Origin of the sequence: Kribbella monticola (genome assembly GCF_003261635.1) — a bacterium.
Taxonomy (GTDB): Bacteria; Actinomycetota; Actinomycetes; order Propionibacteriales; family Kribbellaceae; genus Kribbella; species Kribbella monticola.
The window spans coordinates 228,279-285,207 of record NZ_QFXK01000033.1; the positions used below are offsets into that span (position 1 = coordinate 228,279).

A 56,929-nucleotide genomic window follows, 5' to 3' on the forward strand; every position below is an offset into this window, starting at 1 on the left:
TTTTCAGGCTTGGGCGCGGGCTGCCTGGCGGTCGAGGAGGCGGGTGCGTTGCTCGACGAAGCGGGTGGCCTGGGCGTCGAGGGCGGCCATGAACTCGGCCAGTTCGTCGCGGGCCTTCGCGCCGTCGCCGGACAGGTCCTCGCGCTCGAAGACCCGCCAGTTCCGCAGGATCGGGGCGACGACCTCGTCGTGGTGCAGCCGCAGGTCGTAGATGCCGGCCTTGGCGATCGTCACCGAGTTCCGGGCGAACCCCTCCATCGTGGCGCCCGGCATCGAGAAGTCGCGGACCTCATTGGTGACGGCGCGCATCGTCTCGTTCGGCGCGGCCTCGAACGCGGCCGCGACCAGGTTCCGGTAGAAGATCATGTGCAGGTTCTCGTCGGTCGCGATCCGGAGCAGCAACTGGTCCGCGATCTTGCAGCCGGTCGCCTTGCCGGTGTTGCGGTGCGAGACGCGGGTGGCCAGCTCCTGGAAGCTGACGTACGCGATCGCCTCGAGCATGTTCTTGTCGACCTGGTGCCCGGCGGTCATGTGCGCCATCCGGGCTACTTCGAGCTCGACCGGGTCGACGCCGCGAGTGACGACGAGGTAGTCGCGCAGCGCGATCCCGTGCCGGCCCTCTTCGGCGGTCCAGCGGCCGACCCACGTCCCCCACGCGCCGTCGAGCCCGAACTGGGTCGCGATCTCACGGTGGTACGACGGCAGGTTGTCCTCGGTCAGCAGGTTGGTGATCATCGCGACCTTGGCGACCGGATCCAGCCGGGACTGCTCCGGCGCCCAGTCCTCACCGCCGAGGAACGCGAAGTCGCGGCCCTCGCTCCACGGCACGTAGTCGTGCGGATTCCAGTTCTTGGTGATCTTCAGGTGCCGCTCGAGATTCTCCTCGACCACCGGCTCGAGCTCGTGCAGCAGATTTGTCACCAACTTGGCATCCATCCCCCCACCTTACGGCACCGTAAGTTACGCAACCGTAAGTTAAGCCCGGGCCTTCACCATCGCCGCTATGGTCAGCAGCATGTTCCGGCCCAGCTCATCCAGCCGGCGTTGCTTCGCCGCTTCCGCCCGAGCGGGATCGGCGAGCACGCCTTTCCGCATCCCGCTGTCGCCCGGCCCGTGCGTGAACGACTGGCGGATCAGCGTCTGGTCACCCTGCGCCGCAAGCTCGTACTCCCAGTGCGCGAACGGCTCGTCCTCGCCACCGAACACGTCCCACCCGAACCGCACCGGTTCCTCCGCCACCGTCACCCGGCACCGCACCTCGGTCTTGAACCCATCGGCGAACTCGTTCCGAGCCTCGAACCAAGCCCCCACCGCCGGCCCGTCAGCACCATCGACCCAGGCGCCGTACACGCACTCAGGACTCCACTCGCCATATCCCGCCACATCCGTGATCCAGCCCCAGACCTCCTCGATCCGCGCCCTGACCAGCACCTGAACCTCAACCGTCGCCCCTGTGACTCCGAAGTCATCCATGCCGGCAACGTCGCCGCCCTCGCCCGGCCCTCGACATTTCGCTACTTTTCGCGACCAGGGCCCTGTACTTCGCGGCGATACGCCTCCAGCAACTCGGCCAGCTCACCGGCATGGCCGAGCATCGGAAAATGCCCACCAGGCAGCTCGTCCGGCGCGAACCCGAGCCGGTCGACAGCCAGCGCGCGAAGATAGTCGGCCGGGAACAACAGATCCTCGGTCGCGATCACCGCCCGCGTCCGCACCTCAGGCCACCGCTCGAACAGGGCAGGATCGTCCATCGGCCGTCCGGCCTGAGGTCGCAACTGCCGCCTGGCCTCGACAGCGAGCTCGGCCGGAAGATCCTGGAAGAAGTAGTCGGACTCCGGGTCGCCGTCCCACTTGTAGTCGGTGTGCCCCCAGTAGTCGCTCACCGCCTCACCCGGCAGCGGGATCATGCCCGCAACGAAGACGATCAGCTCCACCGGCAGCCGTTCGCACACAGCGGGCGCGGTGAAGCCGCCGAGCGAGTGCGCCACCAGGACGAGGTCCGTACGCGGACCGACCGCGGTCACCACCGCCTCGCGGTACGCAGCAAGTCCAGCGGACTCGTCGTCGCAGGGGAGGTCGACAGCGATCACCTCCTGTCCGCGCGCCTCGAGCTCTGCGGTCAGCGCGTGCCAATGCCACGGAGTGCAGCCGGCGCCGGGGATCAGGACGTAGGTCACGCGTTCACCCTATGGTGGGCCGATGGACCGGAGCGCCTTTCCGCACTTCCTCGCGATCGGTACGCGGTGGAAGGACAACGACGTCTACGGGCATGTGAACAACGTCGAGTACTACAGCTTCTTCGACACTGTGATCAACGACTTCCTGATCCGCGTCGGGGAGCTCGACATCCACCGCGGCGACGTGATCGGGCTGTGCGTGGAGTCGCAGTGCACGTTCAAGCAGTCGCTCGCGTTCCCCGACTCCGTCGACGCCGGACTCCGCGTGTCGAAGCTCGGCAACTCCAGCGTGCACTACGAGATCGGTCTGTTCCGCTCAGGCGCGGAGGACCCGGCGGCGATCGGCCGGTTCGTCCACGTCTTCGTCGACCGCACCGACCGCCGTCCCGTCCCGATCCCGGACTCGATCCGGACCGCCCTGGAAGGAATCACCGGATGATCGTCCGCGGCGCCGTCCTCCGCGAGATGGGCCTGCCCAGTCCGTACGCCGTATCGCGTCCGCTCCACATCGAAGAGGTCGACCTCGCTCCACCTGGCCCAGGTGAGTTATTGGTCCGGATCCGTGCGGCCGGTCTGTGCCACTCGGATCTCTCTGTGATCGACGGCTCCCGGCCGCGGGTGATGCCGATGCTGCTCGGCCACGAGGCGACCGGCGAGGTGATCCGGTCCGAGGCGGCCGGATTCGCACCGGGCGACACGGTCGGCTTCGCCTTCGTCCCCGCCTGCGGCACCTGCGGACCGTGCGCGGAAGGCCGCGCGGCCCTGTGCGAACCAGGCGCAGCAGCCAACACCGCCGGCACCTTGCTGTCGGGCGCACGCCGCCTCACTGAAATCAACCATCATCTAGGTGTCTCCGGCTTCGCGGACCACGCGGTGGTCTCGGCGCGCTCAGCTGTGAAGATCGATCCTGAGCTACCACCAGAGATCGCAGCGCTCTTCGGCTGTGCAGTGATGACCGGTGTCGGTGCAGTGGTCAACACCGCTCGCGTCCAGGCCGGGCAGAGTGCAGTCGTCTTCGGACTGGGCGGTGTCGGCTTGTCTGCTCTACTAGGCGCCGCCCTCGTCGGAGCGCACCCGCTCGTCGCGGTCGATGTCGTACCGGAGAAACTCCAGCTCGCCCTGGACCTCGGCGCGACGCACGCGATCGATGCCCGAAGCAACGATGTTGTCGAGGCGGTGCGGGCGGCAACGGCCGGCGGCGCGCACTACGCCTTCGAGACCGTCGGCAACGCCGCAGTACTGGCTCAGGCGTACGGGGCCACGCGTCGCGGCGGCACCACCGTGACGGTCGGCCTGCCGCATCCGTCGCAGACGTTGACCATTCCCGCCGTCAGCCTGGTCGCCGAGGAACGAACGCTCAAGGGCTCCTATCTCGGCTCGGCCGTCCCCAGCCGGGACATCCCGCGCTACATCGCCCTGTACCGCGCGGGACGTCTCCCGGTCGACCGGTTGCTGTCGGCCACAGTCGGTCTCGACGATCTCAACGAGGCCTTCGACACCCTCGCGTCGGGTGCCGCGATCAGGCAAGTGCTGGTTTTCTGACCCAGCGGTGGTAACGGTCGGCTGCGCGCCGAACCGCCACCACCGCTTACGTAGTACGGGCTAGTTGTTGTTGATGAAGGTCCGGGCGAGTTCCTGGCCGCGGGAGACGGCCAGGTTGTGGTCCTCGATCGGGTTGATGGTCGAGTTCTTGAAGACGATGTAGGTGACGCCCGAGTCGGTGCCGCCGTTGCTCGGTTCGGGGTTGATGCCGAGCTGGTTCGCCGCGGCGTACGACGCCTCGCCGATGATGTCCTCGGGTCCGGTGTCACCGACGACCGCGTAGGTGACCTGGTTGTTGTAGATCACCGCGACCACACCGCCGCCGTCGATCTGGAAGTTGCGGTAGTCCCAGGTGCTGCTGGGGCTCGGCACCACGACGTACGGGAGCTGGGCCGCGTTCAGCGGCTGGTCGCTCGACGTGTGGAAGGCGGTGTCGGGCAGGAAGCAGCAGTCGGTGTTCTCGTTGCACTGCGAGGTACGGATGCCGTCGCAGTCGATGTCCATGTCGGCCTTCCAGAAGACCGCGCCGTTCTTGCCGCAGACCGGGATGGTCCGGCCGAGTTCCTCGTCGGTCTTGTAGGTGCCGTTGGAGATCTGGCTGCAGGTGCTCACCTTGGCGAGCAGTTCGGCCGCGGTCGGGGCGCCACCGCTGCCGCCGCCGGAGTCCGTGACGGTCAGCGAGTCGAGGTTCGGGCCGCCGTTGGCGGTCGTCGCGGTGGCCTTGATCGTGTGCGAACCGGCCGACAGGTTCGTGTTTACCGTGGTCGTGTTCCAGGTGGTCCACACGCTGGTGCTGCCGAACTGGGGTGTCGCGACCGTGCTGCCGTCGACGGCGATCGTCATCGGGCGGCTCACGGTCGTGCCGTTGGAGTACCGGAAGGCCAGTGCGGCGCTGCCGGCGGTTCCGACGTTCACCGTGAACGTGACCGACGAGCCGGTCACGTTGTCGTAGTTGACGAACCCGGTGCCGGTGTAGCCGGCGTGGTTCGATTCGACCACACCTTGGCTGCGGGCGGCGTTCTCTGCCTGGTACGTCGTGGTCGCGGCCGACGCCGGGTTCGTGAGGGCCGGCACCAGCAACAGGCTGCCGACAACTGCGAGGACGAGTGCGAGGGGGCGGAACTTACGCATCGTTCACCTCTCCATATAGTTAGGAAACTTTCCTAACTGTCAGACTGTGAACGCGGTCCGTCAAGAGCTCGCGACGATCTGTGGTTCCGGAACTGGAAAGGGTTTGCCGGGCAAGCAAGCGTTAAATTGAGATGAAACTGTATACACCGCCGCAACGGTCGGGCAGGCTACGGAAAGTGCGCGCGAGCGCACGACAAGTGAGGCTAGCCCGCCGTGCCGCCCCCGCCACGGCGCGCTAGGAGTCCCTGAGGAGGACCCCTGATGCGAAGCAGGTTCCGCCGAACCGGTGTGCTGGCAGGCGCCGGTGCCATGGTGTTCGGTGCGCTGGCGATCGTCGCCGGCAACCAGGCAGACGCCCAGCAGGGGCCGGCCCCGATCTCGCTGGACCAGGTGCTCGGCCAGCAACTCGCCGGCCGGCCGCTCCAAGGCAAGGCCGCGCTCGGCAAGCTGCAGCCGCGACTCGCCGAGCTCGCCGAACGCAACGGTCTGGCCGAGGTTCAGCTGCAGCGGATCCTGGCCGGCGACCGGACCAGCTGGCTCGACAAGGACGGCAAACTGTTCTTCAAGGAGCCGGTCGCCACCGCCAAGGAGAAGTCCGCCGGTTCCGCGGCGAAGGTCTCGAAGCGGACGCTCGCGGCCGCCGCAACCGGGCCGGCGTTCGAGTTGCACAGCAAGGCCGGTTCGAACCGGGTGATCTACCTGGACTTCGACGGTCACACGATCACCAACACCGCCTGGAACACCAACGGCAAACCGGCCACTGTGAACATCACGCCGTACGACACCGACGGCAACCCGAGCAACTGGAGCACCGCCGAGCAGAACGTCGTACGGGAGGTGTGGGCCCGGGTATCCGAGGACTACGCGCCGTTCGATGTCGATGTGACCACGCAGGCGCCGGCCGAGTCCGCGATCGATCGCGCGGGTTCGTCCGATCAGCAGTACGGGACGCGCGTCGTCATCGATCCGACCAGCTGGTACCAGTCCGGGTGCGGTTGTGGCGGTGTCGCGTACGTCGGCGTCTACGACTCCACCAGTCAGCACGCGTACTACCAGCCGGCGCTGGTCTTCACGAAGGGTGTCGGCACCGGCGCGAAGAACATCGCGGAGGCCGCCTCCCACGAAGCCGGCCACAACGTCGGCCTGAGCCACGACGGTACTGCGTCGGTCGGCTACTACGCGGGTCACAACGCGTGGGCGCCGATCATGGGGGTCGGCTACTCCAAGGCGATCAGCCAGTGGAGCAAAGGCGAGTACGCCGGCGCCAACAACAAGGAAGACGATTTCGCGGTGATCGGCCAGAACGGCCTGGCGCTGCGGGCCGACGATCACGGAATCGGCACCACCGATGCTACCGCCCTGAGCCTCGGCGCCACCGTCAACGGGATCTACGCCAGCGACTCCGACGTCGACACCTTCCGGATCGACCTGTCGGCCGGCACGTTCACCTTCGTCGCGAACTCGGCGGCCGTCGGCGGCGACCTGGACATCAAGCTCCAGTTGCTGAACTCGGCCGGCACAGTGGTCGCCACCGCCGACCCGGCGTCGGGCCAGTCCAACGCCGGTACGCCGACCGGCCTGAGCGCGAGCATCCGCCAGCAGGTAGCCGCGGGTCGCTACTACCTGCGCGTCGACAACACCGGCTACGGCGACCCGCTGAACACCGGCTACTCCACCTACGGCAGCCGCGGCGCCTACTCGGTCCGCGTCACCGCCGGCTAGCCAGTACGACGTTTTGCGCGGGTTGCTGCTTTTCCCTGGGGGAAGCAGCAACCCGCTTTGGTCACGGGGGAATGGACACGCTGGGGGGGAATCCTTGAGGAGGATTCCGGATGAGTTCGAAACTTCGCCGTACCGGTGCGCTCGTTGGCGCCGGTGCTCTGGTCTTCGCCGCTGTAGCAGTTGCTGCTGGCAACCAAGCTGACGCGCAACAGACACCGCTCGATCAGCTGCTCGATCAGCCGCTCGATCAGCCGCTCGGGCAGGTGCTCGGCCAGCCCACGCCGGGCCGGGTGGCGCTCGGCAAGGTGCAGTACCGCTTGGCCGATGTTGCTCACCGCAACGGATTGACCGAGGAGAAGTTGCGCGACACGCTCGCGTCCGACAAGACCAGTTGGCTCGACGCGCAGGGTCGCTTGTTCTTTCGTGAACCAGGTCTGACCAGCGCCCAGAAAGCACCGGAGGCTTCGCCGCGCTGGGCGTCCGAGTCGGTCGACGCCGCGACCGGGCCGGCCTTCGAGTTGCACAGCAAGCCTGGTTCGAATCGCGTGCTGTACTTGGACTTCGACGGCCACACCATCACCGGGACCGCCTGGAATTCGTCCCAGGGCGTCGATCCGGTGAACGTCACGGCGTACGACACGGATGGGAACCCGGCGAGCTTCAGTACCGCCGAGCAGGACGTCGTACATGAAGTGTGGGCGCGGGTCGCGGAGGACTACGCCCCCTTCGATGTCGACGTGACGACGCAGGATCCCGGGCAGGACGCGATCAACCGGACCGATGCTGCCGACCAGCGGTACGGGACGCGAGTGGTGATCGATCCGACCAGTTGGTACCAGTCCGGGTGTGGCTGTGGTGGGGTCGCGTACATCGGTGTCTACGACACGACCGGTAACCACGACTACTACCAGCCGGCGCTCGTCTTCACCAAGGGTGTCGGCACCGGCGCGAAGAACCTCGCCGAAGCCGCTTCCCACGAGGCCGGCCACAACGTCGGGCTCAACCACGACGGCACCGCGTCGGTCGGCTACTACGAGGGCCACGGCTCCTGGGCGCCGATCATGGGGGTCGGGTACTACCGCGGGATCAGCCAGTGGAGCAAGGGCGAGTACTCCGGCGCGAACAACACCGAGGACGACTATGGCGTCATCGGCACCCACGGGCTGGCGCTCCGCGCGGACGAGGTCGGTGACAGCACTGGGGCTGCTGCCGCTCTCGCCGTCGGGGCGACCGCAACCGGCGTGATCGCCGCCGAGTCCGATGTCGATGTCTACAAGGTCGGTATCGGTGCCGCAGGCAACTACACGGCTACGGCCAGCGCGGCAGCGCTCGGCGGCGACCTGGACATCAAGCTCGACCTGCTCGACAGCTCTGGTGCTGTCATCGCCTCTGCCGATCCCCCCTCAGGCCAGAGCGACGCCGGTACGCCAACCGGCCTGGGCGCGACGCTCAGCAGCAACCTCCAGCCCGGCACCTACTACCTGCGGGTCGACAACACCGGATACGGCAACCCTTTGAACGACGGCTACTCCAGCTACGGCAGCCGCGGCGCCTACTCCCTCACCATCAACCTCACCTGAGCTCCTGCGGTTGGTCATCCTCTGGCGGGGTGGCCAACCGCAGGTCTAGTCCCCGCGCTGAAGCCCGAGCGTGGCGAGCAGATCCTCGTGCAACTCGAACCAGACGGTGTGACAGGAATCGACTCCCGTCCCGTCGACCCACGCCACCTCACCAGCGACCGCCCGCCCCAGCGCTCTACTGAATCTCCGGTCGTAGCCCTGAAAACGATCCAGTACTCCGGTCAGCCGCCCGACCACCGACTCCAGTTGCTGATCGAGTGCTTGCAACTCTCCGATCACCACCTTGTCCCAGGCCGGATCGCTGTGATCGTTGAACGCCAGCGAATCCACCGGCGTCGGCCTGAGCTGCCAATCCGTACAGGCTTGCTGCAACCGCCCGTTCAGCGGCAAAAACACCTCGTACGCCGCGCGCACAGTCTCCTCGCCATCCACGACACCTTGCAGCTCGACCGCCAGTTGCCGCTCGTTCTCCGCCCTCCCCGCAGCCGTCATCGACCACCCACCGCTCCCGGCGAACTCCGACCAACTGATCCACCCGAACGCCTGAAAATCCAGCAACAACTCACCCGCCCGTTCCCGCCCAACCCCGAACCGCTCCGCCACCGCCGCCTCATCAGCCACCCCCTTAATCCGAACGGCATGCAACACCAACAACTCCACCGCCGACCGACTACTCATCGCGCCACCCCACCAACACCAACAACTCCACGGCCGCCCGACTACTCATCGCGCCACCTCGCCAACACCAGACTGCTCCCCGGCCGCCTGGTTGCTCATCGCGCCACCTCGCCAACACCGACAACTTCACGGCGGACTGACTATTCATCGCGCCACCTCGCCAACACGACCGACTCCGCGGCCCGACCCGTTGCTCATCGCGCCACGCCGCCAACACCGACAACTCCACGGCGGACTGACTACTCATCGCGCCACCTCGCCAACACGACCGACTCCGCGGCCCGACCCGTTGCTCATCGCGCCACCTCGCCAACACCAGACTGCTCCCCGGCGGGGCGGTCTCCGCGCGTGAGCAGCCGATCGAGGCGCTGCTGACACGCCTGCGGTGAGTTCAACCCCAGCGCGCCCGCCATCTGCGCCCAGGTGAGTCCCTGCCCCCTCGCAGCGAACAGCAACCCGGTCTCCAACTGATCAATCTCAGCCCGCGCCGCCCGCAACAGCCGCAAGGCCGCCAGAGCCCGCTCCACCTTCTCGCCGTCTTCCGCATCTTCCGCGGAACCCGACTGCCAGAGAAAGAACTGGATCAGGTCCACCGCCGACGGCGGCACCGGCTCCGGCCGCCACGGCCTCCGCTCAAGCCGATCAGCTCCCGCCGCGAGCAACAACTCCCTCGCCTCCTGCTCGCGCTGAGCCGCTAGCTGATCCTCCGCCGCCCCACCGTCCCGCTGCGTTCCACTCATCCGCGAACCATCTCGTTTCAACAGTTCGTTGTCAACATTCCGTTGAAGCCGTGGCATGCTGGTCCCGTCGCACCCACCCACCATTGCCCACCCACCATTGCCCGTCCAAAGCCGCAACCCTCGCTCGCCTTGCCAAGGCCGGCTTCCCCGTTCCACCCGCCTTCGTAGTACCGATCGACACCTACAGGTCGTTCGTCGCCCACCTGGACCTCCCCACTGCCCTAGCCGAGCGCGGCCCCACCGAACTCCGCCGCCTGATCGAGTCTCAACCCCTCCCATCCCGACTTCTCACAGAACTCACCCACGCACTCCACGCCTTAGGCGACCTCCCCGTAGCCGTCCGCTCCTCAGCCACCACCGAAGACACCCCTCACGCCTCAGCCGCCGGCCAACACGACAGCCACCTAGCCGTCCAAGGCGCCCACGCTGTAGCCACAAAACTCCTCGCCACCTGGTCGTCTCTCTGGACCGCGCGAGCCACCAGCTACCGCCGCACCGCGCACCCACCCGCAGTTTCCACAGCCGACGCCGCGAATGCGGACGGCGGGATCAGCGCGTTGGATGCGGCTGTTTCGCCGGGGACGGCCGGGGTCGATCCGGCGTTGGCCGTGATGATTCAGCGGCATGTGGATGCAGACGTTGCCGGCGTGCTCTTCACCGGCAGCACGAAGGGCAGGTCTGGGGCTGGAGACGTAGCGGTGATCGACGCGTCGTGGGGCTTGGGGGAAAGCGTGGTTCAGGGACTGGTCACACCGGATGAATTCGTGGTGGGAGCGGACGGCGTACTCGAGGTTCGTCTGGGTGACAAGCAGACCCGGATCGATCGATGCTCGGACGGAACGGTGACCCGCGGCGTACCGGACGAAGATCGTGAACGAGCCTGCCTCACCGACGATCAGGTGACGCGGCTCTGGAAGCTCGGCCAACAGGTAGCCGAACACCTGGGCGCCCCCCAGGACATCGAGTTCGCCATCGAGAACGACCACATCTGGCTCCTCCAGTCCCGACCGATCACCGCGGACCTGGTACTTCGTTCGTCCGAAGCGGATGCGGGCGAGCGCGAGCTGGTACTGCGGGGGACTGCGGGGAGTCCGGGTGTCGTGAGGGGGCCGGCCCGGGTGGTGAAGGGGCCTGGGGATTTCGAGAAGGTTGCCGAGGGCGACATTTTGGTGTGCCCGTTCACGGATCCGGCGTGGACCGTGTTGTTCGGCGTGGTGGCCGGCGTTGTGACTGAGGCAGGCGGTCGGCTGTCTCATGCTGCGATCGTTGCTCGGGAACGCCGAATTCCTGCAGTGCTTGGGATTTCTTCCCTGCACAGCAATGTGCGAGACGGGCAACTGCTCACGATCGATGGGAGCGTCGGCACCGTGCGGGTCCATCCCTCGCCCAACCCCCGAGTCAGCTGACCTCGCTGTCGGCCAACACGGCACGGCAAGCAGCCAAAGCTGGTCGGGGACTACTGCAAGGCGGTGATCCAGGAGTCGTGGTGGGTCTTGATGTAGTCCGCGGTGGGACCCCAGTGATCGCCGTGGCCCTCCGCGTAAAGGCGGGCCCAGGGCTGCTGGCCGGTCTCTGCTCCACGACGGAGCAGGTCGTACATTCCCCGCGTGTGGGCCTCGATCAAAGCCGGAAACGCCAGGCGCTCTTCGTCGTTCAGACCGTACCCGTCCACCAGCGCCCGCAGCCTGCCGGCGTCCGTCGCCACCTCGCCGTCTTGGTGGAAGGGCACGAACCCGTGAGCGACGTACCCGAGATCCCACAGTCGAGAACCGGGCCCCGCACCGTCCCAGTCGATGAAGACCCAGCGATCGCCGTCGATCACCAGGTTCCAGGGGGCGAGGTCGTTGTGGCAGATGAGCTCACCGCCGGTCGGGTCAGGGATTGCCACGTCCCAGCTGACCCCGGGCGGCGGATGGAAGTCGGACATCGCGTCGTGCAGGTCGTGGATCAGTCTGCCGAGGCGGTGCAGTTCCGTTGTGGTGAAGGGCGGAAGGGTGTCGGCGAGGGCGCCCGGGATGTACTCGACGACATGACGTCCCTCGTCGTCTCTTCCCAGTGTGCGAGGTGCGGCCTCGAAGCCCACCGAAGCCAGATGTTCGAGCACTGCCTCGACCCCCGGCGTCGCAATCGTCGCCGGCTTCCGGACCGTCGAGCCGATCCGCACGACGGCACCGCTGACATTCCCGCCGGTCAGAACCTCTTCTACTTCTCTCACTCGCCAATAGTCCCTTCACATAGGTCCGTCCGCCCCGGACGGCGGTTCTGACGCGATCCCCGGCTTCGTCGGAGTCGGTAATCCGGGTCAGCGTTGGTGTTGGTGTGGTTTCCCGGCGGGGTGGTGGAGGTGGCGCGCCGAGCCGGCGGTGTGTGGGTTGATGGGTGAGTGGGATGAGTGGTGGGCGGTGGTTGGTGGGGCGAGGCCGGAGAGGGCCTTGCGGAGGGGGAGGGATTCCGGCGTCGTGGTTGGGATGGAGGGCGGGTGGGGTGGGTCGAAGATCGCTTCGGCGGTGGCGATTTCTTCGGTGAGGCGTTGGACGGCGTGGTGACCGGCGGCGAGGGACTTGGTGGCGGCGAGGTCTCGGAGGTCGGCTTCGAAGCGGGCTAGCGCATTGAAGGAATCTCGCAGGGTGGTCTCCAGGCGGAGGCGGACGGCTGGTTCGCGGTCGGGCGGGACGATGTCGGGGAGACGACTCGAGCGGTAGGCGGAATCGACGATCAAGGGCCATTGGCCCTCGGCGGTCTGGCGGTTGAGTGCCGAGAGGGTGGTGCCGCGGGGAAGGCCCGACCGCCTGTCCAGATCGGTCGCGAGGACGCGAACGGCGGGGACGAACGCCTGGTACGACGGTGTGCTGCGTACCTCGGTGATGCCCGGCGCGACCTTGTCGATGCCGAGTCGCCTCACGTAGTCGTTCAGATGGTCGTGTGCCCATGCCTCCGCGACTCCTTCCTCCAGGGCACGAGCACCCGGCAAGCGGAAGGCAACCCTCGCGGCCTCCTGGGATGCGCCGGTCGGACCGAGGAAGTGGGATTGCTCATGGAGCACTGTCACGAGCGCCTCGCGGCAGCGGACCAGGTCCTCTTCCGAGTGTTTGACGCCTGGATCGGCGTACAGGTCGCGGAGTGGATCGAGGATGCACTCACGGTCGAGATGAAGCGTTCCGTCCCAGTGAGCGACGCCGAGGATTCCTTCGCCTGCCTCGATGACGTGACCGTTCCACGCTGTTTGGTCTGCGCCGCTGATGTCGATAGCTGCCTGGGCGTGGGCGGCCAACAGCGATGGGAGTGAGTCGGGCGGGCCGGCTGGCGCACCGACGTACCGGGGTGAGTTGAGGAGATGTAGCGCGGCGGTGACTTCGTCGGTGATGGTCATCCGCGCAGCGCCGTGGCGAGGCGGACGAGAGAGTCGGAGGAGCGGCGCAGGTCGTGTCGCTCCGCGGGGTCGTCGGTGTCGGCGGCTCGGCGCCGCAACTCGGTAATCAGCCAGTCGGCCCGCGCCCGACGCTCCTCGGCCCGAGTCGACCCAGCGGGCTGAGTGGGGTGGGCGGGCTGCGCAGGCTGAGCTGGCAGAGCCGCTCGAGCGGCCTGAGTCGGCTGGGCGGGGTGGGTGGGGTCGAACGGTTGAGTGGTCTCGAAGGGTTTGGGGTCCATTGTTGTCCTCCCGGGGGTTGGCTCTCGCCGGGGAACATATGGAGGTCGACCGCTGATTCAGGGGCGGATTTTGCGGTTGTGGATAACGGTTAGAAGAGGGTCGGTGGGGCGACTGGGAGCGGCTCGGGGAGTGGCTCGAGGTTGGGGACGACGGCGGTGACGTCGGAGTAGAAGCGCCGGGCCAGCGTCAGCGCGTCGACGTTGTCTGGCGTGTGCAGGAAGACGGTGGGGGATCGGCCTTCGGCCAGCCAGTTGACGACCGCTTTCACGAGGTAGTCCCAACCGGCCATGGTGAGCTGAGGATCGTCCCGCCCGATGTAGCGCACGATGGGCGTCGCGGTGAGGGCTCGCGTGCGACGTAGTACGCGGGGCTTCTTCATCCAGGCGTCGCGTTCCGCGTAGCTGCTCGCCGGAGTACGGAACAAGGTGACGGTGTCGAAGGGGATCCACTCGGCGCCGACTCGATCCAGAACGTGCTCGAGTTGGGCAGCAGAGCGCTCGTCGTCGAAGAACGAAGGGTGGCGGACCTCGACCGCGTAGCGGTAGCCGCGAGGCAGGCGGTAGAGGAAGGTCGCGAGAACGCCGAGGTCGGCCGGTGCGAAGGAGGCCGGCAGCTGAATCCAGAAGGCGTGGTTGCGAGGCCCGAGCGGTTCCATCGCGGTGAAGAACGGCTGCAGGTCCACACCACGCAGCCGCTGCTCATGCGTAGCGGTCTTCGGCAGCTTGACGACGAAGCGGAAGTCCTCGGCGGTCTGCGCCGCCCAGCTCTCAACTGTTGTCACCGCGGGCGTCGCGTAGAAGGTCGTGTTGCCCTCCACTGCGTTGCACCAGCTGGCATAGGCGCGAAGGCGCTCGGACGGTGGTAGTGGATGGGGAATCAACCGCCCCTGCCAGGGCGCGTACGTCCACATCGCGCACCCCACATGCAACCGCATGACGACGACGCTACCGAAAGTATCCGGCAAAGCCACAAAAGAAATCCGGCAAAGCCACAAAGAAAGAGGCCCCGCGACACTCGAGGTGCCGCGGGGCCAGAGCTACTCCGCGCTCGAAGAACGGAGTAACCGGCGTACTAGCGCTCGACCTCGCCCTTGATGAACTTCTCGACCAGGTCGCGGCAGACGTCGTCGGCGTACTGCTCCGGCGGCGACTTCATGAAGTACGAGGACGCGGACAGGATCGGGCCACCGATGCCGCGGTCCTTGGCGATCTTCACCGCGCGGATCGCGTCGATGATGATGCCGGCCGAGTTCGGCGAGTCCCAGACCTCGAGCTTGTACTCCAGCGACAGCGGGACGTCGCCGAAGTTGCGGCCCTCGAGCCGGATGAAGGCCCACTTGCGGTCGTCCAGCCAGGCCACGTAGTCCGACGGGCCGATGTGCACGTTGCGCGGGTCGATCTTGTCGACCAGCTGCGAGGTGACGGACTGGGTCTTGCTGATCTTCTTGGACTCCAGCCGGTCGCGCTCCAGCATGTTCTTGAAGTCCATGTTGCCGCCGACGTTCAGCTGGTAGGTCCGGTCGACGGTGACGCCGCGGTCCTCGAACAGCTTGGCCAGCACCCGGTGCGTGATGGTGGCGCCGATCTGCGACTTGATGTCGTCGCCGACGATCGGCACGCCCGCCTCGGTGAACTTGTCGGCCCACTCCTTGGTACCGGCGATGAACACCGGCAGCGCGTTGACGAAGGCAACCTTCGCGTCGATCGCGCACTGGGCGTAGAACTTGGCAGCCTGCTCGGAACCGACCGGCAGGTAGCAGACCAGCACGTCGACCTTGGCATCGCGAAGAGCCTGAACGACGTCGACCGGCGCCGCGTCGGACTCGGTGATCGTCTCGCGGTAGTACTTGCCGAGACCGTCGAGGGTGTGGCCGCGCTGCACGGTGACACCGCTCGGCGGCACGTCGCAGATCTTGATCGTGTTGTTCTCGCTGGCACCGATCGCGTCGGCGAGGTCGAGGCCGACCTTCTTGCCGTCCACGTCGAACGCGGCGACGAACTCGACGTCGCGGACGTGGTAGTCGCCGAACTGGACGTGCATCAGACCGGGAACACGCTCTTCGGGCTTCGCGTCACGGTAGTAGTGCACGCCCTGGACGAGCGAGCTGGCGCAGTTGCCGACACCGACGATCGCTACGCGGATCGAAGTCATCTGGAACTCCTTAATTGGGGGGTGAAACAGGCGGGGAATGCTCTTCGGGGGGCCGCTGCTGGCGCCGCTCGCCGTCGATCAGCTCGTTCAGCCAGCGGACCTCGCGCTCGGCGGACTCCAGGCCGTGCCGTTGCAGCTCGAGGGTGTAGGCGTCGACCCGCTCCGCGGTCCGGCTCATCGCGGCCCGGAAATTGGCCAGCCGTTCCTCCATCCGGGTCCGGCGTCCCTCCAGGATGCGCAACCTGGTGGCCGGATCGGTCCGGCCGAAGAACGAGAACCGGACGCCGAACGTGTCGTCCTCCCACGCCGACGGACCGGCATCGTGCATCGCGTGCGCGAAGTGGTCCTTGCCGTCGGCCGTGATCGTGTAGACGATCTTCTGCCTCCGCCCGTCCGGCGTCCCGGCGTCGGCGGAGATCAGTCCGTTGCGGAGCATCGCCTTCAGACACGGGTAGAGCGATCCGAACGACAGCACGCGTCCCCAGCCGAACTGGGCGTTGACGCGCTTGCGGAGCTCGTAGCCGTGCATCGGCGCTTCGTGCAGCAGACCGAGTACGGCGAGCTCCAGGACACCACTGCGGTTTCCCATGACCCACCTCCCTCGATCCAGTTTGTCATGACCTGATGTATCGACTCGATACATCGTGGCGCCACTGTAAGCACGGATCGCCTGCCACTCAACTCCTGACAAAGTCGGCCTTTGTCAGTCGAGCCGCGCCGCCGGGACACAAAACCTGTTACGTCAGGCTCCGATCTGCGTTAATTCGACTGACACACAGAGTCGTGGTCCAAGAGCGGAGGGTCATGGCCGACAGCCATGGGAAGCACGCGAAGCACGGCGTCGCCGATGAGGGCCCGCTGGCCCGTACGGCGTTGCGCTTCACCTCGTTCACCGAGAAATGGCTGCCGGACGCCTTCGGGTTCGTCCTGGTCGGCACGTTCGTCGTCCTGCTGTTCGGCCTCGTCACCGGCGAACCGCTGCTGAAACGCCCCGACGATCCGGCCGCGACGAAGGGCTACGGCCTGATCGACGGCTGGGGACTGGGCTTCTGGAGCCTGATCACCTTCACGCTCCAGATGGCGATGATCATCATCGGCGGGTACGCCGTGGCGACCAGCGGCCCGGTTGCCCGGCTGATCACCCGGCTGGCCCGGATCCCCAAGTCGCCCCGGACGGCCGTGGCGTTCGTGGCCGGCGTCGCGATGCTGGCGTCGTACCTGAACTGGGCGTTCAGCCTGATCTTCGCGGCGATCCTGGCGCGAGAGGTCGCCCGCAACGTGCCGAAGGCGGACTACCGCGCTCTCGGCGCAATGGCGTTCCTCGGCCTGGGGACCGTCTGGGCCCAGGGGCTCTCAGGCTCGGCCGCGCTCCAGGTCGCGAGTGCGAGCAGCAGCCCGGCTCCGGTCCAGGAAGTCATCAAGGCGAGCGGACATGCCAGCGGCCTGATCCCGCTCAGCGACACGATTTTCACCTGGCAGGCGATCGTCGCGACCCTGATCGTGTACGCCGTGGGCGTGGCGATGGCGTGGTTCATCGCGCCCGGTGAGGGCAACGCGAGGACGGCCGAGGAGATCGGCATCGAACTCAAGCCGCTGATCGGCCGCGGTTCGCCGTACAACGGGAAACAAGGCGGCGAGGAGAGGAGGCCGGGCGACTGGCTGGAGCACTCGCCGCTGTTCAGCCTGCTGGTGGTCGCGCTCGGCGCGGTCTACCTGGTCCGGTACTTCGACGGCAAGAGCTTCTTCAACGCCCTCGACCTGAACACGGTGAACCTGATCCTGTTCCTGCTCGCGATGCTGTTGCACTGGCGCCCATGGCGGATGGCCCGGGCAGTCCGTGACGGCGCTCCCGCAGCGGCCGGCGTACTGCTGCAATTCCCCTTGTACGGCGGGATCTTCGGCATGATCGCCTATACGGGGGTGTCCGCACGGCTGGCCGGATGGTTGGTGCAGGCAAGCAACCAGTTTCTCTTCCCGCCGCTGGTGGCGATCTACTCGTGCATCCTCGGCGTATTCGTGCCCAGCGGCGGCAGCAAGTGGGTGATCGAGGCGCCGTACGTGTTGCAGGCGGCCAACGAACTCAAGGTCGACGCGGGCTGGATGGTGGTGGTCTACGACCTCGGTGAGGCCAGCGCCAACCTGCTGCAACCGTTCTGGATGCTGCCGACGCTGGCCATCCTCGGGCTCAAGGCCCGCGACATCATGGGTTACACGTTCACCATGTTCCTGGCGTGCTTCCCCGCTGCCCTGATCGCCGTGACCCTACTGGCGCCGCACGTCACCGGGTGACACGGAAGTAGTCGAAGGTGGCACTCGCCTTGCCGTACGCCGCTTCGGCCTGTGCTGTCGAGCCCTGGGAGACCAGGCCGATCCGTGGCGTCGTACCGGCCGGCAGGGTCCACGCGGCACCCCAGACCCAGTGTTTGCCGTCGGTGCTCGACGCGGCGCGGTAGCGGTGTTCCCCGGTGCCAGGGACCAGGTCGTGCGCCAGCCGGAGCCAGGTGGTCGCGGCAGGCGGGCCGATCATCGCGCCGCCGAAGCTGACGATCGGTGGCGCCGCCGGAGGAGTGAACCGCATCCGCTTGGCGAACTCCACGAACCGTCCGGTGCCACCGGCAACATGATCGAGGCGCATCCAGTCCTGGTCGTCCACATACACGAGCAGCCCAGCCTGCTGGTAGTTGCGGACCGTGTCACTGCCGACGTCCAGGCTCAGCTTCGTCTCCACCACGAACCTGCCCTCAGGCTGGTCACGCAGCAGCAGGGAAGCCTTGGCCGCAGTGGCGTCACTGGAGAGGTCATTGGTCTCAGTCGGCCACGTCAGAGCGCCACCGGCGACCACGGCGTCCGGGCTGACGTTGCGCCAGGTCCACCCACTGCCCCATCCATCGCTGAAGTCATCGCTGTAGCGAGAGTCGACCTTCCCCACGTACGGCGTGGGCGCTGCGCGACGCACCGGCTGATAGAGCGCCGCAGCAGAGAAGTTGTCCACGGCGCCGAGAGCACCGGCCGACCCACGGCTCATCCCAGCAGGCAGCCCGAGACTAACCACGGCCAGCGGATCACCGAGCCGGTCCTCGCTCGCCTCGACGGTCACCTGGTTGCCCCGCACCTCCAAAGCCACATTGCCCGCGTCGTACGCCAGCGCAGCCTCCCGACGCCCTATCACTCGGCCGTGACGAACCGTCTCCACCACGAGCCGCCGCGCATTCACTACTGCCCTGACCAACGAGCCGTCGGCACCACGCCGGGCATACACGCCACCACTACCCCGGAGGTCGGCCTCGACCCGTACGTCGGCGGGCAGCGGGCCGACGAGCGGCGCGGTGACCGGTGCGGTGCGACTGGTCTCGCTAGGACCAGTGCCTGCGTTGACCGTCGGCCAGCCGTCGATCCAGTCGAGGCGGTCGAGCAGCATCGGGCGCAGCAGCCAGCCGTTGGAGCCGGTGACGAACGGATCGGTCCGGTCGACCGCGTGGTACGCGAACCATTGCTGTCCGGCGAGGTCGGTGACGATCGACGAGTGGCCCGTCCCGACCCACTTGTTGCCGTTCGACGCGACCACCGGCGTACCGCCTGTCCGGGACGCCAGCAGGCTCGCGCCCTGGCGGTCGACGAACGGCCCGAGTGGACTCTTGGAGCGCCCGGCGAAGACCGCGTAGCCGGTAGCGGGACCCGCGCAGCAGTTCGAGGAGGAGCCGAACAAGTAGTAGTAGCCGCCTTGCTTCACGACGTACGGACCCTCGAAGCGGTCTCTCGCGACGTCGGTCACGGGACCGACCGTCTTGAGCCCGTCAGGGGTGAGCCGGACAGCGTGAATGCCGCCGTTGTAGCTACCCCAGTACAAGTAGCGCGTGCCGTCGGTGTCGGTGAACTCGGCCGGGTCGATCGTCCACTGGAAGCCACCGTCGGCAGCGGGACGAGGGGCAACCACCGGTGCGCCCGAGTCCGTCCACGGCCCGGCCGGCGTCGGGGCGGTCGCGGCACCGATCGCGTAGTCCCAGTTGTCCGGCGTCGTGGTCGTGTTGTGGACCGTGAAGTACAGCACATAGCGGCCGCCGAGGTAGCGGATGTCGGGCGCCCAGAAGCCGCTGGACGGATCTGCCCACGTCGGCCGGTTGGTGCCGTCGAAAACCGGCCCCACCTTCTCCCAGTGGGTCAGGTCCCGCGAGCGGGCGATCTTGTACGAGTCGCCGTCGGAACCGTCCTTCGCGTACGGGCCGCCGGTCGAGTACGCGTACCACCAGCCGTCCCGGCCCTTGATCATCGAAGGATCGGGGAAATCGGCCGAAAACCCTGCTGTCACGGGGTTCGAATAGCCCTCGCCCGTACTGCGGGCGCCCGCGGCCGGCGCGCTCAGCAGGGCCAGGGTCGAGATCAGGGCCAACCCGGCGGCGGGCAACCGGCGTACGAGAGATCGCATCTGAGGTCCTCCTCGGTGCGGCACGGGCGGAGCGGCACCAGGGAAACCGATTTCTGGTGCCGTGGGAAGAGCCGGCCGGAAGAGCAGCAGACCACTTTCCGCTCCTCCGAAGGGATGACGCGGAGTGGTCGCCGGGAACGCTACGATGCCTGGCGGAATAGGGAGCGCTACCACATCGCCCGTACTCTGGGTGGCAATGACTTCAGCGAGATCGTCGAGGATTGCACTGTGAGTGAAGGTCGTAGGAAAGCCGCCCCGGTCCGACGGCGAGGGAAGCGGCACTGGGCGCTGCGCGTTCTCGGCTGGCTGGCGGCACTGTTCTTCCTCGGCGTGATCGCGGTGACGGCGGTGTTCTTCATCGGCTACCAGACCACCGACATCCCGGACCCGAACAAGGCGTTCGCGACCAACACCACGACGGTGTACTTCTCCGACAACAGGACGCCGATCGGCAGCTTCTTCGACCAGAACCGCCGCTCGGTGCCGCTCAGCCAGATCCCGAAGACCGTCCAGGACGCCGTGATCGCGGCCGAGGACCGGACCTTCTGGACCAACCCGGGCGTCTCACCGTCGGGGATGGCCCGGGCAGCGTTCAACATCGCTCGGGGCCAGCAGTTGCAGGGTGGCTCGACGATCACCCAGCAGTACGTGAAGATCATGTACCTCACCCAGGAGCGCACCTTCTCGCGGAAGTTCTCCGAGCTCTTCATCGCCACCAAGCTGAGCCGGCAGAAGGACAAGAAGGAGATCCTCGAGGGGTACCTGAACACGATCTACTTCGGCGAGGGCGCGTACGGCGTCGCGGCGGCGGGCGACGCCTACTTCAGCAAGGCGAACCCGGCACAGCTGAGTATCGGCGAGGCGGCGCTGCTGGCGACCGTACTGAACAACCCCACCCGGTTCGACACCGATTCGACCGACCCGGTGGTGAAACAGCGGGTCCTCGACCGCTATCGCTATGTGCTGGACGGCATGAAGCAGACCGGCACGATCACCGAAGCCGACTACGCGAAGTGGAGCAAGGCCGTCCCGGCGATCCACAAGAAGAAGAAGGCGAACCGCTTCAAGGGTGTCCAGGGCTTCCTGCTCGACATGGCCCGCAAGGAGCTGTCGAGGCTCGGCGTCCCCGACGACGAGATCAGCGGTGGCGGGCTGCGGATCACCACCACCTTCGACGTCGAGCTGCAGAAGAAGATGAACGCCGCGATCGCCGAACGGCCCAAGAAAAAGGGCGATCTGCACATCGGGATGGCCTCGGTGCGACCCGGCACCGGCGAGCTGGTCGCGATGTACGGCGGCAGCGACTACCTGGCCAGCCAGTTGAACTGGGCAACATTGCGGGCCCGGCCAGGCTCGTCGTTCAAACCGTTCGCGGTCGCGGCGGCGCTGGACAGCGGCGACTTCAGCATCTACTCCACCTTCCAGGGTGACAGCCCGATCGAGGTCCAGGGGCTGAAGCTCAAGAACGAGTTCAACGACGACTACGGCGACGTCACGCTGAAACAGGCCACCGAGCAGTCGATCAACACGGCCTTCTACGACCTGATCGACAAGCAGCTGGATGACGGGCCGAACAAGCTGGTCAGCATGGCCGAGAAGGTGGGCATCCCGAAGACGACCGCCCTGGAGCGGGGGCGGAACAACCCGTCGACCGTGCTGGGCCCTGATCCGTATGCCAGCCCGGTCGAGATGGCGAACGCCTACGCGACCTTCGCAGCCGAGGGTATGTACGTGCCGGTGCACACCATCAAGAAGGTGGACTACCCGGGCAACGCCAAGGACTGGACCGACGCCCAGTTGCCCCACAAGCAGGTGATCAGCAAGGAGCTCGCCGACCAGGTCAACTACGTCCTCCAGGATGTGGTCGAAGGCCCGAAGGGCACTGGCAAGCTGGCCAAGGAACTGGACCGTCCCGTCGCCGGCAAGACCGGTACGGCGGGTGGCGTCGCTGTCGAGCACCGCGCCGCCAACGCGAAGTGCGACGGCTGTAAGGACGGCTCGGACACGTTGACCTCCTGGTGGACCGGTTACACCGCGGGCTACAACTCGCCGACCGATTCCAAGGGACTGGCGACCTCGGTGCTGTACCGCGCCGGCAAGACCGGTGAGAGCGACCTCGACCCGTACAGCGACGACGCCGCCTTCTTCGGTGGCAACTGGCCGCTGCGGACCTGGCTGGCCTACATGGAGCCGGCGCTGGGCGACACGGACAAGGCGGAGTTCCCCGAGCCGTCGGAGGACGCGCTCAAGGACTCGCCGACACCGACGTACACGCCGTCGAACACGCCGACCAACACTCCGTCGAACACGCCCACGAACACACCGACCAACACGCCGACGAACACGCCCACGAACACACCGACCAACACGCCGACGAACAAGCCGACCAAGACGCACACCCCGAAGTGGCCGACCATCCCCACGGGTGGTCCGCCGACTCCCGGCAACGGAGACGGCAACCAGTAGTGGCCGGTGTTTGAGCGGGTGGCAGAGGAACGGCCTCGCCGGGCCAGGAGGGCTCGCGAGGCCGTCGGACTCGTGCGGCTGCTGGACCTGAGCGCTCGCGAGACCCTCGGCTGGTGGCTGGTCACCCGGATCGGGATCTTCGTCCTCTCGATCTCGGCGCCGCTGCTGTTCAACCGGGGCACCGACTACCCGAACGTCTGGCACGCCTTCCTGCAGTGGGATGTCTGGCACTTCAAGGCGGTCGCGGAGTTCGGCTACAACCACGGCGAACCGTCCGGCGCACCGCTGGCCGCGTTCTTCCCCGGCTTCCCCGCGCTCATGCGGGTCGCGAGCTGGCTGGGGATCGGGTACGTCGGTGGCGGCATCCTCGTCTCGGCCATCGCCAGCGCCGTCGCCGGGGTCTACCTGGCCCGCCTGGCGCAGTACGAGTACCCGCAGCTGGCCAATCTCGGGCCGAAAGCGGCACTGATCTGGTTCACCGCGCCGGTCGGGATCTTTCTCGCCGCGCCCTACACCGAGGCGCTGTTCTGCGCCTTCGCCTTTCCCGGCTGGCTGGCCGCGCGCCAGGGTCGCTGGGCGCGGGCGGCGATCTTCGTCGCCCTCGCGTCGACCGTGCGGGTCTCCGGGATCTTCCTGATCTTCGCGCTCGGTGTCGAGTTCCTCACCTCCAAGAAGCGCGACTGGTCCTCACTGCCGTGGCTGGTACTGCCGGTGGTTCCGGTGGTCGCGTTCATGGCGTACCTGAAGAAGATCCACGGGTCCTGGTTCGCCTGGCAGCACGCGCAGGAGAAGGGCTGGGCGCGTGAGTTCACCTGGCCGTGGACCTCGCTGGTGCACACCGTCGAGGCGGCGACCAAGGGCCACTTCCCGGCCGATCGCAGCGACTGGACCTGGATGTTCCGCGCCGAGCTGGTCGCGTTGTTCGTCGGACTGGTCCTGCTGGCCTGGTTGTTGTGGCGGCGGTCCTGGGGCGAGGCGGCCTGGGTCGCTGCGACGATCGGCGCGTTCACCACGTCGTTCTGGGTTTACTCGCTGACCCGCGCCACGCTGCTGTGGTGGCCGCTGTGGATCGGCCTCGCCGTCCTGGTCGAGAAACGCCCGTGGCTCGGCCGCCTCTACCTGGCGATAGCGATTCCGCTGGCCGCGGTCTGGGCCGCAGCCTTCTTCACCGGTCGCTGGACCGGCTGAGATAGCGAAGGTGCTGCGGGGCGGTTTCGCCGTACGGCGTGGTGATGGTGACCGTGAGTTCGTGGCTGCCGGGGGTCAGGTCGAGTGGGTGCTCGTCGACGGCCTTGCCGTTGACTCGGATCGCGGTGCCGTACGGGTGGGCATGGCTGAACCGCACTGTGGGTGCGGTGACAGTGCCGCCGAGGCCGGTCGTGACTGCGGAGAGCCGCGGATAGGCGAGGTCGCCGTCGTGTACGAGCCGCGGCGTACGGATGCTGCGCATGCCCTGGAAGATCGGTGCGAACGGACCCTCCGACCACGTGTAGCCCGTCGTCGTCACCGACGCGAAGTAGCTGAACCACGCCGCAGCCTGCTCGGCGCTCAGCGACTCCACCCCGCGCGCTCCCACGAACGCAGGCGGCTCGGTGAGCCGCTGCAGGTCCCGTACGCCGAGTGGCCGGCCGCCATCGTCGACCCAGTACGACCCGTTCTGGCCGTCGAGCAGCACCCAGCGATCCAGGTCGTCGATCCACGCCTCGCTGACGACATGGCCACGGCCGACCCCGACGTGATGGTTGGCCTGCCGCAGATCGACTCGCCTGGCCGGGATCCGTACGGCGTTCAGCGCCTGACTCAGCACGATCGAGTACTCGACGCAGGCGAACCGGGCGCCGCCGTCGACCCGCTCGAGCACGTTCAGCGCGTCCGGATCCTCGACATGGTCGTTCGCGTGCGGCCACTGGTCGTGGACCCATTCCAGCAGCGCGGTCGCGGTGTCCCAGGCCGAGTCCGCGGCATCCGGTAGCCGGTCGAGCAGCGCACTCTCGCGGTCCGGGGCGATCGCGTAGAGATCCAGCGCACCCACCGGGCCGGCGTCCGGCCACTCGGTCAGTTCGAGCGTCGGCAGCGGAACGTTCGCCTGCATCCGCCGCTGCAACAGCGGCCAGCCGGTGTCCTGACCGAAGTACTTCTCCAGCTCGCCTTCGAACATCTCGGGCTGGCTGAAGCCGAGCGTGACCGCCTCCTCCAGCAGCGCCGACGCCTGCGGTGACCCGAGCCGGCGCGCGGCGATCGCAGCCCCGGGCGCCCACAGATGAGCCCACCACTGCTCATCGGCACGCAATTCGCCGACCAGGTCCAGCAGCGGCTGATCGTTCTCGTCCCGCAGGTGCCGCTCGGCCGCCAGGCGCAACTCGGCCAGTTCGCGGGGCGGCAGGTCGTCGACTCGTTCACTCACCGAGCCATCATCACCCGCCCGGAGGCCGCTCACGAGGCCTGGCGGCGTCCAATATGTGGACAGATCTGCACCGAGGCAACCTATCCGCCGGCCCGGTCGTCAGTACGGTGTGAAGGGGTGGCAGGCCGGGCGGGGTCGCCACCCCTCCATTTCTTTCTGAAACGGGACAGACGTCCGGCGGAACCTCTCAGGGGCAGGCTCCGCCGGACGTATCTTTTGTCAGCCGTAGTTGCGGTCGATCGACTGCGACGGCGTCGGGCTCGGCTTGGCCTCGGCCACCCGCTGGTCACTCGGATGCGTACCCGCCTCGACGCCCTTCAACGTGCCGAGCAGTTCGAGCTCGGACAACGTCACCCCGTCAGCCCCGGCGGCCGGAGTCAGCACCAGCCGGTACTGCGTGAACGCCTTCGGCGAGGCGACACTGAACGACCTCGTGTACGCCGGCCATGCCCACGTCTCGCCGCTCCGCTTGTCCACCGGGGTCCAACTGGTCCCGTCGTTCGACCCCTCCAGCACCCAGCCCGACGGTGCCGCACCGGTGTTCCCGCTGGTCAGGGTGTACATCGTCACCGGCCGGCCCGTCTGCAGGTTGACCGTCACGGTCGGAGTCGCCCCGGTCAGCGTGACCTGGGTCTTCGAGTCGTTGTCGGTCAGGGCCGAGACGTCGGCGCCACCGCCCGCGGTGACCGCGCCCTCGTCCTCGGTCGAGTCGCGCCACGTCTTCGGATCCTCGCCCGGCTTGGTGATCGAGGGAGGAGCGTCGTTCCGGCCGCTGCCCCAGCTCGACGGCTGGTCGGTCATGTCGAACTCGATCTTGCCGCCGTCCGCGATCAGCGAGTGCGGCAGCGCGGTCGAGGTCCACTTCTTGCCGTTGACCTTGATGCCCTTGACGTACAGGTTCTTCGCGCTGTTCTTCGGCGCGCTGACCACCAGTTTCTTGCCGTCGGCCAGCCGGATCGTCGCCTTGGTGAACAGCGGCGCCCCGATCGCGTACGTCGGTGAGCCGACCTGCAGCGGGTAGAACCCGAGCATGCTGAACAGGTACCACGAGGACATCTCGCCGTTGTCCTCGTCGCCGGGGTAGCCCTGACCGATCTCCGATCCGAGGTAGAGCCGGTTGAGGATCTCGCGCACCTTCTCCTGCGTCTTCGACGGCTGACCGGCGAAGTCGTACATGTAGGCGATGTGGTGCGACGGCTGGTTCGAGTGCCCGTACTGGCCCATCCGGACGTCACGCGCCTCGAGCATCTCGTGGATGGTGCCGCCGTAGCCGCCGGTGTGCAGCGCGTCCTCCGGCGTACTGAAGAACTCGTCCAGCTTCTTCGCCAGGCCATCGCGACCGCCGTACAGGGCGGCGATACCGGCGCCGTCCTGCGGGGCGGAGAACGCCATGTTCCACGCGTTGGTCTCGGTGTAGTCGTGACCCCAGTCCTGCGGGTCGAACGTGGTCGGCGAGTTGCCCCAGACGCCCTGCGGGTCCTTGCCCTGGAAGAAGTTGAGCGCCGGGTCGAAGAGCGTCACGTAGTTGCGCGCCCGGTTCAGGTAGTAGTGGTAGTTGTCGAGGTACTCCTGCTTGCGCGGGTCGCTCTTCTTCGCCTTGTCGTACAGGGCCTTCGACAGGTTGGCGATGCCGAAGTCGTTGATGTAGCCGTCCATCGACCAGCTGAAGCCCTCACCGGTGGTGTTGGCCGTGTAGCCGTTGAACACCGACCGGTCCAGACCCTTGCGGCCGACGTTGTCCGTCGGCGGCCGGGCAGCGGCGTTCTTGAGCGCAGCGTCGTACGCCGCCTGGATGTCGATCCCCTTGATGCCCTTGAGGTAGGCGTCTGCGAAGGCCACGTCGGAGCTGGTGCCGACCATCAGGTTGGCGTACCCCGGCGAGGACCAGCGCGAGATCCAGCCGCCGTCCTTGTACTGCTGGACGAAGCCGTTCACCAGGGCCGCCGCGTCGTCCTGCGAGAACAGCGAGTACGCCGGCCAGACGGTCCGGTAGGTGTCCCAGAACCCGTTGTTCACATAGGTCTGGCCGGACACGATCTTGGAGCCGGTCTCGGTCGGGGTGTCCGCGCCGATCTTCGGCGAGGTCGGCGAGGCGTAGGTGATGACCGGCTTCTTCGCCGTACCGGTGTTCTCGGAGCCGTTGTTCGGGTAGAGGAACAGCCGGTAGAGGTTCGAGTAGAGCGTGTGCAGCTGGTCGGCGGTGGCACCCTCGACCTCGATCGTGCTGAGCTTGGCGTCCCAGGCGTCCTGGGCCGCCTTCTTCACCTTGTCGAACTTGCTGTCGGCCGCGAGCTCGAGTTCGAGGTTCTTCTTCGCCTGCGCGGTGCCGATCAGCGAGGTAGCCATCCGCAGCTGAACCTGCTTGACCGAGGGATCGAAGGAGAAGTAGCCGCCGACGTTTGCGCCGCCGCCGTTCGCAAGCTTGCCGGAGGCAACCACCTTCTGGTCGACCACGCCGTACACGAACAACCGGCCGGCGCCGGTGGACAGCCCTGACTTGATGTCGCTGAAGCCGCTGACCACGCCGGTCGCCGCGTCGAGCGTCAGCCCGCCGTTGTTGTTGGCGTTGTCGAACACCAGCGACGCCTTGCCGGCCGGGAACGAGAACCGCAGCATCGCCGCGTGGTCCGTCGGGGCCAGCTCGACCGCGTTACCGTTGTCGAAGGTGACGCCGTAGTAGTACGGCCGGGCGATCTCGTTGTCGTGGCTGAACGCCCAGGCCCGCGCCTCACGGTCCGCGGTCGGAGTGTCTGCCGTCGACGGCATCACCTGGAAGGTCTGCCGGTCACCCATCCATGGGCTCGGCTCGTGGCTGATCGAGAAGGCCTGGATCTCCGGCTTGTTCTGGTCGTTGTTGCCCTTGGCGTAGTCGTACAGCCAGGAGATCGAGCCGGCGTTGGTGACCGGGGTCCAGAAGTTGAAGCCGTGCGGTACGGCGGTCGCCGGGAAGTTGTTGCCCCGGGAGAAGCCGCCGGTCGAGTTCGTCCCGCGAGTGGTGATCGCCAGATCGGACGGGTGCTTCTTCGCCGTCTTCTGCGCCGCCGCATCGGGATCGATCGCCTTGGCGATCCGAATGTCGTCGATCCAGCCGCGGAAGTCGGCCGGCCCGGACGGCTTGTCGTACCCGATCAGGATGCGCGCGATCGTCTTACCCGCGGCGACCTTTCCGAGGTCGGCCTCGATGTTGTTCCACTGGTTGGTGGACAGGCCCTTCGCCTCGCCCTGACCACGCGGGCTGAGCGCGAAGCCGTGGTGGTCCTTGGCGCCCAGATCGCTCAGGTAGGTGCCGTCGGTGAACGCCAGGTCCACTGCCGCGTAGGTGCTCGGATAGCTCAGGTCGCCCTCGACGTGCTCGGGGAAGATCTTGTAGCCCAGCCGGGTGTCCTTGCCGACCTTGAGATCCACGTCGGCGATCTTGTTCCAGGTGAAGCCGCGGCCCTCGGCCGTCTGGTGTCCGGCGTACCGGAAGGACTTCACGCCGGTGAAGCCGGTGCGGGCCCGGGCGTTGTAGGCGCTGGTCGGACCGGAGTCGAGCCGCGACTCGGCGGTCGGCCCGGGTGGCGGCAGCGGGTCTCCGTTCGACAGGTACCAGTCGGCGAGCTGGACGATGTTCTCGCCGTGGTTCTGGGTGATGTCGAGCTTGTAGAACGTGTACGGCGTGGCGTTGTCGAACGTGTACTCCTTGGTCTGGAACCGCGACGCGAAGTCCTCGTTCGTCCTCGTGTCCAGCGTGGTCCAGGTGGTGCCGTCGTTCGAGCCGGACACGGTCCAGTTCTTCGGGTCGCGGCCGTCGGCGTCGTTCGCCGAAGTCAGCGCGTACTTCTTGATCGTCACCGGGACCGAGGTCTGGTACGTCAGCCACCCGGTCGGCTCGAACACCAACCACTTGGTGAACTTGTCGCCGTCGGCGGCGTTCGTCGCGATCTCACCGCCTCCGGTGTTCTCGCCGTTCGCCTCGACCTTGACGACCTTGTCCATCTCGCTGCCGCCGATCCCGGTCGGCGTGGGGCCTTCGACACCGCCGGTCCGGGGCTTCCCGTCCGGACCGGTCTCGACCGCATCGGTGTAGCCGGGCTGCGGCTGGCCCGGCTCGAAGGAGGTGAAGAAGGAGGACCCGGTCACGGTCGGCTGGCCGGTGGCCTGGGCCCCGATGGGTACGGCGGCGCTCGCTGACGTCATGGCAGTCATTGTCACCACAAGGCCGAGAGACGTGACGAGCCCCAGAGGGCGGCGGAGATTCATCTACGCTCCTTGGACGGGAAGAGCGGCGGCCGGCAGCGCCGATCGCCGGTGGTACGCGGCCCCGATGACAAGGTTGTCAGTCCGCGTCCGGGGTGATCCTGCCCATCATGATCACCCGCGGTCAAGAGTTCGTCGCGCACCGTTCGGAACTGGCCGCGCGCCGCCCGGTTCCGGCACCGCGACCGGCCGCGGCCGGCGCCTGCCGGTTTGGGGGTCCGGCGGTAGGTTGACCGGCATGGACGACAGGGTGCTGGTCACGGGAGCCGCCGGCTTCATCGGACGCGCGGTGGTGGCCGCGCTGCGGGAGCGGGACGTCCCGGTGACGGCCGTCGATCGGGAACCGCCGGATCCTTCGTGGGACTCAGGCGTGGAGGCGATCACCGGCGATCTCGCCGAGCAGGAGGTCTGCATCTCGGCCTTCGAGACCCGGCCGCGCGCAGTGGTCCACCTCGCCGCCCTGACCTCCGTACTTCGGTCCGTCGACGCCCCGATGCGAACCTTCGCCGAGAACGTCACGATCACCCAGGTGCTGCTGGAACTCTCCCGCGGCAGCGGCGTCGGCTCCTTCGTGCTCGCCTCCACCAACGCGGTCGTCGGTGACGTTGGTACGTCGACCATCACCGCCGACCTCCCGCTGCACCCGCTCACCCCGTACGGCGCGACGAAGGCGGCCGGGGAGATGCTGCTTTCGGCGTACTCAGGCAGCTACGGCCTCAGTACTGCGGCGCTGCGGTTCACCAACGTCTACGGGCCGGGCATGTCCCACAAGGACAGCTTCGTGCCGCGCCTGATGCGGGCTGCGCTCAGCGACACCGGCGTCCGGGTGTACGGGGACGGGCAGCAGCGCCGGGACCTCGTGTACATCGACGACGTGGTCGGAGGGATCCTGCTGGCGCTGGAGACGGGCTACAACGGCCGGGCGATCATCGGCTCGGGCAACTCCGTATCCGTGCTCGAGCTGGTCGACGCAGTACGAGCAGTGACCGGTGCTGCGATCCCGGCTGAGCACGTGGACGCGCCTGCTGGGGAGATGCCTGCCGTCGTGGTCGACGTGTCGGCCAGTGCCGAGTCGCTGGGTTACCGGCCGAGTGTGTCGCTGTCCGACGGCTTGGCGCGCACCTGGAAGTACTTCCGCGACCAGTGAGCGGAGTACTGCGTAGGCACTGGCTGCTCGCCATCTTCCTCGTGGCGGGCACGCTGCTCCGCGTGTTGGCGACGATCGCCTACCGGCCCGCGATCATCTACGCGGACTCGGTGCACTACCTGGAGAACATGAAGGAGCTGAAGCCCGATCAGCTCAACCCCATCGGCTACGACCTCGTACTGCGTCCGCTGGTGGACCTGGGCGGCCTGACCTTCGTGGTGATCGTGCAGCACCTGGTTGGGCTCGGCCTGGGCATCGCGCTCTACGCACTGGCCCGGCGACTCGGGGTCTACCGCTGGCTGGCCGCAGTGGCGGCCGCGCCGGTCCTGCTCGATGCCTACCAGGTTCAGATCGAGCAGAACATCATGGCCGAGACCACCTTCGACGTACTGCTCGTCGGCGTGCTGTGGTTGCTCCTGGGTGGCGGGCTGCCGGGTTGGAAGCGCGCCGGCCTGGTCGGCCTCCTGCTAGGCGCCGCCTTCGCCGTACGCGCTATCGGCATGACCCTGCTCCTCGGCGTCGTGCTCTACCTCGTCGGAGCCGCCTGGCACCACAAGAAGCAGCTCGTACTGCGTACTGGTGCCGCCGTCGCTGGATTCCTCCTGGTCGTCGCTGCGTACGTCGGCTACTTCCACTCGGAGACCGGGCGCTGGGGTTTCACCGGCGCCGAGAACCAGGTGCTGTACGGCCGGACCGCTGTCGTCGCCGACTGCTCCAAGCTGCCGCTCGACGCGGGCACCCGGTTGTTCTGCCCGGTCGAGCCGCTCGGGCAACGACTGGGCGTCGACAAGTACGCGCACAACCACTACGGCGATCCGAACTGGCCGTCGCAGCCGCTGCCGCCGGGGACGACCAAGCAGGAGCTCGCTACGAAGTTCGCCCGGCTGGTGATCCAACACCAGCCGCTGGACGTCACGAAGGCCGCGCTGAAGGACTTCCTCAAGGGCTTCGCGCCGACCCGGACCACCTCGCCGGACGACGTACCGCTCGACCGGTGGCAGTTCCAGCTGACGTATCCGAACGGAGGCGACCAGAAGACTGCGGACGCGGCCCGGCAGTACGGCGGCTCTGATCCTCACGTACATCGCTGGGCGGCGAAGATCCTGCGCGGCTACCAGCTGAACGGTGGCTACACCTCCGGTCTCGCACTGGGCATCTTCGCGCTGATCGGCCTAGCTGCTGCAATCGGCATCGGCAAGGCTCGGCAGTCCGGACTTCGCGCTGCGGCGCTGCTACCAGCTGCTTGTGGGATCGTGCTGCTGCTCGGATCGGCCGCCTTCGAGTTCTCCTGGCGGTACCAGCTACCGGGACTCGTGTTCTTCCCGCTCGCCGGGGCGATCGGGTTGACCGCGATCCTCGGGCGCGACCAGGCGAGGCCCGCGCTCGCGCCGTACCCCGACAAGGTCGACTCCGAGGCTGTGGAGAACTTCCGCAAGGTGCACGGCGCACCGAGCTTCGCGCCGCTGGTCGTGGTGATTGCCGCCTACAACGAAGCCGGCGGGATCGGCGCGGTGTTGCAGAACATGCCGAAGGAGGGCGGGGGACTGCCGCTCGACGTACTGGTCGTTGTGGATGGTGCCTCTGACAACACCGCAGAGGTTGCCGCTGCGCACGGTGCTTACGTCTGCGAGGCACCTGCCAACCGTGGGCAAGGTGCTGCGCTGCGGCTGGGATACCAGTTGGCTGCGCAGGGCGGAGCGCAGTACGTGGTGACGACTGATGCGGACGGGCAGTACGACAACAGTGAGCTGGACGTGCTGCTGCAGCCGATCCTGGACGGCCAGGCCGACTTCGTCACCGGGTCGCGGCGGTTGGGTGAGGAAGATGCCGACAGCAAGTTGCGCTGGCTCGGCGTACGAGTATTCGCAGTACTGGCGTCGGTGCTGACCCGGCAGAAGCTGACCGACACGTCGTTCGGGTTCCGGGCGATGCGGGCTGAGCTGGCGTGCTCGGTGACGCTGCGCGAGCCGCAGTACCAGTCGTCGGAGTTGCTGCTCGGCGTGCTGGCCAGTGGAGCGCGCGTGGTGGAGCTGCCGATGACGATGCGGCGCCGCGGCGACGGGACGAGCAAGAAGGGTCCCGGCCTGGTGTACGGCGCGAACTACGCGCGGGTGATGACGACTACCTGGTGGCGGGAGTTCGTACTTCGACGTCGGCGGCCGGCGTGGCGAACACGTACCGGTCGAACAGCACGAACTTCAGGATGAACGTGAACCCGTTGGCGGCCAGGTAGGCGCCGCCGGCGAGCACGGTACGCAGCGAGTGGGCGTCGATCATCGTCCGGATCCAGTCGTCGGCGACCGTGGTCAGGAACGCGATGACGAAAGCCGAGCCGATCGTGATCAGGACGTACGGCAACAGTTCGCGGGTCGGGTGGGCCGGGCCCGTGCGGCCCCAGGCCCAGCGCCGGTTCAGCAGGTAGTTCGGGATCGCGCCGGCGGCAAACGCGATCACGCTCGCGGCCGTCGCCGAAGTACCGATCCAGTAGCAGAGGAAGAACACCAACTGACTGATCGCTGTGGCAACAACCGATGACGCTGAGTAGCGAACTAGAACCCGCACGGGCTCCATTGTGCACGCTCCGGAACAACAGGTGCGCTGATTCACAGCAGATTGCCAGCAGCCGCTCAGCTGATTGCGGCTAGAAGTGGGTAGACAGGGTAAGGAAGACACGACTTTTTCCGGAGCAAAGGGGTTACGCCGTGCGAGTTCTCGTCCTGGGTGGTGACGGTTACCTAGGGTGGCCGACCGCTTTGCATCTGTCGGACTGTGGTCACCAGACCGCGGTACTCGACAACTTCGCCCGCCGCGGCTACGACGAGGAACTCGGGGTGCAGAGCCTGGTTCCGATCGAGGACCTGGACACCCGGATCGCCGCCTGGCACGAGGTCTCCGGGCAGCGCATCACGGCGTACACGGGCGACCTGCTGGACGCGGACTTCGTCTACCGGGTGCTGGCCGAGTTCAAGCCCGAGGCGATCGTGCACTTCGCCGAGCAGCGGGCCGCGCCGTACTCGATGATCGACCGGCAGCACGCCGTCTACACCCAGCACAACAACGTGATCGGCACGCTGAACCTGATGTACGCCGTGGCCGAGCTCGACCCGTCGATCCACCTGGTGAAGCTGGGCACGATGGGCGAGTACGGCACACCCAACATCGACATCGAGGAAGGCTGGCTGGAGGTCGAGCACAACGGCCGCAAGGACCGGATGCTCTACCCGAAGAAGCCGGGCTCGTTCTATCACCTGAGCAAGGTGCACGACTCGCACAACCTGGAGTTCGGCTGCCGGATCTGGGGACTGCGGGTCACCGATCTCAACCAGGGCATCGTCTACGGTCAGCAGACGCCGCAGACCGCACAGGACGTCAGGCTCGCGACCCGGCTGGACTACGACGCCGTCTTCGGCACGGTGCTCAACCGCTTCGTCATCCAGGCCGTGCTCGGCGAGCCGCTCACCGTCTACGGCACCGGTGGGCAGACCCGCGGGCTGCTGGACATCCGCGACACCGTCGAGTGCATCCGGCTCGCCGTCGAGCATCCGGCCGAGGCGGGCGAGTTCCGGGTCTTCAACCAGATGACCGAGAGCTACTCGGTCGGCCAGATCGCCCAGCTGGTCAGCGAATGCTTCCCGGGCCCGGTGCAGGTCGAGCACCTGGAGAACCCGCGGGTCGAGCAGCCCGAGCACTACTACAACGTGAAGCACACCGGTCTGGTCGGCCTCGGCCTCCAACCGCACCTGCTGTCGGAGACGCTGATCGAGTCCCTCTTCGACATCGTTGCCGCGAACAAGGACCGCGTCGACCTGAACGCCCTGCTACCGACCGTCCGCTGGAAGGGCGGCGTCAAGACGAGCTGACTCAGCGGGTCGCCGCGACCAGCAGGACAGGCAGTACGGCGAGGAAGCGGTCGCGGCGGCCTCGATCGGCTTGGTCCGCGAGCCAGTCGTCGGCGTCTTGTTGGGTGATCAGGGCCTTGGCGACCGCGGCCGCCGCTGCCGACTCCAGTTGTGTCGCCAGCTGCGAGTAGTCGGTGACGATCTCGTTGTGCACGGCAACCTCGGGGTCGCGGAAGCCCTGGTCGAGAAGCAGGTCCCGGTAGCTCCTGGCCGCGCGCGGGGCCGGCGTACGGGACTCGAGGCCGAGCAGGACGACGTCGGTCAGGTCCTGGTCGGTGCCGTCGAGGAGCAGGAACCCGCAGTCCTGGCCGGCCAGCACGATCCGGCCACCCGGCCGGAGTACACGCCACGCCTCCTCGAGGCTCGGCCGGGGATCTTCGAGCAGATGGAACAGCCGGGCGGCGCGGTAGCCGTCGACCGAGGCGTCCTCCAGCGGCAGGTCGTCCGAGCGTGCCACGCGAAACATCGCGCTGGCCGTGCGCGACCGGGCGACGGCGATGGCGGCGGGATCCGGATCGACGCCGATCGCCTTCAGGTGCGCGGCCGCCAGCTCGGCGACCGCGTGTCCCGCCCCGCACCCGACATCGACCACCGTCGCCCCCGGCGAGGGGCCCAGCAACTCGTACGACGCCGCCCGCAACGCCCCCGCGCCGGGCAGCCCCTCGATCCGATCCAGAAAGCTCGCGTCACCCATACCCCCACGCTGCAACTTCAGGTTCACCTGAAGTCAAGCGCCTCACTCCGGTATGTCCGGATCTTCGAGCCAGATCGAATGCGTTGTGGTCGCCGGGCCCGGCAGGTGCACTGACAAGCACCCGTCACCGGAGGTGCACGCATGTCCCGAGCCATCACCAGAGCCGTGATCGGCGTTCTCAGCATCGGTTTGATCGCCGGTGCCGTGAAGGTCCCCGCCGAGGCCGCCGTCCATCGCAAGCCACCAGCGCTGCAGAAGCAGCGGGAGGCGTCCGTCCCGGTGACCGTCGTGAAACCGTCGGCCGGTCTGCCGGACCACGACGGCGACCGGACCGTCACCAAGGCCACCGCGATCACCTGGCCGAAACCAGGATCCGCCGAGGTCGCCCTGTCGCGTCCACTGGGATTCACCACCTCAGCCGGTACTGCGAAGGCCGGCGACCTGCCGGTGAAAGTGGGGCCGACCGCAGCGGCACGGCACTTCGGTACTGCGACGGAGAAGGCCGCCGCGGCCGCCACGCCCACCCGGGTGAAGGTCGATCTGCTCGGGCGGAACGGCTCGCAGTTGCGACTGCGGCTGAGCCGGACCGACGGGCAGGTGACGGCGGGTCCGGTCGCCTTGACCGTCGACTACTCGTCCTTCGCCCAGACGTACGGCGGCGACTGGGCGAACCGGCTGCAGTTGGTCAAGGTGCCCGACTGTGCGTCCTGTGCGGCGACGACCCTGCCGACCAGGAACACCGGGAACGGCGAGCTGTCCGCCGACGTGATGGCCGGCGGCGCTCCCGCGACGTACGCGCTGCAAGCGGCGGCCTCCAGTGCGGCCGGTGACTCGACCGCGACCTCGCTGAGCCCGACCGCGACCTGGCAGGTCGGCGGGTCGTCGGGCGACTTCAACTGGAGCTACCCGATGCAGGTGCCGCCCAGTCTCGGCGGCCCGAGGCCGGACATCTCGCTGGGCTATTCGTCCGGTTCGGTCGACGGCCGGACCACCTCGGCGAACAGCCAGTCGTCCTGGGCGGGCGCCGGGTTCGAGCTCACCCCCGGCGGCTCCATCGAACGCCGCTACGCCTCGTGCGCCTCGAAGTCGGAGCAGTCGGGCAACAACGGCACGAAGGTCACCGGTGACCTGTGCTGGGCCACGGACAACGCGACCTTCACCTTGAACGGTGCCGGCGGCGAACTGGTCAAGGACGACGCGACCGGTGTCTGGCACCCGCGCAACGACGACGGCACCAAGGTCGAGCACCTGTACGGCGCGGACAACGGCGACGGCGGCCCCGACGGCACCGGAGTCGGTGGCAAGGGCGAGTACTGGGTCATCACCGACAAGTCGGGCACCAAGTTCTACTTCGGCAAGAACCGGCTGCCCGGCAGCGCCTCCTCCGACCCGGCCACCAACTCCGTGTGGACGGTCCCCGTCTTCGGCAACAACGCCAAGGACGCCACCCACATCGACGAGCCCTGCCACACCGCGAGTTTCGCGACGTCGTACTGCGACCAGGCGTACCGCTGGAACCTCGACTACGCGGTCGACACGCACGGCAACACGATGAGGCTGTACTACGACGTCGAGACCAACAAGTACGCGCGGAACGTCACCGCGACCTCGGTCTCGACCTACACCAGCGCGGGGAACATCGCACGGATCGAGTACGGCCAGCGGACCGATCAGAAGTTCACTGCGCCGGCAGTCGCGAAGGTGGACTTCCTGACCGCCAACCGCTGCTACACCGGAAGCCTCTGCACGCCGGCCGACTACCCGGACACCCCGCTCGACCAGGAGTGCACCAGCACCTCCAACTGCAACAACCACTTCTATCCGACCTTCTGGACCAAGAAGCGGCTGGCCAAGGTCACCACCTCGATCTGGCGCGGCACCAGCTTCCAGCCGGTCAACACCTGGTCCTTCCGGCAGAACTACCTCGACCCTCAAGACAACAGCCGATCCCCGATCCTCTGGCTGGACGGCATCACCAACACCGGACTGGTCGGCGGCGCGCTGGCCACCCCGGAGATGACGTTCTCCGCGATCATGAAGCCGAACCGGGTGATCGCGGTAGGCGACGGTCTACCGGCCTTCAAGTGGCCGCGCGTGCAGTCGATCACCTACGGCACCGGTGGTCAGTTGACTGTCGGCTACAGCGACCCGCAGTGCAGTCTGCCGGGCAACGTCCCGGCCGCCCCTGACGCGAACGCGATGCTGTGCCATCCGATCAAGTGGACGCCGAAGGATCAGGCCGAGCGGCAGGACTGGTTCCACAAGTACCTCGTGACGGAGGTGTCCGAGTCCGACCTGGCGAGCAACGCGGTGCCGGTGCGGACGACCGTGGAGTACGAGGGCGCGCCGGCCTGGCGGCACGACGACGAGGACGGCCTGGTCGAGGTCGGCCAGAAGACCTGGTCGCAGTGGCGCGGGTTCGGCAAGGTCAAGGTGACCAAGGGCGCCGGTTCCCCAGATCCCCAGGTCACCGAGAACACCTACTTCCGTGGCATGGACGGCGATCTCAAGGCCGACGGCAGCACCAAGAGCGTGCAGGTCACCGACTCGGCCGGCGGCACGGTGACCGATGCGAACGCGTTGTCGGGCGCCGTGCGGGAGCAGTCGACGCTCGACGGGACGACAGTCGTCGACCGCTCGATCACGGACCCGTGGATCTCACCGACGCCCACCGCTACTCGCCTCAACAGTTGGGGGACCACCAAGGCGTACAAGACCGAAGAGCAAGCCGTCCGGCAGGACCAGCAGGTCGCCGGCGGAGTCCGTAAGAGCGCGTCGGAGAACCACTACAGCGCCGACGGCGTCCTGGAGTGGACCAGCGACTCGCACAACGCGGCAGTGACGACCGACGACACCTGCACGCGCTACGAGTACACCGGCAATGCTGCGTTGGGCATCGTCGAGTTGCCTACTCGCAAGCAGACCGTGAGCGTCGGCTGCGACAAGGCGTTCAGCAAGGAGCAGGTGCTGTCGGACCAGAAGACGGTGTACGACGACGGAGTCGCGCTCGGCGAAGCCAGAGAGACCCAGCGGCTGTCCGGATTCGATGCCGCCGGCAAGGAGATTTACCAGACCGTCAGCAAGTCGCAGTACGACCCGGCCGGTCGGGTGAAGAGCACGACGAACGCCGACGACAAGACGACCACGGTCGACTACACCCCGGCGACCGGACCGGTCACCGCGACCGTGGTGACCCAACCGAACGGCCAGTCCTCGACGACCACGACCGAGCCTGCGTGGGGCGTCGAGAAGACGGTGGTCGATCCAGCCGGACGGCAGACGGACACGGTCCGGGACCCACTCGGCCGGGTGCTGAAGACGTTCCTGCCCGGCCAGGACCGCGCAGTACCGAACGTGGAGAACAGCTACGCGGTCGACCAGGTCAAGCCCGGCGTCGTCACCACCAAGACGCTCAATGCCGACGGCGGCACCAGCCTGAGCGTCCAGCTCAGTGACGGCCTGCTGCGCAAGCGGCAGATCCAGACCGCGGCACCGGGCGGCGGCCGGATGATCACCGACCACATCTTCGATGCACGTGGTCTGGAGACCGCCGAGGTCGGTCCGTACTACAACGACGCCCCGCCAGGACCCGACGTGGTCACGCCCGTCGACGAGAAGAAGCTGCCCGCCAAGAAGACCACGGAGTACGACGACCAGGGCCGGCCGACGGTCGAGCGCTTCTTCTCCTTCGGCAAGGAGCTGTGGCACACCATGCACGAGACCACGGCCGACACCGAGACGATCACCCCACCGGCCGGCGAGCAGGCGACCACCAAGATCACCGACATCCAGGGCCGGCCGATCGAACTGCGCCAGTACTCCGGGGACCCGGCGACCAGTGGCTACGACAAGACCACCTACGCCTACTCACCGGCCGGGCAACTCGCGAAGGTGACCGACCCGGCCGGCCACGTCTGGTCGTACGAGTACGACGTGCGGGGCAGGAAGATCAAGGACACCGACCCGGACAAGGGCGTGACCACCTACACCTACAACGACCTCGACCAGTTGACGTCGACGACCGACGCGACCGGCAGCAAGCTGTCTTTCGACTACGACGACGCCGGCCGGAAGACGGCGGAGTACCAAGGCGACATCAGCGACGACAAGCTGATGGCCGAATGGAAGTACGACACCATCAAGCCGGGCTCACTGACGAGTTCGACCCGCTACGTCAACGGGGCCGCCTACACGACGAAGTACACCGGGTACGACGACGCCGGGCGGCCGACGGGCACCGAACTGGTCGTACCGGCCGTCGAGGGTGCGCTGGGCAAGACCTATGCGGTCACCAACACCTACACACCGGACGGCCAGGTCGACACCACGACGCTGCCTGGCGTCGGCGGACTGCCCGAGGAAACGCTGAAGACCACGTACGACGACGCCAACCTGCCGATCTCGCTCGGGGTGGACGGTGGTGAGACCTACGTCCGCGGCGCGGCCTACACGCCGTACAAGGAGACGGCGAGCCTCGCGATGGGCCGCGGCGACAACTGGGTGCTGCAGACCTTCGACTACGAGGAAGGCACTCGGCGCGTCCATTCGACCGGAGTGGAGACCGCGACCGAGCAGGTCGACCAGACGGCTTACAGCTATGACCCGGCCGGCAACATCACGAAGATCGCCGATACCCCGGCACTGTCGACAGGACAGGCCACGGATAACCAGTGCTTCAAGTACGACGCCTACCGTCGCCTGACGGACGCGTGGACACCCGGTGACGGCGACTGCGCGGCTACACCGACAGCGGGTGCGCTCGGCGGCCCTGCGCCGTACTGGCACAGCTGGACCTTCGACGTCACCGGCAACCGCAAGACGGAGAAGCGCACGTCCACCAGTGGTGTGACCACCAGCAACTACACGTATCTAACGGCCAAGCCGCACGCCCTCGACACTGTGACCACCACGGCCGGAGGCGTGACCAAGACCGACAAGTACACCTACAACGAACGTGGCGATCAGAAGACGCGTTCACTGGCAGGCGTCACGGACACCACCACCTTCGACGCCGAAGGGCATCTGGCCGAGGTCAACGGCAAGGGCAAGACGTCGTACGTGTACGACGCCGACGGCGAGCGCCTGATCCGCCACGACCCGACCGGCACCACCCTCTACCTGGGTTCGACCGAACTGTTCCTCAAGGCGGGCACTACCCAAGTCACCGGCACCCGCTACTACAGCTTCGGAGACGCGACCGTCGCGATCCGCACCGGCAACAGCCTGCACTGGATCGCGAGTGACCTGCACGGCACCGCCACCCTGTCCATCGACGCGGACAGCCTCGCAGTCGACCGCCGCCGCAGTACGCCGTACGGCGAAGCGCGTGGTGCCGTGCCGACCGCGTGGCCAGGCAGCCGCGGCTTCGTCGGCGGCACCAACGACGACGCCACCGGCCTGGTGCATCTGGGCGCCCGCGAATACGACCCCACTCGAGGCCGGTTCATCTCCGTCGACCCGGTCATCGACTTCAGCGACCCACAGCAACTCAACGGCTACGCGTACGCCAACAACAACCCGGTGAACTTCAGCGACGCGGATGGCAAGCGCTCCGTGATCGACGTGATTCAGGAGACGAAGGTCGTCCTCAAGACCATCACCGAACGGATCGTCTTCTACCAGAAGGAGATCATCAAGCTCACCATCTGGGCGGAGGTACTGAACAAGACGGCCTTCCTGGCCGCGCACTACGGCATGCACGAGATGGCAGACACGCTGTGGAAGCAGGTCACGGTCCTCCAGGAGGTGACCAAGAAGATCGTCCAGATCCGCAACCGGCTGGTCCGCGACGTCATCCGGATCACCCGGAAGATCCGTCGCTATGTCGGTCCCGACGAAGCAGCCGGCCTGGACCAACTCGCCAAGTCCGCCGCCTCCCTGACCGACTCCAGCAAGGGCGCCAACGGCCTCTGGGCCCAGGTCGCCGCCCTCACCACCTTCCAAAACGCCTCCACCAACTGGGCAGCCGCCGCCAAACTGGTCAACACCCAAGGCGGCGGCGGAGGCGGTGGAGGAGGCGGTGGGGTCAACTTCACTCCCGACACTCCGAGTGAGGATCTGCCGATAAAGATCGGCTTCATGGCTGTGATCGGCACGGAGTGGGCATTCATCGGCGGTGCCGCCGGCGCCGGAGTCGGCGCTGGAGTCGGAGCACTGGGTGGTATTCCCGGCGCCGTGGTCGGCGCCTTCCTCGGAGCCGTCATCGGCACTGGAGGCGGTATAGCGGTGGCCGGATTTGCCTACAACGACTCGATGGAGCCCGGTGGCTTCAACTGGTTCAAGGGAGCGAGTTGGGCCCTCGCCCCGGTGCCGTACCTCGCTGCGAACGGGATCGCATCCGGCCTGAAGGCTCTAGGTGCCGGGCCTCGTCAACCGGTAGGGCCGCCGCCGGTGATCGGGCCGGGGCCGCGGGCGTGGGGTGACCGGCAGGAGGTCCTGCCGCCGCCGGTGATCGCCGGGCACTGACCACTCGACGGACCTGCTGCCCGGCTGATGCGGCCGGGCAGCGGGTCCTCAGTCCATCGAGACCTTGTCGAAGGTGGTGGTGGTGTAGCGGACGTCGACGCCTACCTCGTCGCCGACGGCGGGTGGGGCTACTGAGGCGGGGAGGAAGAGCATGCTGGCCTGCATGTGTGGTGGTTCGGCGAACCAGCGTTGCTTGCCCTCGATCGTGAAGGGGGAGAGGGCGAGGCCGGCCGCGTCGAGGCTGCCCTTGGCCATGGCGATCGCGCGCTGGCGGACCGTGGCCGCCGCGGTGGGCGCCTCGAGGCCGACTCCGTGCGCGGTGCCGCCGGAGACGACCAGGATGTGCCCGTCACCGGTGACCCGGCGCTGGCGGTAGCCGACCCGCTCGCCACGGCGTACGGAATGGACGTCGAGCACGGTCGCGCGGACGTCGAAGGCACCCCGGTCGCCGAGCCAGAGCGCCGTACCCATCCGGAGCTTCACGTTGTCGCCGATGTCGGCCAGCTTCTGGGCCGGGACGTGCGAGACCCACAGCGTGCCCGGGCGGACCGCCTGGGCCGCTTTGCCGAGTTCCTGCGCCTCCCGGACGTTCGCGGACGTGCCGCCCGCGCCCATCGGGAAGTGCAGGGACCAGCCCTCGAACCGGATCCGGTCCAGCGCGTTCAGCAGCATCGTGTGCCGCAGTTCGCGGGCCCCGATACCGTGCCGGCGCATCGAGGTCTGGACCTCGATCAGTACCCGGCTACCGGCCGGGATCGAGACCAGGTCGGCCAGCCGGCTGACGGTGTGGATGACGTTCTTGCCCTGCGGGACCTCGAGGAACGGCCGCCACGGCGTGAGCACCACGACGTCGTCCTTGGAGTCCGGCGGCACCTCGTTGTAGGTGCCGACCGCGATCGTTCGGGCACCGAGGGCCCGCGACTCCGCGATCAGCCGCGGGTTGCCGACGCCGTACCCGTTGCCCTTGGCGACCGGGACGATATCGGGGTTCCACGTGGAACGGAGGTGGTCGCGCCATCGATCGGAATCGATGTGCAGGATCAGGGGCATGGTCGTTATCGCCGTCTCATGTAGAGGTCGAATGCGGTGTAGAGCGCCTTGTTCAACGGCAGATCCCACTCACCGACGTACTCGACGGCCTCGCCGCCGGTGCCGGTCTTGAACTGGATCAACCCGACATGCGAGTCGTTCGGGTCCAAGGTGTCGGTGATGCCCCGTAGGTCGTACACGAACGCGCCCGCTGCGAGCGCGTCCGACATCATGCGCCACTGGATCGCGTTCGATCCACGGACGTCTCGTTTGGCGGTCGAGCTGGCCCCGTAGGAGTACCAGGAGTGCCCGCCGACCCGGATCCAGATCGTCGAGGCGACCAGATCCCCTTCGTGGTACGCGTTGTAGAGCCGGAAGTCGCAGCAGTCGCCCGGCTGGTTGGCCATCGCCTCGTACATCTTGACGAAGTACGGCAGCGGCCGCGGCGTGAAGTGGTCCCGCTCGGCCGTCTCGACGTACAGCGCGTGGAAGGCCTTCAGGTCCTCCGGCGTTCCGACGGTGACCTCGACGCCGAGCTTCTCGGCCTTCTTGATGTTGCGCCGCCAGAGCTGGTTCATGCCCTTGAGCAGGTCGTCCGGCGTCTTGCCCGCCAGCGGCACCTGGAACACGTACTGCGGTTGGCCGGCCGCGAATCCCTCGACGGCCCGCGGCGCCTTCCAGCCGAGTGCGCGCAGCTGCGCCGAGACCGTCGCGCCGGACGGCTCGATCACGTCCGGACGGACGTCACCCAGCTTCGGCTGCTGGCCGCCGGCGATGGCGTCCTTGATCGTCTTGGCGCTCCACCGCCGGGCCGGCACGGGCGGACCCATCCGGAGCCCGAACGCACCCTGCTCCTGAGCGTGCGCCGCGAGAGGACGCAGGTACCGGCCGAGGTCGATCGCGTCCCAGTCGATCACCGGGCCCTCGGGCAGGTAGGCGAGGTAGCGCTTGACCTTCGGCATCTGCCGGTAGAGCACCAGCGCGACGCCGACCAACTGCTCCGGAGTAGCCGGGTCGAACCAGCCGAGCGACTCGGCCTTCCACTCGCTCTTCACCGCCGCCCAGCCCGGCGTCTGCAGGAAGCTCGCCGACGGCTGTGCGGTCAGATAGGCCGCGTGCTCGTCGGCGGAGATGGTCCGGATCCTCAAGTCGCTCACGGTCGGTCAGGTTACCGGGCGGGAGCGCCAGACCCCAGTCGAGCCGGAAACCTGACCGGATGCTGCCGATCCCGGTCGGGCCGCCGCCTCGCGCGATCGTGGGTCGGGACGGGTTTCGGCTAGGTTTGAGGATCGAGCGGACCAGCAAAGGGGGACTGCGATGAGCGGGCGTCCGCTGCGGGCCGATGCGCAGCGCAACCGGGACCTGCTGCTGTCCGCCGCCGTCGAGGCGTTCTCCGTCTGCGGGCTGGACGCGACCCTGGACGCCATCGCCAAGAAGGCCGGCGTCGGGATCGGCACGCTCTACCGGCACTTCCCGACTCGCGAGGCGCTGGTCGAGGCGGCGTACCGCAACGAGCTCGCGGTGGTGTGCGACGCCGCGCCGGAACTCCTCGCCACGCTGCCACCCGCCGAGGCGACCCGCGCCTGGATGGATCGCTTCATCGACTACATGACCCGCAAACTCGGCATGGCCGACGCGTTGCGAGCGGTGATCGCGGCCGGCGCCGACCCGTACGCGCACAGCTTCGAACTGCTGGTCGGCGCGATCCAGCCGCTGCTGGAGGCGAGCTCCGCCGCCGGCGAGATCAGGTCCGATGTCGCGGCCGCTGACGTCCTGGTCAGTCTCAGCGGCGTCGCCCTGGCCGCGGGCGCGAACCGCGAGCAGGCCGGCCGGCTGCTGGACCTGTTGATGGACGGTCTGCGGTACGGCGCCTGATTCGTTTGCCGCAAGCAACTATTCCGGCCGGCTCTAAGGTGGCGGGATGGCAAGGGTGGCGTTGGTGACAGGTTCGGCGACGGGCATCGGCGAAGCGACGGCCAGGCGGCTCGCAGCCGACGGGATGACCGTGGTCGTGCACTCGCGAACCAGCCGGCCAGCCGGTGAGGCGCTCGCAGCGGAACTCGGCGGCACCTACCTGCAGGCAGATCTGGAGAACGACTCCGAGGCGGCCGACCTGGTGCCGCGAGCGCTGGCCGAGCACGGACGCCTCGACGTACTGGTCAACAACGCGGGCATCAGCTGGCCGGTCCCACACGCAGACCTCGACGGCCTGACTGCGGCTGACTGGCGTCGCCTGCTCGACGTGAACCTGATCGCACCCTGGCTGCTCTGTACTGCGGCGTTGCCGTCACTCCGCGAATCCCAGGGCTCGATCGTCAACGTGACGAGCCACGCGGGTGTGCGGCCGAAGGGAAGCTCGATCGCGTACGCCGCGAGCAAGGCCGCTCTGAACCACGTCACCAAGCTGCTCGCGGCCGCTCTCGGACCCGACGTACGGGTGAATGCGGTGGCGCCCGGGCTGGTGGATACCGCGATGACTGCTTCCTGGACCGATGCGCGGGAGCTGTGGAAAACCGCGAGCCCGATGCGGCGGGCGGCGCAACCTTCGGACGTGGCCGATCTGATCGCCGCGATCCTCGCCAATCGCTATCTGACCGGCGAGGTGATCCTGCTCGACGGCGGGCTGAACCTGCGCTGAGCTTTGTCGGTGGCTGCTTCTACGCTCGGGCGATGCCGTCATCGCTGGGTCCCGACTTCAGGCGGTTGTGGACCGCCAACGCCGTCAGCTCACTGGGGAGCGGGATCGGGGCCGGCGCGCTTCCACTCGTCGCCGTGATCGCGCTCGACGTAACCACCTGGCAGGTGTCGTTACTGGCCGCGCTGTCGGCGCTGGCGGGCGCCGCGATCGCGCTGCCGTCCGGCTCGTTCATCGAGCAGCGGCACAAGCGGCCGATCATGATCGCGGCCGACCTGACCCGGTTCGTAGCGCTGGCGAGCGTGCCGGTTGCGGCCGCTATTGACCTGCTCTCCTACGCCCAGCTGTGCGTCGTCGGCGTGCTGCAGGCCGGGGCCTTGATCGTGTTCAACTCCGCGAGCGGCGCGCACCTGAAGGCGCTCGTTTCGGCGGACGGTCGCGTCGAGGCGAACAGCCGGTTCGAAGCGACCTACTGGACGTCGCTGAGCGTCGGTCCGCCGATCGGCGGCGCGCTCGTCGGGCTGGTCGGGGCAACCGTGACGCTGGGCGTGGACGCGGTGTCGTTCCTCTTGTCCGCGATCGGGATCCACCGGATCCGGCAGCCCGAGCCGGCGCCGGAACGATTGGCCACCCGGCCGAATCTCGGGTCGGGCTGGAAGTACATCCTCGAGCACCGCGGGCTGCGCGCGCTGTTCTGGAACTCGCAACTGTTCGGCGGGCCCGTGATGATGACCTCGCCGCTGCTCGCCGTACTGATGCTGCGCGACCTGCACCTGAAGCCATGGCAGTACGGCGTGGCGCTCGGCGTACCGTGCCTCGGTGGCGTGATCGGTGCCCGGCTCGCGCCGCCGCTCACCCGCCGCTTCGGGCTGCACCGGATGCTGATCGTCTTCGGCGTACTCCGCACGCCGTGGCTGCTGTTGTTGCCTTTGGCAACGCCTGGCACGGGCGGGCTGGTACTGATCGTGCTGGTCGAGACCGGGCTGCTGATCGCGGCCGGCGCCTTCAACCCGTCGTTCACGACCTACCGGATGGAGGCGACCGAAGACGGCTTCATGGCGCGGGTGCAGACGTCCTGGTCGATCACCTCCCGCACGGTCCAGCCCGCCTTCATGGCCGCCGGCGGCGTACTGGCCGGCCTCACCAGCCTGCGCGCAACGCTCGTGATCGCGGGCGCTCTGTGCCTGGTGAGCGCCTTCGTCCTCCCCTGGAAGTCAGCCGAGCCAGCACCGTTACCCCTGCCTGCCTGATCGGCAGTCGCTAGATCAGGTCCATCGCCATGGCGAGTCTGACCAGGTTGCCCATCAGGCCGTCGTTGTCGTCGGCCTCGTCGAGGAACACGATCGCCTTCTCCGGCGGCATGACCAGTACCTCGACCACCTGCTCTCCGTCGGGCGGGTTGGTCGGTTCCCCGTCGACCACGACGTCAGTGACCACGTTGATCCAGTAGGACACGGGATGCGGCAGGTGTTCGCGGTACGGCGCCGGCCGGCGATGATCGGCCCGGTGTCCACCGAGCCATGTCAGCGGGCCGGTGATCCGGGCGCCGGCCTCCTCGAGCAGTTCGCGGCGCGCGGTCTCCTCGATCGGCTCATCGGGTTCGCGGGTACCGCCGGGCAGGAAACGCCAGCCGAGATCGTTGCGGCAGACGACGATCCCGCCCTCGGCGCGGGCGACCACGTGCACGTTGCTGATCAGCTCGTCCGGTGGCTGCTCCAACGTGAACTGGGCGTCCAGATCCCCCCAGTGCCAGAACGTCGGCGCGAACAACTGAGGAAACCGCTCGGCCCAGGTCTGCATGCCCCATTCTCTCTGCCTGCGGTACCGTCCGCCCATGGCGGCCCCGGAAACACGCACCCACCTCTACTGGGCCTGCTCCGTCCTGAGCGCCCTGACCCTGCTGTTCCTGCTGGCCAAGATCACCGGCCCCGCCGCCTTCAGCACCCTCGCCTGGATCGGCGCCGCCCTCACAGCCATCTCCACCCTGGCGCTCACCACCCTGTACGCCGCCTGCGCCCTAGGCCGAGCCCACCTGTCCACCCACGTCGGCAGGTTCACCCTCTTCCAGCTCTCGGTGGCCCCGCTCGTGATCGCCATAGCCGCAGCCACCACCCTCCCCGCCCACTACACAGGCACCCTGGCCCTCTTACTCCCCTGGGGCATCACCTACTGGCTCCACAACCTCCCCGAAAAACCCCCAGCCCAGTAGTCCGCACCCCATGCACCACGGCAACTAGCACCAACAAACCGCAGCTCCGCCGCTCCCCGCGGTGATCTGCAGCGGGCCTGCGTGTCCGGCCTCACCAGCTCACAACGTGAGCGCCCAGCGACTTCGCCTTCCCTGGACGCGCACCTGCGCGGAAACCGCAGCCGCGTTAGCGCCCCGCGGTACGGCGTGCCGCCGGCTCGCCTTCCTTCACCTGCCCTGGCACTCAACGCGCGGTCGCGTTAGCGCGCGTAGTACGGGCTAGTTCAGGTGGGCTCGGAGGTAGTCGATGTCGGACTTCTGGCCGTGGTCGGCGTTCGGGGTTTCGACGACGACGGGGGCGCCGGCGGCTTTGACGACCGCGACGATCTGGGCCGGGTCGATCTCGCCCTCTTCGAAGTTGCTGTGCCGGTCCGCGCCCGAGCCGAAGGCGTCCCGCGAGCCGTTGGCGTGCACGAGGTCGATCCGCCCGGTGATCGCCAGCACCTTCTCGACGACGGAGTCCAGCTCCTCGCCGCCGGCATGGAAATGGCAGGTGTCCAGGCAGAAACCGACGTTGGCGAGGTTGTCGTTGCCCGAGTCCTGCACGGCTTCCCACAGCCGCGCGATCCGGTCCAGCTGCCGCGCCATCGCGTTGTCGCCGCCGGCCGTGTTCTCGATCAGCAGCGGCACCGGCAGCTCGGCCCGCTCGATGCACTTGCGCCAGTTGTCGAAGCCGGTCTCGGGGTCGTCGCCCTTGCCGACGTGACCGCCGTGCACGATGACACCCTTGACCCCGATTTCGGCCGCCTTGTCGAGCGTCTGCTGCAGCAGTTTGCGGCTGGGAATGCGGATCCGGTTGTTCAGCGTGGCGACGTTCAGCACGTACGGCGCGTGGACGTACAGGTCGATCCCATCCGCCTCCGCGCGCTCACGCAGCGCCTCGGCCCCGTCGGCGTACGACACCTTCGGGCCCTTCCAGCCCTGCGGATCGCCCAGGAAGAACTGGACCAGGTCCGCACCCCGGTCCGCGGCCTCCGCCAGCGGGTCCTCCTGATCGACGTGCGCACCAAGTTTCAAGCTCATGCCGTCACCCTATGACCGGCCGCCGACAGTTTCGCAACCCGGCTCAACCACCCTGACCCCAGCCCTTCGACCGCGTCACCGGCCGGGCATCCGTGACCGGTTGCTGCACCGGTCGCCCCTCGAACTCGGTCGACAGCACCACATGCGTGTTGATCTCGCCGTGCTCACCCAGCCGCTCGAACAGCCCCTCCAGATGCCGCATCGAAGCGACCCGCACGCGCAGCATCGTGCAGGAGTTGCCGCTGAGCTTGTGGATCTCCAGTACTTCGGGGAAGTCCTCGGCGCGAGTCGTCTTGAGTAGGCACCGCCCGGTGGTGCATCGCATCTGCACGAACGCCGCCAACGGCTGCCCCGCCCGAGCCGGGTCCACCTGAGCCTTGTAGCCCACGATCACCCCGGACTCCTCCAACCGCCGCACCCGGTCGGCGACGGCCGGCGGCGACAGGTTCACCCGCTTGCCGAGCTGGTTGTACGACAAGCGTCCGTCGGCCTGCAGTTCGGACAGGATCTGCCAGTCGGTCTGATCCAGCTCCCGCTCCTGAAAGGTCATACCGCCAGAACACCTTTCAGTTCGAAGCTCCGCAAGCCCTGACGCCTTACTTCTCGCCTTCAAGGGCGACTCGGACCTTCCTAGCGTTGAAGGCATGCTGATTCCCGTCGTTCTCGCCGCCGCCCTGATGAACGCCGCGATGGTCGCTGCCAGTGCGGTCAGCACCATCCTGATCGCCGACCGACTGGCGCCCGCGCTGGCCGGTCTGCCCAACACAGCAGGAGTCCTCGGTACTGCGGCAGGTGCTGTCGTCGTCGGTCGCTGGAGCGCGCGACTCGGCCGCGCACAGGCCCTACGCACCGGCTACGGAATCGCCGTAGCCGGGGGAGCTCTCACCGTCCTGGCCGCTGTCGGAGCGCCAGTCGTCCTGCTCTTCGTCGGCATGTTCCTGCTCGGCACCGGCAACGCAGCCAGCCTCCTGTCCCGGTACGCCGCTGCTGACGCCGTCAGCCCGGCCCGCCGCGCAGCAGCCATGAGCACAGTCGTCTGGGCCGGTACTGCGGGTGCAGCAGGCGGCCCGTTCCTCCTGGCGCCGGCCCAGTCGCTTGCCGAGTCCGCCGGCCTACCGCCACTCTGCGGCCCGTTCCTCCTCGCCGTAGCGGCCGCATTCGCCGCCCTCCTCGCCGCCACCAAGATCCGTCCTGCGACGGAGACGGACGCAGCGCCCCGTAGTACCGGGGCGGACCACGCGTTCCGTAATACCGGGGCCGCGGCTTCGCGTAGTACGGCGTGGGTGGCGGCTGGGGTGATGTTGGTTGGGCAGTTGGTGATGGTCGGGCTGATGACGTCGGTGCCGGTGCACGCGCAGCACCACGGGCAAGGGCTCGGCGTACTCGGGCTGATGTTGTCCGCGCACACACTCGGCATGTTCGCCCTGGCGCCGCTCACCGGCTGGTGGATCGACAGAGCCGGTCCGAGACCGGCGATGCTCGCCGGACTGGCGACAGTCACCATGTCGGCCGTCGTCATAGCCGGCCCGGCTGGGATGGCCTTCACGCCAGGCCTCTTCCTCCTCGGCTACGGCTGGAACCTCTGCTACCTCGGCGGCAGCGCACTGCTGAGCAGCGCGGGCGCGGACAGCCCTGCTGCCCGAGCGAAGCTGGAGAGCAAGGCTGAAGCCTGGGTCTGGGCTGTGTCGGCTCTTGCCACTGCCGCCTCCACACTGCTGTTCGCAGCAGGCGGCTTCATGCTCCTGTCCGGCGTCTCGATCGCTTTGGCCGTACCGACGCTGGTCGCAGTCGTGGCCTACCGCTCGTCGTCGGCGGCTCGGACTCCGACGACGCGCCGGAAGCCTGAAAATGGTCCGGCTGAGCCTCAACAGGCCTGTGGATAGTGGTCAAGAGCACGTCCGGACGCTGGTATTCTGTCAGTGTTGGCCCGGTCCTTCGACCGGGCTTACTGCTTGAGCCGACGGCGATTGTCGGCGAGAGCGCACCGCATCGCCCTCCTGCCACGGAGAGACCGTGGCCGCCAAGTCCGAAGGAGGTGGAGTTCGCGCATGCGTCGTTATGAAGTCATGGTGATCCTCGACCCTGAGCTCGAAGAGCGTACCGTCGAGCCGTCGCTGGACACGTACCTGAACATCGTCCGCAAGGAAGGTGGGACGGTCGAGAAGCTCGACATCTGGGGCCGCCGCAAGCTGGCCTACGACGTCAAGAAGAAGTCCGAAGGCATTTACGCCATCATCGACCTGACTGCCGAGCCGGCAGTGGTGAAGGAGCTCGACCGTCAGCTCACGCTGAACGAGTCGATCCTCCGCACGAAGGTCATCCGTCCGGACCAGCACTGATCCCTGGGGTCGTCGAACAGCTTCAGTGTCGGTCCTGACCGCTATTGATAGCTGTAGACACAGACACACCCGAATGCAGGAGGAACGGCAATGGCAGGCGAACCCCCCATCACCCTGATCGGAAACCTGACGGGTGATCCGGAACTGCGGTTCACGCCCTCGGGCGCCGCGGTGGCGAATTTCACCATCGCGTCGACCCCGCGGACGCTGGATCGGCAAACCAACGAGTGGAAGGACGGGGAAACCCTCTTCATCTCGTGCGCCGTCTGGCGTCAGGTTGCCGAGAACGTTGCCGAGTCTCTGACCCGCGGCTCCCGGGTCGTCGTGCACGGCCGGTTGAAGGCCCGCAGCTACGACGACCGCGAGGGCAACAAGCGGACCGTCTTCGAGTGTGACGTCGAGGAGATCGGCGCCAGCATGCGGTACGCGACGCTGAAGATCTCCAAGACGTCCCGCTCCGACGGCGGCGGCTTCGGTGGTGGCGGTGGTGGCAACCAGGGCGGCGGTTTCGGCGGCGGTGGCGGCAACCAAGGTGGCGGCTTCGGCGGCGGTGGCGGCAACCAAGGTGGCGGCTTCGGCGGCGGCCAAGGTGGCGGCGCCCCGCAGAACGACCCCTGGGCGACCCCGCAGGGTGGGGGCGGCCAGTCCGCCCCGGCGAACGACCCCTGGGCAGGTCAGGGTGGCGGCGGCTCGATGGAAGAGCCTCCGTTCTGATCCGCGGCAGGACAACTTACCGAGTGACCATTCCGGCAGTAGCCGGGCTCTAGTAGTAGGAAGAGAGCACCACAATGGCCAAGATCATTCGGAAGCCGAAGAAGAAGGTCTGCGGCTTCTGCAAGGACAAGGCAACGTACGTCGATTACAAGGACACCGCGCTGCTGCGCAAGTTCATCTCCGACCGCGGCAAGATCCGCGCGCGCCGGGTGACGGGCAACTGCGTGCAGCACCAGCGCGATGTGGCCACCGCAATCAAGAACGCTCGCGAGGTGGCTCTGCTGCCTTACACGAGCACCGCTCGCTGAGGGAGGTCTGAGACATGAAGCTCATCCTGGCGCAGGAGGTCGAGGGCCTCGGAGCCCCCGGCGACATCGTCGAGGTCAAGGACGGTTACGGCCGTAACTACCTCGTACCGCGTGGTCTGGCCATCGGCTGGACCCGTGGAGCCGAGAAGCAGATCCAGTCGATCAAGCGGGCGCGTGACGCCCGGGCGATCCAGGGCAAGGAGCACGCGAGCGAGGTCAAGAACCAGCTCGAGCAGCTCACTGTCTCGCTGGACGTGAAGGCCGGCGACACCGGTCGTCTGTTCGGCTCGGTCACCCCGGCGGACGTCGCCGGCGCGATCAAGTCGGCCGGCGGACCGCTGCTCGAGAAGCGGGTCATCAACATCGGCTCGCCGATCAAGACCACCGGCAAGCACGCCGTGTCGGTCCAGCTGCACCCGGAGGTGGCCGCCACGGTCCGCCTCGAGGTCGTAGCAGTCTGACCCAGCACCACCAGCCCGGCCCGCTTCCCCTCCGGAAGCGGGCCGTTCTGTTTCCCTGCCTGGGCGCGTGGAAGCAGCCTCCCGCAGCGCTGGACCAGCTGGCACTACCTGACGCCGGCCACCCCGGCTGCTCGTCGTCTCGCCCGGCGTCGTCCAGCTCAGGTCCGCAGGTCCTTGACCGTGTAGTCGTCCCCGACCAATTCGTGGAAGCGGCGAGCTCGCTCCCGCGATCCAGCCACCGTGCTCGCCGCCGCTCCGCCTCCTTGCTTGCGTGGCCATGCGGAGCTTGCCTGGCCGTGCGGAGCTTGTCTGGCCGTGCCGAGCTTGCCTGGCCAGGCCGACTCCCGGGCGGGCGAAGTACGAAAAGTGCTGTCCGCCGGCTGGGGCTCGGTCCCGAGAGCGGTCCGAACGGTCAGCTTTCGGTGGGGGCGGGCCATTCGGTGGGTTCTGGGTCGTCGGAGCTGCCGGGGTCGGGTTGCTTGATGGTTGGCATCTGGGTCGGTTTGGGGTCGGACTGGTCGGCGCCGCCCTCGGTCGGTGGCTGGACGGTTGGCCAACTGGTCGGCGTCGGGTCCTCGTCGTCGGCGAGCGCAGGCGTCACTCCGACTCCGCTGAAGAGGGCCACCGCAGTCAGTACGCCGGCCATGCGCCGCCGACGGCGTACCGCGCGCTGCCGTTGGCGTGCGGGGTCCCCCGGAGTCACGGGCTCCTCGCGGCGTACGGCGTGTCCCGGAGTCGCGGGCGCCTGGCGGGGTACCGGGGTCACTTTTTGTCCAGGGCGTAGAGGACTGAGTCGTGGACGACGATGGCGTGGTCGCCGGTGACTCCCCAGGGGCGGGCGGTGTTGGGCTGGAGCTTGACCGGCTTGGTGCCGGGGACGACCGAGTAGAGGTCGCCGCTGATCTGGCCGTAGATCGTTGTCTGGTTCACCGACTGCGGCTGGAACTGCGGCAGCAGGCTGGTCTTGCCGCCGGTGAAGTTGATCAGGCACTCACCGAGCGCGGCCACCTTGCCCGCGCGGTCGGGCAACCACGTCCACCCGTCGGCCTGGTCGGGGCTGACCTTGGGGCAGGTCGCCAGTACAGCACCGTTGGCCGTCGAGTTCACCGTCACCAGTACTTCGTTGGTCTTGCCGGTGGTCCAGTGCACGATCACCCGGCCGGCGCTCGCCGCGACGATGTGGTCGATGCTCTTGGCCCCACTCGGCGGCTTGAGCGGCAGCTCGACCAGGTCCTTGCCCGGCTCACTCCAGTACAGCGGACCGGCGTACCGCGCCATCAGTGCTCGGTTGCCCTCGGCAAGCAAAATCGTCGACAACCGCGGCTGGTTCGGTACTGCGTGCAGCTCGCCGCCGCTGACCACGCTGGCGCCCGCCTCGTCGCCCATGTCGACGAGCGGCGAAGAGCCGAAGAACTGCACCTTCGCGGAGTCCGGCAGCTCGATCTCGGTCGGCAGCGCGCCGTCGCCCGGCCAGTAGAACAAGGAACCAGGAGCCGTTGCCGCGAGCACCGGCTTCGAATCGATTGTGGTGTAGACCGGACTGGTGGTGTCGCGCGGAACCTTGTCCTGGTAGATCACCTTGCCCGCACTGTCGAGCACTACGAGCTTCTGGTCCGGTGTGATCACCGCGACCTCGCTGCCGTCCGGCGATACCGCCGGGTGGGTGTCCGGCTTGATGTCGACGGTCCAGGCGGCGTTGGTGCTCCAGCCGGGCGGAGCCGGCCGGGCTGCGAACTGGTCGGACTTGACCTCCGGCTTGGGCAACTCGGGCAGCTTCGGGGACTCGGTCGACGTCGGCTTGGCCGGCCCGTGATCACGGATCACCAGCAGATACACCGCAGTGCCGCCGAGCAGTACGACGGCGAGCGCGGCCGCCGCGATGATCGGCCAGATCGGCTTGTTGTTCTTGGTCGAGACCTCGACCGCCTCGACCTGCCCGTCCGGGTGGATGATCAGCGGCCAGGAGGAGCCGTCGGACTCGACCGCGGTCGCCTTCACCGCCCGGCCGAGCTGGGCCGACCGCTCGGCCACCAGCGCGATCGCCGCCTGGCGGGGATCGTGGTGGTTCACCGGGTGGCTGCGCCCGGCGATCTTCACCTCGGCGTTGTGGTCGTCGTACAGCCGGATCGTGACCTTCGGCCAGGACGGGATGCCCTTGTCAGCCACGGTCGCCCCTCGTCCCAGCCACAGAACTCCCTCGGTAGTCGGCTCTCAAGCCCTACGTTCTAGCATTTCTTCCGCCCGAAGACATGCCGTCCGCCCACAGGCATGACAATTCGCGAGCCTGCCCGGCTCGTCTGACCCCGACAAGGGGGTAGAAACATCCTCGCCTGTGGATGGGTCACGCCAGTACACCCGGATAGCGAGAGAATACTGTGGGCGACAGCCCGTGACACGCCGCGAGAGGAGGGGCCATGACGCAACCGCAGCAGAACCCGTGGACTCGGCAACAACCGCCGACCCTGGCGCCGCAACCGCAACAGGGGCCCCCGCCGCCGGTGAACCTGACGCCCCGGGGGCCGTCCGCTCCGCAGCACGGAGTGACCGCCCCGGCCGAGGACCAGCGGCTGCCGAAGTTCGCGATTCCCGCTGCCGACACGCTCTGGTGGGTCGGCGTGCACGGAGGCTCGGGCGAGACCACGATGTCGCTGCTGCTTCCCGGCACCAGGGCCGCCGGCCACCGCTGGCCGATCCCACCGCCGCCGGTGCCGACGCCGGTGGTGCTGGTCGCACGCACCCATGGCGCCGGCCTGCGGGCAGCGCAGCGGGCAGCGATCGAATGGGCCTCCGGTGTGGTCCAGGGAATCGCGGTGCTCGGGCTCGTGCTGATCGCGGACGCTCCGGGCCGGTTGCCCCGCGTGCTGGACGACTTCGCCGACATCGTCGGCGGTGGGGTGCCGAGGGTCTGGGACATCCCGTGGATCGAGGAGTGGCGAAGGGGGGAGGACCCCACGCCGGAAAATACTCCCGACGAGGTTTTCGAAGTACTTGAATCCATCTACGCTCTTCGCGCGTCGAACCCAGCGGATTACCCCGCCCCTTACTGAGAGGTCCATTCTGATGTTCGCAAAATTCGTTCCGCTTCTTGCCCCCCTGGTCGGCGTCGAGCCGCCGACCGAGGCGTCCAGCGGAATCAAGACGGTGGTCGGCTGGGTGACCTGGATCGCCTTCTCCATCTGTGTTCTCGGCGTCATCATCGCCGGCGCCATGATGGCCATCGGCCAGCGTCGCGGTGAGGGTGGCGAGCACGCCGCCCGGCTCGGCTGGGTGCTCGCGGCCTGCATCGTGATCGGTTCGGCTTCGGCGCTGGTCGGGGCGCTGCTGAAATGACCACTCCGGCCACCGCCCCGGCCGGCGTACCGGGCGGCTGATCGGTCGTGGGACTGTTCAGCGGCGGGTCCGGCGACGGCGAGGACGACGACGCGGGAGAATCCACCTCCCCGTGGGAGAACCGCGGCTTCGTCGCCTCGGCGATCGTCATCGGGGCAGTGGTCGTGTGTGTGATCGTCTTCCTGGTGCTGGGCCGGGCCGGTGGCGACGATCAGCCGAGCGCCGGGCAGAGTCCGTCGCCGGGGCTCACCGAGCCGACGGACCTGCCGACCGACGAGCCGACCGAGCCGCCGGCGACACCGGGCGACGACCCGACCAGTACGCCGGTAGTCACCCCGCCGCCGGTGAACAACGCCTCCGGTGGCTGCAAGGCGAAGAACCCGGACCAGCGCATCCCCCGGACGGCGCCGCCCGCGGTCTCCTGGCAGTTCGAGACGGACATGCTGATCCCGCTGCAGGCACAGGGCGGTCCGGCGACCACCGACGCGAACGGCCTGCGGTACTGCTTCGCCCATTCGCCGACCGGTGCCGTGCTCGCCGCGATGGTGACGCTCGGCCAGATCCGCAACCCCGACCTGACCAGGTCGGTCCTGCAGCACCGCATCGCGCCCGGTGCCGGGCGGACCAGGGCGCTGAACGAGAACAGGTCGTCCCCGTCGCCGTCGCACGATGCCGGGGACCCGTCCCAGTTCACCGGGTTCAAGGTCGTCGACTACCTGCCCAACCGGGCGATCGTGGCGCTCGCGGTGCAGGTCGACTACCGCAGCGTCGCCTCGTTGCCGATCACCCTGGTCTGGCAGGGCGGCGACTGGAAGGTGGTCCTGCAGCCGGACGGCAGTTTCAACGGTGAGGTCGCGCCGGACATTCTCGGATCGCTGGACGGCTACGTCCGGTTCGGAGGCAGCTGATGCTTGTCCTCGGTTGTTCGCTGGCGCCCTGGAACTGGGACGACTGCGCCCGCAAGTACCTCGGTGACGCGATCCAGGCGGCCATCGGCGGCCTGTTCGGTTTCCTCTTCGACACCTTGAAGAAGATCATCGTCGACGCGGTGATCGCGGTGATGAAGGCGGTCGGCACGCTCTGGGTCGACATCAAGACCCCGGGCATCGGCAACAACAGCGCGATCCTGTTCGTCCAGGCGTACACGTTCTGGATCCTGGTCTTCGCGGCCACCATCTCGGTGATCATCGGCGGTGTCCGGATGGCCGTCTCGCAGCGCGGTGAACCGCTGCGCGACATCATGAAGAGCCTGCTGACGATGGTCGTGGTCTCCGGCGCCGGCGTCGCCTTCGCCTCCACCCTGATCACCGTGTCCGACGTCTTCTCGCGCTGGATCATCCAGCAGTCGATCGGCGAGTCGAACTTCGACGACAAGCTGACCGAGAAGATGACGAACCCGCTCAAGGACGGCGGGGTCGGATTGATGCTGGTGATCGTGATCGGCATCCTGATGGTGATCTCCGCCCTGGTCCAACTGGGGCTGATGATCATCCGGTACGGGATGCTGGTGCTGCTGGTCGGCGTACTGCCACTGACCGCGGCCGCCACCAATACCGAGGCCGGCATGATGTGGTTCAAACGCGCCGTCGGCTGGCTGGCCGGTTTCATCATCTACAAACCGGTGGCCGCTCTCATCTATGCGACCGCGATCTTCCTGATCGGCGAGCCGAAGGGTGGCGCGGACTCCACGCTCAAGGTCATCACGGGCGTCACCATGATGCTGCTCGCCATCGTG

The 56,929-nt window shown here is 67.6% G+C and carries 49 protein-coding genes (1 of these 49 running past the window's edge); 25 read left to right on the forward strand and 24 right to left on the reverse strand.

Translation table 11 applies throughout. The annotated features are described in order from the left end of the window. Positions 1 to 3: 3 nt before the first annotated feature. From DIZ26_RS23720 to DIZ26_RS23730, 3 genes are read right to left on the reverse strand one after another with little or no spacing between them, the layout of a single operon-like run. Entirely contained in the window at positions 4 to 936 is a 933-nt protein-coding gene (locus DIZ26_RS23720) for an acyl-ACP desaturase (RefSeq protein ID WP_112245097.1), read from the reverse strand. A gap of 39 nt (positions 937 to 975) precedes the next feature. Beyond that, positions 976 to 1,473, reverse strand: a complete 498-nt coding sequence (locus DIZ26_RS23725; protein WP_112245099.1) for an SRPBCC family protein — start codon at positions 1,471 to 1,473, stop codon at positions 976 to 978. Between the two features lie 41 nt (positions 1,474 to 1,514). After that, entirely contained in the window at positions 1,515 to 2,177 is a 663-nt protein-coding gene (locus tag DIZ26_RS23730; RefSeq protein WP_112245102.1) for an alpha/beta hydrolase, read from the reverse strand. Between the two features lie 22 nt (positions 2,178 to 2,199). Here DIZ26_RS23730 and DIZ26_RS23735 point away from each other — a divergent pair, with 22 nt between their 5' ends. Next, on the forward strand, positions 2,200 to 2,616 hold the full coding sequence (locus DIZ26_RS23735) for an acyl-CoA thioesterase (protein WP_112245104.1): 417 nt from the start codon (positions 2,200 to 2,202) through the stop codon (positions 2,614 to 2,616). Next, positions 2,613 to 3,719, forward strand: a complete 1,107-nt coding sequence (locus DIZ26_RS23740) for a zinc-dependent alcohol dehydrogenase family protein (protein ID WP_112245106.1) — start codon at positions 2,613 to 2,615, stop codon at positions 3,717 to 3,719. Before DIZ26_RS23735 ends, DIZ26_RS23740 begins: the two co-directional genes overlap by 4 nt. Before the next feature lie 60 nt (positions 3,720 to 3,779). On the opposite strand, the gene DIZ26_RS38385 is transcribed toward DIZ26_RS23740, so the two are convergent. After that, positions 3,780 to 4,850 (reverse strand): glycoside hydrolase family 75 protein, encoded by a 1,071-nt coding sequence (locus DIZ26_RS38385; protein ID WP_112245108.1) that lies wholly within the window; start codon positions 4,848 to 4,850, stop codon positions 3,780 to 3,782. Between the two features lie 261 nt (positions 4,851 to 5,111). On the opposite strand from DIZ26_RS38385, the gene DIZ26_RS23750 reads away from it, so the two are divergent. Together DIZ26_RS23750 and DIZ26_RS23755 are read left to right on the forward strand one after the other, a co-directional pair. Then, entirely contained in the window at positions 5,112 to 6,572 is a 1,461-nt protein-coding gene (locus DIZ26_RS23750) for a pre-peptidase C-terminal domain-containing protein (protein ID WP_112245110.1), read from the forward strand. 110 nt (positions 6,573 to 6,682) lie between these two features. Then, positions 6,683 to 8,152 (forward strand): pre-peptidase C-terminal domain-containing protein, encoded by a 1,470-nt coding sequence (locus tag DIZ26_RS23755; protein ID WP_112245112.1) that lies wholly within the window; start codon positions 6,683 to 6,685, stop codon positions 8,150 to 8,152. Between the two features lie 45 nt (positions 8,153 to 8,197). Here the strand turns inward: DIZ26_RS23755 and DIZ26_RS23760 are convergent, their stop codons facing one another. Then, positions 8,198 to 8,773, reverse strand: coding sequence for a transcriptional regulator (locus DIZ26_RS23760; protein ID WP_232828548.1), 576 nt, complete (start codon positions 8,771 to 8,773; stop codon positions 8,198 to 8,200). Between the two features lie 350 nt (positions 8,774 to 9,123). Further along, entirely contained in the window at positions 9,124 to 9,570 is a 447-nt protein-coding gene (locus DIZ26_RS38635; protein WP_112245116.1) for a hypothetical protein, read from the reverse strand. Between the two features lie 83 nt (positions 9,571 to 9,653). Between DIZ26_RS38635 and DIZ26_RS23770 the strand changes: the two genes are divergently transcribed. Continuing rightward, positions 9,654 to 10,976, forward strand: coding sequence for a PEP/pyruvate-binding domain-containing protein (locus tag DIZ26_RS23770; RefSeq protein ID WP_112245119.1), 1,323 nt, complete (start codon positions 9,654 to 9,656; stop codon positions 10,974 to 10,976). A gap of 50 nt (positions 10,977 to 11,026) precedes the next feature. Here DIZ26_RS23770 and DIZ26_RS23775 read toward each other — a convergent pair whose 3' ends face one another. The 6 genes from DIZ26_RS23775 to DIZ26_RS23800 all read right to left on the reverse strand — a co-directional run bounded on the left by DIZ26_RS23775 (position 11,027) and on the right by DIZ26_RS23800 (position 15,959). Next, a complete protein-coding gene (locus DIZ26_RS23775; protein WP_198676247.1) occupies positions 11,027 to 11,785 on the reverse strand; it encodes a phosphotransferase enzyme family protein in 759 nt (252 codons plus the stop codon). 87 nt (positions 11,786 to 11,872) lie between these two features. Continuing rightward, positions 11,873 to 12,940: a hypothetical protein gene (locus DIZ26_RS23780; RefSeq protein ID WP_232828549.1), complete on the reverse strand. Its 1,068-nt coding sequence runs from the start codon at positions 12,938 to 12,940 to the stop codon at positions 11,873 to 11,875. Continuing rightward, positions 12,937 to 13,218, reverse strand: coding sequence for a hypothetical protein (locus tag DIZ26_RS23785; RefSeq protein WP_112245121.1), 282 nt, complete (start codon positions 13,216 to 13,218; stop codon positions 12,937 to 12,939). The genes DIZ26_RS23780 and DIZ26_RS23785 overlap by 4 nt, the downstream gene beginning before the upstream one ends. Positions 13,219 to 13,307: 89 nt before the next feature. Beyond that, positions 13,308 to 14,153: a DUF72 domain-containing protein gene (locus DIZ26_RS23790; RefSeq protein WP_112245123.1), complete on the reverse strand. Its 846-nt coding sequence runs from the start codon at positions 14,151 to 14,153 to the stop codon at positions 13,308 to 13,310. A 137-nt stretch (positions 14,154 to 14,290) separates the two neighbouring features. Next, positions 14,291 to 15,370, reverse strand: coding sequence for an inositol-3-phosphate synthase (locus DIZ26_RS23795; protein WP_112245125.1), 1,080 nt, complete (start codon positions 15,368 to 15,370; stop codon positions 14,291 to 14,293). Between the two features lie 10 nt (positions 15,371 to 15,380). Then, the gene (locus tag DIZ26_RS23800) at positions 15,381 to 15,959 is read right to left on the reverse strand and encodes a PadR family transcriptional regulator (protein ID WP_112245127.1); all 579 of its coding nucleotides are present in this window, start codon (positions 15,957 to 15,959) and stop codon (positions 15,381 to 15,383) included. Between the two features lie 215 nt (positions 15,960 to 16,174). Between DIZ26_RS23800 and DIZ26_RS23805 the strand changes: the two genes are divergently transcribed. After that, a complete protein-coding gene (locus tag DIZ26_RS23805) occupies positions 16,175 to 17,659 on the forward strand; it encodes a short-chain fatty acid transporter (RefSeq protein ID WP_112245129.1) in 1,485 nt (494 codons plus the stop codon). On the opposite strand, the gene DIZ26_RS23810 is transcribed toward DIZ26_RS23805, so the two are convergent. Beyond that, positions 17,649 to 19,793 (reverse strand): family 43 glycosylhydrolase, encoded by a 2,145-nt coding sequence (locus DIZ26_RS23810; RefSeq protein WP_112245131.1) that lies wholly within the window; start codon positions 19,791 to 19,793, stop codon positions 17,649 to 17,651. The genes DIZ26_RS23805 and DIZ26_RS23810 overlap by 11 nt on opposite strands. Positions 19,794 to 20,021: 228 nt before the next feature. On the opposite strand from DIZ26_RS23810, the gene DIZ26_RS23815 reads away from it, so the two are divergent. Next, a complete protein-coding gene (locus tag DIZ26_RS23815) occupies positions 20,022 to 22,259 on the forward strand; it encodes a transglycosylase domain-containing protein (protein WP_112245133.1) in 2,238 nt (745 codons plus the stop codon). A gap of 18 nt (positions 22,260 to 22,277) precedes the next feature. Then, a complete protein-coding gene (locus DIZ26_RS23820) occupies positions 22,278 to 23,447 on the forward strand; it encodes a mannosyltransferase family protein (RefSeq protein ID WP_232828550.1) in 1,170 nt (389 codons plus the stop codon). Here DIZ26_RS23820 and DIZ26_RS23825 read toward each other — a convergent pair. Together DIZ26_RS23825 and DIZ26_RS23830 are read right to left on the reverse strand one after the other, a co-directional pair. After that, a complete protein-coding gene (locus DIZ26_RS23825; protein ID WP_112245137.1) occupies positions 23,425 to 24,663 on the reverse strand; it encodes a transglutaminase-like domain-containing protein in 1,239 nt (412 codons plus the stop codon). The two genes, DIZ26_RS23820 and DIZ26_RS23825, sit on opposite strands and share 23 nt — an antisense overlap. A gap of 219 nt (positions 24,664 to 24,882) precedes the next feature. Next, positions 24,883 to 28,842 carry a GH92 family glycosyl hydrolase gene (locus tag DIZ26_RS23830; RefSeq protein WP_232828551.1) on the reverse strand — a complete coding sequence of 1,320 codons (3,960 nt, stop codon included), beginning with the start codon at positions 28,840 to 28,842 and terminating at the stop codon, positions 24,883 to 24,885. Between the two features lie 298 nt (positions 28,843 to 29,140). Between DIZ26_RS23830 and DIZ26_RS23835 the strand changes: the two genes are divergently transcribed. Together DIZ26_RS23835 and DIZ26_RS23840 are read left to right on the forward strand one after the other, a co-directional pair. Next, positions 29,141 to 30,049, forward strand: a complete 909-nt coding sequence (locus tag DIZ26_RS23835; RefSeq protein ID WP_232828552.1) for an NAD-dependent epimerase/dehydratase family protein — start codon at positions 29,141 to 29,143, stop codon at positions 30,047 to 30,049. Further along, the gene (locus DIZ26_RS23840) at positions 30,046 to 32,256 is read left to right on the forward strand and encodes a glycosyltransferase family 2 protein (RefSeq protein WP_112245141.1); all 2,211 of its coding nucleotides are present in this window, start codon (positions 30,046 to 30,048) and stop codon (positions 32,254 to 32,256) included. Before DIZ26_RS23835 ends, DIZ26_RS23840 begins: the two co-directional genes overlap by 4 nt. Here the strand turns inward: DIZ26_RS23840 and DIZ26_RS23845 are convergent. After that, positions 32,171 to 32,611: a GtrA family protein gene (locus DIZ26_RS23845; protein WP_157979798.1), complete on the reverse strand. Its 441-nt coding sequence runs from the start codon at positions 32,609 to 32,611 to the stop codon at positions 32,171 to 32,173. The two genes, DIZ26_RS23840 and DIZ26_RS23845, sit on opposite strands and share 86 nt — an antisense overlap. A 140-nt stretch (positions 32,612 to 32,751) precedes the next feature. On the opposite strand from DIZ26_RS23845, the gene DIZ26_RS23850 reads away from it, so the two are divergent. Then, positions 32,752 to 33,909: an NAD-dependent epimerase/dehydratase family protein gene (locus tag DIZ26_RS23850; RefSeq protein WP_112245144.1), complete on the forward strand. Its 1,158-nt coding sequence runs from the start codon at positions 32,752 to 32,754 to the stop codon at positions 33,907 to 33,909. A 1-nt stretch (position 33,910) separates the two neighbouring features. Here the strand turns inward: DIZ26_RS23850 and DIZ26_RS23855 are convergent, their stop codons facing one another. After that, positions 33,911 to 34,642, reverse strand: coding sequence for a methyltransferase domain-containing protein (locus DIZ26_RS23855; protein WP_112245146.1), 732 nt, complete (start codon positions 34,640 to 34,642; stop codon positions 33,911 to 33,913). Between the two features lie 141 nt (positions 34,643 to 34,783). On the opposite strand from DIZ26_RS23855, the gene DIZ26_RS23860 reads away from it, so the two are divergent. After that, positions 34,784 to 41,107: an RHS repeat domain-containing protein gene (locus tag DIZ26_RS23860; RefSeq protein ID WP_112245148.1), complete on the forward strand. Its 6,324-nt coding sequence runs from the start codon at positions 34,784 to 34,786 to the stop codon at positions 41,105 to 41,107. Between the two features lie 48 nt (positions 41,108 to 41,155). Here DIZ26_RS23860 and DIZ26_RS23865 read toward each other — a convergent pair whose 3' ends face one another. Both DIZ26_RS23865 and DIZ26_RS23870 read right to left on the reverse strand, forming a co-directional pair. Beyond that, positions 41,156 to 42,157: an alanine racemase gene (locus DIZ26_RS23865; RefSeq protein ID WP_112245150.1), complete on the reverse strand. Its 1,002-nt coding sequence runs from the start codon at positions 42,155 to 42,157 to the stop codon at positions 41,156 to 41,158. A 5-nt stretch (positions 42,158 to 42,162) separates the two neighbouring features. Beyond that, positions 42,163 to 43,293, reverse strand: coding sequence for a lipid II:glycine glycyltransferase FemX (locus DIZ26_RS23870; RefSeq protein ID WP_112245152.1), 1,131 nt, complete (start codon positions 43,291 to 43,293; stop codon positions 42,163 to 42,165). A gap of 160 nt (positions 43,294 to 43,453) precedes the next feature. Here DIZ26_RS23870 and DIZ26_RS23875 point away from each other — a divergent pair, with 160 nt between their 5' ends. From DIZ26_RS23875 to DIZ26_RS23885, 3 genes are read left to right on the forward strand one after another with little or no spacing between them, the layout of a single operon-like run. After that, positions 43,454 to 44,011, forward strand: coding sequence for a TetR/AcrR family transcriptional regulator (locus tag DIZ26_RS23875; protein WP_112245155.1), 558 nt, complete (start codon positions 43,454 to 43,456; stop codon positions 44,009 to 44,011). 46 nt (positions 44,012 to 44,057) lie between these two features. Beyond that, positions 44,058 to 44,774: an SDR family NAD(P)-dependent oxidoreductase gene (locus DIZ26_RS23880; protein WP_112245157.1), complete on the forward strand. Its 717-nt coding sequence runs from the start codon at positions 44,058 to 44,060 to the stop codon at positions 44,772 to 44,774. Positions 44,775 to 44,806: 32 nt separating this feature from the next. Beyond that, positions 44,807 to 46,021, forward strand: coding sequence for an MFS transporter (locus DIZ26_RS23885; RefSeq protein ID WP_112245159.1), 1,215 nt, complete (start codon positions 44,807 to 44,809; stop codon positions 46,019 to 46,021). Positions 46,022 to 46,031: 10 nt separating this feature from the next. Here DIZ26_RS23885 and DIZ26_RS23890 read toward each other — a convergent pair whose 3' ends face one another. Further along, entirely contained in the window at positions 46,032 to 46,571 is a 540-nt protein-coding gene (locus DIZ26_RS23890; protein WP_112245161.1) for an NUDIX hydrolase, read from the reverse strand. Between the two features lie 34 nt (positions 46,572 to 46,605). On the opposite strand from DIZ26_RS23890, the gene DIZ26_RS23895 reads away from it, so the two are divergent. Beyond that, complete coding sequence (locus DIZ26_RS23895; RefSeq protein WP_157979799.1) at positions 46,606 to 46,980, forward strand: hypothetical protein; 375 nt, start codon at positions 46,606 to 46,608, stop codon at positions 46,978 to 46,980. A gap of 258 nt (positions 46,981 to 47,238) precedes the next feature. Here the strand turns inward: DIZ26_RS23895 and DIZ26_RS23900 are convergent, their stop codons facing one another. Both DIZ26_RS23900 and DIZ26_RS23905 read right to left on the reverse strand, forming a co-directional pair. Further along, positions 47,239 to 48,042: a deoxyribonuclease IV gene (locus DIZ26_RS23900; RefSeq protein WP_112245165.1), complete on the reverse strand. Its 804-nt coding sequence runs from the start codon at positions 48,040 to 48,042 to the stop codon at positions 47,239 to 47,241. A 43-nt stretch (positions 48,043 to 48,085) separates the two neighbouring features. Further along, entirely contained in the window at positions 48,086 to 48,592 is a 507-nt protein-coding gene (locus DIZ26_RS23905; RefSeq protein WP_112245167.1) for an Lrp/AsnC family transcriptional regulator, read from the reverse strand. Positions 48,593 to 48,686: 94 nt separating this feature from the next. On the opposite strand from DIZ26_RS23905, the gene DIZ26_RS23910 reads away from it, so the two are divergent. From DIZ26_RS23910 to rplI, 5 genes are all read left to right on the forward strand, one after another. Further along, positions 48,687 to 49,925: an MFS transporter gene (locus tag DIZ26_RS23910; RefSeq protein ID WP_112245169.1), complete on the forward strand. Its 1,239-nt coding sequence runs from the start codon at positions 48,687 to 48,689 to the stop codon at positions 49,923 to 49,925. Positions 49,926 to 50,090: 165 nt separating this feature from the next. Beyond that, positions 50,091 to 50,381 carry a 30S ribosomal protein S6 gene (gene rpsF, locus DIZ26_RS23915; protein ID WP_112245171.1) on the forward strand — a complete coding sequence of 97 codons (291 nt, stop codon included), beginning with the start codon at positions 50,091 to 50,093 and terminating at the stop codon, positions 50,379 to 50,381. Between the two features lie 90 nt (positions 50,382 to 50,471). After that, complete coding sequence (locus DIZ26_RS23920) at positions 50,472 to 51,095, forward strand: single-stranded DNA-binding protein (protein ID WP_112245173.1); 624 nt, start codon at positions 50,472 to 50,474, stop codon at positions 51,093 to 51,095. Positions 51,096 to 51,169: 74 nt separating this feature from the next. Further along, positions 51,170 to 51,403 carry a 30S ribosomal protein S18 gene (gene rpsR / locus DIZ26_RS23925; protein ID WP_012924539.1) on the forward strand — a complete coding sequence of 78 codons (234 nt, stop codon included), beginning with the start codon at positions 51,170 to 51,172 and terminating at the stop codon, positions 51,401 to 51,403. 14 nt (positions 51,404 to 51,417) lie between these two features. Continuing rightward, positions 51,418 to 51,864 (forward strand): 50S ribosomal protein L9, encoded by a 447-nt coding sequence (gene rplI, locus DIZ26_RS23930; RefSeq protein ID WP_112245175.1) that lies wholly within the window; start codon positions 51,418 to 51,420, stop codon positions 51,862 to 51,864. Between the two features lie 412 nt (positions 51,865 to 52,276). Here rplI and DIZ26_RS23935 read toward each other — a convergent pair whose 3' ends face one another. Both DIZ26_RS23935 and DIZ26_RS23940 read right to left on the reverse strand, forming a co-directional pair. After that, positions 52,277 to 52,630: a hypothetical protein gene (locus DIZ26_RS23935; protein ID WP_157979800.1), complete on the reverse strand. Its 354-nt coding sequence runs from the start codon at positions 52,628 to 52,630 to the stop codon at positions 52,277 to 52,279. Next, a complete protein-coding gene (locus tag DIZ26_RS23940; RefSeq protein ID WP_112245179.1) occupies positions 52,627 to 54,030 on the reverse strand; it encodes a hypothetical protein in 1,404 nt (467 codons plus the stop codon). Before DIZ26_RS23940 ends, DIZ26_RS23935 begins: the two co-directional genes overlap by 4 nt. Before the next feature lie 248 nt (positions 54,031 to 54,278). Between DIZ26_RS23940 and DIZ26_RS23945 the strand changes: the two genes are divergently transcribed. The 4 genes in view from DIZ26_RS23945 to DIZ26_RS23960 are tightly spaced (at most 47 nt apart) and all read left to right on the forward strand, a layout consistent with a single transcriptional unit that may run on beyond the window. Further along, a complete protein-coding gene (locus DIZ26_RS23945) occupies positions 54,279 to 54,911 on the forward strand; it encodes a DUF6668 family protein (RefSeq protein WP_112245181.1) in 633 nt (210 codons plus the stop codon). 13 nt (positions 54,912 to 54,924) lie between these two features. Next, positions 54,925 to 55,194: a TrbC/VirB2 family protein gene (locus DIZ26_RS23950; RefSeq protein WP_112245183.1), complete on the forward strand. Its 270-nt coding sequence runs from the start codon at positions 54,925 to 54,927 to the stop codon at positions 55,192 to 55,194. A 47-nt stretch (positions 55,195 to 55,241) separates the two neighbouring features. After that, the gene (locus tag DIZ26_RS23955; RefSeq protein WP_112245185.1) at positions 55,242 to 56,102 is read left to right on the forward strand and encodes a hypothetical protein; all 861 of its coding nucleotides are present in this window, start codon (positions 55,242 to 55,244) and stop codon (positions 56,100 to 56,102) included. Beyond that, positions 56,102 to 56,929, forward strand: partial view of a hypothetical protein gene (locus tag DIZ26_RS23960; RefSeq protein WP_112245187.1) — the 5' portion only. It continues 48 nt past the right edge of the window; the window shows 828 of its 876 coding nt (coding positions 1-828); the start codon lies at positions 56,102 to 56,104; the stop codon falls past the right edge of the window. The genes DIZ26_RS23955 and DIZ26_RS23960 overlap by 1 nt, the downstream gene beginning before the upstream one ends.

Bases quoted from the DNA above. Each gene is read 5' to 3' on its own strand.
- DIZ26_RS23720 (WP_112245097.1), bottom strand. From the start codon at position 936: ATGGATGCCAAGTTGGTGACAAATCTGCTGCACGAGCTCGAGCCGGTG.
- DIZ26_RS23725 (WP_112245099.1), bottom strand. From the start codon at position 1,473: ATGGATGACTTCGGAGTCACAGGGGCGACGGTTGAGGTTCAGGTGCTG.
- DIZ26_RS23735 (WP_112245104.1), top strand. From the start codon at position 2,200: ATGGACCGGAGCGCCTTTCCGCACTTCCTCGCGATCGGTACGCGGTGG.
- DIZ26_RS23740 (WP_112245106.1), top strand. From the start codon at position 2,613: ATGATCGTCCGCGGCGCCGTCCTCCGCGAGATGGGCCTGCCCAGTCCG.
- DIZ26_RS38385 (WP_112245108.1), bottom strand. From the start codon at position 4,850: ATGCGTAAGTTCCGCCCCCTCGCACTCGTCCTCGCAGTTGTCGGCAGC.
- DIZ26_RS23750 (WP_112245110.1), top strand. From the start codon at position 5,112: ATGCGAAGCAGGTTCCGCCGAACCGGTGTGCTGGCAGGCGCCGGTGCC.
- DIZ26_RS23755 (WP_112245112.1), top strand. From the start codon at position 6,683: ATGAGTTCGAAACTTCGCCGTACCGGTGCGCTCGTTGGCGCCGGTGCT.
- DIZ26_RS38635 (WP_112245116.1), bottom strand. From the start codon at position 9,570: ATGAGTGGAACGCAGCGGGACGGTGGGGCGGCGGAGGATCAGCTAGCG.
- DIZ26_RS23780 (WP_232828549.1), bottom strand. From the start codon at position 12,940: ATGACCATCACCGACGAAGTCACCGCCGCGCTACATCTCCTCAACTCA.
- DIZ26_RS23785 (WP_112245121.1), bottom strand. From the start codon at position 13,218: ATGGACCCCAAACCCTTCGAGACCACTCAACCGTTCGACCCCACCCAC.
- DIZ26_RS23790 (WP_112245123.1), bottom strand. From the start codon at position 14,153: ATGCGGTTGCATGTGGGGTGCGCGATGTGGACGTACGCGCCCTGGCAG.
- DIZ26_RS23795 (WP_112245125.1), bottom strand. From the start codon at position 15,370: ATGACTTCGATCCGCGTAGCGATCGTCGGTGTCGGCAACTGCGCCAGC.
- DIZ26_RS23800 (WP_112245127.1), bottom strand. From the start codon at position 15,959: ATGGGAAACCGCAGTGGTGTCCTGGAGCTCGCCGTACTCGGTCTGCTG.
- DIZ26_RS23805 (WP_112245129.1), top strand. From the start codon at position 16,175: ATGGCCGACAGCCATGGGAAGCACGCGAAGCACGGCGTCGCCGATGAG.
- DIZ26_RS23810 (WP_112245131.1), bottom strand. From the start codon at position 19,793: ATGCGATCTCTCGTACGCCGGTTGCCCGCCGCCGGGTTGGCCCTGATC.
- DIZ26_RS23830 (WP_232828551.1), bottom strand. From the start codon at position 28,842: ATGACGTCAGCGAGCGCCGCCGTACCCATCGGGGCCCAGGCCACCGGC.
- DIZ26_RS23835 (WP_232828552.1), top strand. From the start codon at position 29,141: ATGGACGACAGGGTGCTGGTCACGGGAGCCGCCGGCTTCATCGGACGC.
- DIZ26_RS23855 (WP_112245146.1), bottom strand. From the start codon at position 34,642: ATGGGTGACGCGAGCTTTCTGGATCGGATCGAGGGGCTGCCCGGCGCG.
- DIZ26_RS23860 (WP_112245148.1), top strand. From the start codon at position 34,784: ATGTCCCGAGCCATCACCAGAGCCGTGATCGGCGTTCTCAGCATCGGT.
- DIZ26_RS23865 (WP_112245150.1), bottom strand. From the start codon at position 42,157: ATGCCCCTGATCCTGCACATCGATTCCGATCGATGGCGCGACCACCTC.
- DIZ26_RS23875 (WP_112245155.1), top strand. From the start codon at position 43,454: ATGAGCGGGCGTCCGCTGCGGGCCGATGCGCAGCGCAACCGGGACCTG.
- DIZ26_RS23880 (WP_112245157.1), top strand. From the start codon at position 44,058: ATGGCAAGGGTGGCGTTGGTGACAGGTTCGGCGACGGGCATCGGCGAA.
- DIZ26_RS23885 (WP_112245159.1), top strand. From the start codon at position 44,807: ATGCCGTCATCGCTGGGTCCCGACTTCAGGCGGTTGTGGACCGCCAAC.
- DIZ26_RS23890 (WP_112245161.1), bottom strand. From the start codon at position 46,571: ATGCAGACCTGGGCCGAGCGGTTTCCTCAGTTGTTCGCGCCGACGTTC.
- DIZ26_RS23895 (WP_157979799.1), top strand. From the start codon at position 46,606: ATGGCGGCCCCGGAAACACGCACCCACCTCTACTGGGCCTGCTCCGTC.
- DIZ26_RS23900 (WP_112245165.1), bottom strand. From the start codon at position 48,042: ATGAGCTTGAAACTTGGTGCGCACGTCGATCAGGAGGACCCGCTGGCG.
- DIZ26_RS23905 (WP_112245167.1), bottom strand. From the start codon at position 48,592: ATGACCTTTCAGGAGCGGGAGCTGGATCAGACCGACTGGCAGATCCTG.
- DIZ26_RS23910 (WP_112245169.1), top strand. From the start codon at position 48,687: ATGCTGATTCCCGTCGTTCTCGCCGCCGCCCTGATGAACGCCGCGATG.
- rpsF (WP_112245171.1), top strand. From the start codon at position 50,091: ATGCGTCGTTATGAAGTCATGGTGATCCTCGACCCTGAGCTCGAAGAG.
- DIZ26_RS23920 (WP_112245173.1), top strand. From the start codon at position 50,472: ATGGCAGGCGAACCCCCCATCACCCTGATCGGAAACCTGACGGGTGAT.
- rpsR (WP_012924539.1), top strand. From the start codon at position 51,170: ATGGCCAAGATCATTCGGAAGCCGAAGAAGAAGGTCTGCGGCTTCTGC.
- rplI (WP_112245175.1), top strand. From the start codon at position 51,418: ATGAAGCTCATCCTGGCGCAGGAGGTCGAGGGCCTCGGAGCCCCCGGC.
- DIZ26_RS23945 (WP_112245181.1), top strand. From the start codon at position 54,279: ATGACGCAACCGCAGCAGAACCCGTGGACTCGGCAACAACCGCCGACC.
- DIZ26_RS23950 (WP_112245183.1), top strand. From the start codon at position 54,925: ATGTTCGCAAAATTCGTTCCGCTTCTTGCCCCCCTGGTCGGCGTCGAG.